40 protein-coding genes and 1 tRNA gene are annotated in these 45292 nt (G+C 41.2%); 21 read left to right on the forward strand and 20 right to left on the reverse strand.

What is annotated here, in order from left to right; translation table 11 throughout:
- The first annotated feature begins 273 nt into the window (after window positions 1-273).
- The 3 genes from HYG89_RS13070 (at window position 274) to HYG89_RS13080 (ending at window position 3582) form a co-directional block, all read left to right on the forward strand.
- Window positions 274-1320 carry a DUF932 domain-containing protein gene (locus HYG89_RS13070; RefSeq protein ID WP_178867844.1) on the forward strand — a complete coding sequence of 349 codons (1047 nt, stop codon included), beginning with the start codon at window positions 274-276 and terminating at the stop codon, window positions 1318-1320.
- Window positions 1321-1463: 143 nt separating this feature from the next.
- The gene (locus HYG89_RS13075) at window positions 1464-2507 is read left to right on the forward strand and encodes a YqaJ viral recombinase family protein (RefSeq protein ID WP_178867845.1); all 1044 of its coding nucleotides are present in this window, start codon (window positions 1464-1466) and stop codon (window positions 2505-2507) included.
- A gap of 142 nt (window positions 2508-2649) precedes the next feature.
- The gene (locus HYG89_RS13080; protein WP_178867847.1) at window positions 2650-3582 is read left to right on the forward strand and encodes a hydrolase or metal-binding protein; all 933 of its coding nucleotides are present in this window, start codon (window positions 2650-2652) and stop codon (window positions 3580-3582) included.
- A gap of 175 nt (window positions 3583-3757) precedes the next feature.
- Here the strand turns inward: HYG89_RS13080 and HYG89_RS13085 are convergent, their stop codons facing one another.
- Complete coding sequence (locus HYG89_RS13085) at window positions 3758-4309, reverse strand: TIR domain-containing protein (RefSeq protein WP_171478815.1); 552 nt, start codon at window positions 4307-4309, stop codon at window positions 3758-3760.
- A 19-nt stretch (window positions 4310-4328) separates the two neighbouring features.
- Window positions 4329-6155, reverse strand: coding sequence for a TIR domain-containing protein (locus HYG89_RS13090; protein WP_256734014.1), 1827 nt, complete (start codon window positions 6153-6155; stop codon window positions 4329-4331).
- Between the two features lie 521 nt (window positions 6156-6676).
- Here HYG89_RS13090 and HYG89_RS13095 point away from each other — a divergent pair.
- Both HYG89_RS13095 and HYG89_RS13100 read left to right on the forward strand, forming a co-directional pair.
- On the forward strand, window positions 6677-7129 hold the full coding sequence (locus tag HYG89_RS13095) for a TIR domain-containing protein (RefSeq protein WP_151204327.1): 453 nt from the start codon (window positions 6677-6679) through the stop codon (window positions 7127-7129).
- A 3-nt stretch (window positions 7130-7132) separates the two neighbouring features.
- Window positions 7133-7756, forward strand: coding sequence for a hypothetical protein (locus HYG89_RS13100; RefSeq protein WP_178867851.1), 624 nt, complete (start codon window positions 7133-7135; stop codon window positions 7754-7756).
- On the opposite strand, the gene HYG89_RS13105 is transcribed toward HYG89_RS13100, so the two are convergent.
- Both HYG89_RS13105 and HYG89_RS13110 read right to left on the reverse strand, forming a co-directional pair.
- On the reverse strand, window positions 7748-8458 hold the full coding sequence (locus HYG89_RS13105) for a deoxycytidine triphosphate deaminase (protein ID WP_046739512.1): 711 nt from the start codon (window positions 8456-8458) through the stop codon (window positions 7748-7750). The two genes, HYG89_RS13100 and HYG89_RS13105, sit on opposite strands and share 9 nt — an antisense overlap.
- A 2-nt stretch (window positions 8459-8460) precedes the next feature.
- Window positions 8461-9801 (reverse strand): hypothetical protein, encoded by a 1341-nt coding sequence (locus tag HYG89_RS13110; protein WP_178867853.1) that lies wholly within the window; start codon window positions 9799-9801, stop codon window positions 8461-8463.
- A 284-nt stretch (window positions 9802-10085) separates the two neighbouring features.
- Here HYG89_RS13110 and HYG89_RS13115 point away from each other — a divergent pair, with 284 nt between their 5' ends.
- Together HYG89_RS13115 and HYG89_RS13120 are read left to right on the forward strand one after the other, a co-directional pair.
- Window positions 10086-11132 (forward strand): nucleotide kinase domain-containing protein, encoded by a 1047-nt coding sequence (locus HYG89_RS13115; RefSeq protein WP_161981126.1) that lies wholly within the window; start codon window positions 10086-10088, stop codon window positions 11130-11132.
- A 428-nt stretch (window positions 11133-11560) separates the two neighbouring features.
- Window positions 11561-12205: a hypothetical protein gene (locus tag HYG89_RS13120; protein WP_178867855.1), complete on the forward strand. Its 645-nt coding sequence runs from the start codon at window positions 11561-11563 to the stop codon at window positions 12203-12205.
- A gap of 28 nt (window positions 12206-12233) precedes the next feature.
- On the opposite strand, the gene HYG89_RS13125 is transcribed toward HYG89_RS13120, so the two are convergent.
- Together HYG89_RS13125 and HYG89_RS13130 are read right to left on the reverse strand one after the other, a co-directional pair.
- The gene (locus HYG89_RS13125; RefSeq protein WP_096901400.1) at window positions 12234-13424 is read right to left on the reverse strand and encodes an MFS transporter; all 1191 of its coding nucleotides are present in this window, start codon (window positions 13422-13424) and stop codon (window positions 12234-12236) included.
- A 94-nt stretch (window positions 13425-13518) separates the two neighbouring features.
- On the reverse strand, window positions 13519-14442 hold the full coding sequence (locus HYG89_RS13130) for a DMT family transporter (protein ID WP_178867857.1): 924 nt from the start codon (window positions 14440-14442) through the stop codon (window positions 13519-13521).
- Between the two features lie 880 nt (window positions 14443-15322).
- Between HYG89_RS13130 and HYG89_RS13135 the strand changes: the two genes are divergently transcribed.
- From HYG89_RS13135 to HYG89_RS13145, 3 genes are read left to right on the forward strand one after another with little or no spacing between them, the layout of a single operon-like run.
- A complete protein-coding gene (locus tag HYG89_RS13135; protein ID WP_004974923.1) occupies window positions 15323-16450 on the forward strand; it encodes a Re/Si-specific NAD(P)(+) transhydrogenase subunit alpha in 1128 nt (375 codons plus the stop codon).
- 11 nt (window positions 16451-16461) lie between these two features.
- Complete coding sequence (locus HYG89_RS13140; protein WP_004974924.1) at window positions 16462-16785, forward strand: proton-translocating transhydrogenase family protein; 324 nt, start codon at window positions 16462-16464, stop codon at window positions 16783-16785.
- A gap of 3 nt (window positions 16786-16788) precedes the next feature.
- A complete protein-coding gene (locus HYG89_RS13145) occupies window positions 16789-18234 on the forward strand; it encodes an NAD(P)(+) transhydrogenase (Re/Si-specific) subunit beta (protein WP_004974925.1) in 1446 nt (481 codons plus the stop codon).
- Between the two features lie 281 nt (window positions 18235-18515).
- On the opposite strand, the gene rsfS is transcribed toward HYG89_RS13145, so the two are convergent.
- From rsfS to HYG89_RS13170, 5 genes are all read right to left on the reverse strand, one after another.
- Window positions 18516-18917 (reverse strand): ribosome silencing factor, encoded by a 402-nt coding sequence (gene rsfS, locus HYG89_RS13150; protein ID WP_004974926.1) that lies wholly within the window; start codon window positions 18915-18917, stop codon window positions 18516-18518.
- Between the two features lie 75 nt (window positions 18918-18992).
- Window positions 18993-19787, reverse strand: coding sequence for a hydroxypyruvate isomerase family protein (locus HYG89_RS13155; RefSeq protein ID WP_178867859.1), 795 nt, complete (start codon window positions 19785-19787; stop codon window positions 18993-18995).
- Window positions 19788-19832: 45 nt separating this feature from the next.
- Window positions 19833-20699 (reverse strand): NAD(P)-dependent oxidoreductase, encoded by an 867-nt coding sequence (locus HYG89_RS13160; RefSeq protein WP_131260560.1) that lies wholly within the window; start codon window positions 20697-20699, stop codon window positions 19833-19835.
- Window positions 20700-20789: 90 nt separating this feature from the next.
- On the reverse strand, window positions 20790-21575 hold the full coding sequence (locus HYG89_RS13165; protein ID WP_004974929.1) for a crotonase/enoyl-CoA hydratase family protein: 786 nt from the start codon (window positions 21573-21575) through the stop codon (window positions 20790-20792).
- A gap of 196 nt (window positions 21576-21771) precedes the next feature.
- Window positions 21772-24588, reverse strand: a complete 2817-nt coding sequence (locus HYG89_RS13170) for an ATP-binding protein (RefSeq protein ID WP_178867861.1) — start codon at window positions 24586-24588, stop codon at window positions 21772-21774.
- Window positions 24589-24890: 302 nt separating this feature from the next.
- Between HYG89_RS13170 and cysM the strand changes: the two genes are divergently transcribed.
- The 8 genes from cysM (at window position 24891) to HYG89_RS13210 (ending at window position 33754) form a co-directional block, all read left to right on the forward strand.
- Entirely contained in the window at window positions 24891-25823 is a 933-nt protein-coding gene (gene cysM, locus HYG89_RS13175) for a cysteine synthase CysM (protein ID WP_178867863.1), read from the forward strand.
- 35 nt (window positions 25824-25858) lie between these two features.
- Window positions 25859-26734, forward strand: coding sequence for a 3'-5' exonuclease (locus tag HYG89_RS13180; protein ID WP_004974933.1), 876 nt, complete (start codon window positions 25859-25861; stop codon window positions 26732-26734).
- A 6-nt stretch (window positions 26735-26740) separates the two neighbouring features.
- Entirely contained in the window at window positions 26741-28132 is a 1392-nt protein-coding gene (rlmD, locus tag HYG89_RS13185; protein ID WP_178867871.1) for a 23S rRNA (uracil(1939)-C(5))-methyltransferase RlmD, read from the forward strand.
- A 29-nt stretch (window positions 28133-28161) separates the two neighbouring features.
- A complete protein-coding gene (locus HYG89_RS13190) occupies window positions 28162-30468 on the forward strand; it encodes a bifunctional (p)ppGpp synthetase/guanosine-3',5'-bis(diphosphate) 3'-pyrophosphohydrolase (RefSeq protein ID WP_004974935.1) in 2307 nt (768 codons plus the stop codon).
- Window positions 30469-30543: 75 nt separating this feature from the next.
- The gene (locus tag HYG89_RS13195; protein ID WP_178867873.1) at window positions 30544-31197 is read left to right on the forward strand and encodes a 4'-phosphopantetheinyl transferase superfamily protein; all 654 of its coding nucleotides are present in this window, start codon (window positions 30544-30546) and stop codon (window positions 31195-31197) included.
- A gap of 99 nt (window positions 31198-31296) precedes the next feature.
- On the forward strand, window positions 31297-31680 hold the full coding sequence (locus HYG89_RS13200) for a transposase (protein ID WP_178867875.1): 384 nt from the start codon (window positions 31297-31299) through the stop codon (window positions 31678-31680).
- Window positions 31677-32012: an IS66 family insertion sequence element accessory protein TnpB gene (gene tnpB, locus HYG89_RS13205; RefSeq protein WP_004828548.1), complete on the forward strand. Its 336-nt coding sequence runs from the start codon at window positions 31677-31679 to the stop codon at window positions 32010-32012. Before HYG89_RS13200 ends, tnpB begins: the two co-directional genes overlap by 4 nt.
- A 74-nt stretch (window positions 32013-32086) precedes the next feature.
- The gene (locus HYG89_RS13210) at window positions 32087-33754 is read left to right on the forward strand and encodes an IS66 family transposase (protein ID WP_178867877.1); all 1668 of its coding nucleotides are present in this window, start codon (window positions 32087-32089) and stop codon (window positions 33752-33754) included.
- A 116-nt stretch (window positions 33755-33870) separates the two neighbouring features.
- On the opposite strand, the gene secF is transcribed toward HYG89_RS13210, so the two are convergent.
- The 5 genes from secF to HYG89_RS13235 form a co-directional block, all read right to left on the reverse strand.
- Window positions 33871-34848, reverse strand: a complete 978-nt coding sequence (gene secF, locus HYG89_RS13215; RefSeq protein ID WP_178867888.1) for a protein translocase subunit SecF — start codon at window positions 34846-34848, stop codon at window positions 33871-33873.
- 8 nt (window positions 34849-34856) lie between these two features.
- On the reverse strand, window positions 34857-36752 hold the full coding sequence (secD, locus tag HYG89_RS13220) for a protein translocase subunit SecD (protein WP_178867879.1): 1896 nt from the start codon (window positions 36750-36752) through the stop codon (window positions 34857-34859).
- A gap of 51 nt (window positions 36753-36803) precedes the next feature.
- Complete coding sequence (gene yajC, locus HYG89_RS13225) at window positions 36804-37133, reverse strand: preprotein translocase subunit YajC (protein ID WP_004974939.1); 330 nt, start codon at window positions 37131-37133, stop codon at window positions 36804-36806.
- A 103-nt stretch (window positions 37134-37236) separates the two neighbouring features.
- Entirely contained in the window at window positions 37237-38367 is a 1131-nt protein-coding gene (gene tgt / locus HYG89_RS13230) for a tRNA guanosine(34) transglycosylase Tgt (protein WP_004974942.1), read from the reverse strand.
- Between the two features lie 149 nt (window positions 38368-38516).
- Window positions 38517-39341 (reverse strand): DUF4303 domain-containing protein, encoded by an 825-nt coding sequence (locus tag HYG89_RS13235; protein ID WP_178867881.1) that lies wholly within the window; start codon window positions 39339-39341, stop codon window positions 38517-38519.
- A gap of 176 nt (window positions 39342-39517) precedes the next feature.
- Between HYG89_RS13235 and HYG89_RS13240 the strand changes: the two genes are divergently transcribed.
- The gene (locus HYG89_RS13240; protein ID WP_178867883.1) at window positions 39518-40468 is read left to right on the forward strand and encodes a sensor domain-containing diguanylate cyclase; all 951 of its coding nucleotides are present in this window, start codon (window positions 39518-39520) and stop codon (window positions 40466-40468) included.
- An 80-nt stretch (window positions 40469-40548) separates the two neighbouring features.
- On the opposite strand, the gene HYG89_RS13245 is transcribed toward HYG89_RS13240, so the two are convergent.
- The 3 genes from HYG89_RS13245 to queA are packed head-to-tail and all read right to left on the reverse strand — an operon-like array spanning window position 40549 to window position 43229.
- On the reverse strand, window positions 40549-41115 hold the full coding sequence (locus HYG89_RS13245) for a LemA family protein (protein ID WP_163141230.1): 567 nt from the start codon (window positions 41113-41115) through the stop codon (window positions 40549-40551).
- A gap of 22 nt (window positions 41116-41137) precedes the next feature.
- The gene (locus tag HYG89_RS13250; RefSeq protein ID WP_178867885.1) at window positions 41138-42166 is read right to left on the reverse strand and encodes a hypothetical protein; all 1029 of its coding nucleotides are present in this window, start codon (window positions 42164-42166) and stop codon (window positions 41138-41140) included.
- Window positions 42167-42191: 25 nt separating this feature from the next.
- On the reverse strand, window positions 42192-43229 hold the full coding sequence (gene queA / locus HYG89_RS13255; RefSeq protein WP_131262001.1) for a tRNA preQ1(34) S-adenosylmethionine ribosyltransferase-isomerase QueA: 1038 nt from the start codon (window positions 43227-43229) through the stop codon (window positions 42192-42194).
- A 177-nt stretch (window positions 43230-43406) separates the two neighbouring features.
- Here queA and HYG89_RS13260 point away from each other — a divergent pair.
- Together HYG89_RS13260 and HYG89_RS16095 are read left to right on the forward strand one after the other, a co-directional pair.
- Window positions 43407-43493, forward strand: a tRNA-Leu gene (locus HYG89_RS13260).
- Between the two features lie 175 nt (window positions 43494-43668).
- A complete protein-coding gene (locus HYG89_RS16095; protein WP_329608963.1) occupies window positions 43669-43857 on the forward strand; it encodes an Arm DNA-binding domain-containing protein in 189 nt (62 codons plus the stop codon).
- Window positions 43858-44090: 233 nt separating this feature from the next.
- On the opposite strand, the gene HYG89_RS13265 is transcribed toward HYG89_RS16095, so the two are convergent.
- Window positions 44091-45194: a hypothetical protein gene (locus HYG89_RS13265; RefSeq protein ID WP_178867887.1), complete on the reverse strand. Its 1104-nt coding sequence runs from the start codon at window positions 45192-45194 to the stop codon at window positions 44091-44093.
- Between the last annotated feature and the right edge of the window lie 98 nt (window positions 45195-45292).

The following is a 45292-nucleotide window of genomic DNA, read 5'->3' on the forward strand; positions in this document are numbered from 1 at the left end:
AGTATTTGGATTGTCACTGCTTGCTCCAAAGTTAACATGTTGAGCAGTCCAAAATGACCGCTATATTAACCAAGGGGGTCAGTTTTTAAATGCCATTAGGGGGTCATTTTTACACTGCCGCTAACACCAACAACAGTTTGCATGGATGCCGTAATCGCATCTCAGACTTTACACAGTTACATCTTTAAATAGATGGATTGTTTAAACCCTTACAGCACATTTCTGCATCTTTAAATCTTTACATCTTTCACTTTTATTTTAGGAATATTCACAATGGCACATCAAATTGAAAACATGGCTTATGTCGGTCAAACCCCTTGGCATGGTTTGGGTAATCAACTGACACCCAATCAACCGATTGAGGTCTGGGCCAAGCAGGCGGGCATGGACTGGCAGATTGAAAGCTCGAATGTGAGTTACATGGCTGAAAATCACAAAGGACAAAGCTTGATCCTACCGCATGATGAACAGCGGGTTTTATACCGTTCCGACACACATGCACCTTTATCGGTAGTCAGTCAGCGTTATCAGGAAGTCCAACCCCGAGAGATTCTAGAGTTCTATCGAGACTTGACTGAACAATCAGGCTTTGAACTGGAAACCGCAGGGGTACTGAAAGGTGGCAAAAAATTCTGGGCTTTAGCCAAAACTGGACAGACTTCTGCTTTAAAGGGTAAAGATGTCAGCAATGGTTACATTCTCTTGGCTACGGCCTGTGACGGTACATTGGCAACCACAGCACAATTTACCTCAATCCGTGTTGTCTGTAACAACACTTTAGCGATTGCCTTAAAAGGTCAGAACGCAAGTGCAGGCGTAGTCAAAGTGCCACACAGTACCAAGTTTGATGCGCAGAAGATCAAACAGCAATTGGGGATTTCAGTGCGTGCATGGAATGAGCATATGTATGAAATGAAACAGCTCAGTCAACGTAAAGTCACACAAAGTGAGGCAGCAGCATACTTTGATGCTGTGTTTAATAACACCAGCCTCAGTCCAACAGAACAGGATGACAGTATTATTCAGTTCTATCGTAATGTCGCATCACAAGCCAACCATACGGCTAAAGCTGACAACAAGACTGAACCGAATGGCCGTGCCATGTCTAAAGTCATGACCATGTTTAATGGACAGGGTCGTGGGGCAGAACTGAGTTCAGCCAAAGATACCGCTTATGGCTTACTGTGTTCGATTACGGAATTTTGTGATCATGAACGTCGAGCGATGAGTCCGGATCACCGACTGGATTCTGCTTGGTTTGGTACAGGTGCTGCATTAAAACAACGAGGACTGGAACAGGCATTGCGCTTGATTGTTTAAGTTTAGATTCAGATTTTGAATTTAAGATGATCACATCAGATCAACATGATCCTGAAAATCTCTTTGAATCTAAATACCTCTTTGCCACATCTCCAGATGTGGCTTTTTTTATGCCTAAAATTTAATAATTAGAGGACATCTTTATGAACTCAGTATTGATTCAACCTCATCCTGCTCGAGCAAATATCCATGTGCATCGGCCTAAACTCACCCATCCAAAACGTTTTGTGGAAACCAAAAACTTAAGTCAGGCGGAATGGCTGGAAGTCCGTCGACAAGGCATAGGCAGCAGTGACTGTGCGGCTGCCTGCGGCCTTAATCCCTATATGTCGATGCTTGAACTATGGATGATCAAGACTGGACGTATTCAACAAAGTATTGAGGATGAAAGTGAAGGCCATGCACCCTTGTATTGGGGCAAACGACTTGAACCTTTGGTTGCTGAATACTACAGCATGCATACCAACTATAAAGTGCGTCGGGTCAATGCCGTATTACAACACCCTGATCCAGACAAGCATTTTATGTTAGCCAACTTGGATTATTCCGTAGTGGGTGATGCAGATGTACAAATCTTGGAATGTAAAACCGCAGGGGAATATGGGGCTAAGTTGTGGCGAGATGGTGTACCGTTATATGTACTCTGTCAGGTACAACATCAATTGGCAGTCACAGGTAAAAAGGCCGCTCATATCTGTGTATTGATTTGTGGACACGAAACCCGAATTTTTAAAGTGACACGTTCTGAATCGGTGATTCAGCATATCATCAATGCAGAGCGTTACTTCTGGGAATGTGTGGAAAAGGATACCCCACCAGAAGCCGATGCCAGTGAATCGGCAGCTAAAGCCTTGCAGTTGCTTTATCCAGAACATGTGCCACTGAGTACCACGGATCTTTCTGAAGATGAGCAGGCTAATCAACAGTTTGAGCAACTGCTTCAAGCTCGAAGCCAAATCGATAAGCATCAGGAGCAGTTCAATCTGTTGAAACACCAACTTCAAGCCAAAATGCAAGAGGCTGAACGTGCCACCTTTAAAACAGGTTCAGTGACGTGGAAGAAGTCGAAGGATTCAATCAGCTTGGATAGCAAGGCTTTACTTAAATCACATCCTGAATATCTCAATAAATTTCCACAAGCCAAGCAGGGTACACGGCGCTTTAACATCTATACCGATACTGATTGAAATAGATTTAGCCTAAGGGTAATTCACAAGCAGAATCTCAAGCTCTACTCAAAAATCCCATGCCTCAATGCATGGGATTTTTTATGTCGATTTCATTTTTAACCAAGCATATCAACACATTTAAGCAGAAGAGGAAAATACCATGATTAAAGGTTTAGCCATTACACCGCCCATTCTTGGGCGGATCAGTATCGGTAAGATGGTTGAAAAGAATGGTAAGCGCATCCCTGAAAAGGATGACCAATTCACCATTACCAGCCAAATCCAAAATAAGGACAGTGGTTGGATAAAACATCCACTGGATGAACAACTTCGTGCTAAAGCCCCCAATCAAAAACTCCGCTCAATTCCAGTCCGTATGATCTTCAATGATCCTGAACTGAATCTAAGAGCGGAATACAGTTTATTTGATCGTCAGACAGGACGATTAATCTGTTCAGGCAATGGTGAAACTTGTCAACGTATCGGACAAAACGGCATTGAACAACATCCATGCCCATCACCTGATTTATGTCCATTAGCGCAAGGTAGACTCTGTAAGCCCTATGGACGACTGTATGTAAATTTAGATGAATCAGATGAACTTGGGACATTCATCTTTAGAACCACGGGTTTTAACAGCATTCGCACTTTAGCAGCACGCTTAAGTTATTACCATGCAGCATCCAATGGTTTGCTCTCATGTTTACCGCTACAACTCACGCTTAGAGGAAAGTCCACAACTCAAAGCTATCGCACGCCTGTGTACTACGTGGATTTGACTTTACGTGAAGGTTTTCATTTACAAGAAGCGATTCAAACTGCCAAGGAGATTGATCAGAAGAGTAAGTTATGTGGTTTTAATCAGGCTGCTTTAGATCAAATGGCACGGCAGGGTTATGGTAATGCACGATTTGAGGTAAATGCTGAGGAGGGTGGTGAAATTGTTGAGGAGTTTTACTTGGAAAAATCTTTTGAATCTGAGCAACAGGCTATTGATTCGAAAAGCAAGACTAAATCTAAGCTCAACCAGGATGATGGATTTATACAGGATATACAGAAAGGGTTGCAGGGGAGTGTGAGGGCGGTGAATTAATAGATAGAATAAGAATTATTTTATTACTGTTAAGATATATTATTTAAAATCCGGTAAGAGTATTTTTTATTTTCAGAGAGATATATAATTAATATTACTAAGAATTCGGCATTTTAAAATTTTATGACCTAGAAGTAAATTCTAGGTCATATTTAAAATTCTGAAAAGTAATTTCTTAAGGTTTCCAGCTGGATTTATTTTCAGAGCAATTATTAATATATAAATCACGACTATTACTAGGTAGAATAGAATTACGTCTTAAAAAAGCTTCATGTATCCATGCTTGAACTTTTTTAGGATCATTACTCCAATTATGAATAGAGGCAAAGCCACAATTTAAATTATCATATAACCTCGGGGGGATAGTATACCTGTTATATTTTGAGATATCTTCTCTAGGATAACTTGGTAAAATTATACCAAGTAAACCAGAGCGAGAGTTATTTTTTGTACTTCGAATACTCGATGAAATCTCCCAATCTACATGCTTACGCTTCCACGTTTCACTACCAATTAAAATAACAGTAACTGTTGAGTCAGATAAATATTCATCACGAATTTTTTGTCTTATTGTTTCAGTCTTTAAATTAATATCAATGTCACCTATCTGAACTGATTTAGAAACAATAATATTGTGTTTATCAGAAAATAAGCTTTCAAAGTTATCTCTGTATTTTTGATCATTAGCATGGTGATAGCTAACGAATACTTTATGTCTTTGAGTCATCAATTAGCTCCTTTATAATTCATTTAGAAGTTGAGATTGCTGTTAAGCCTTTTAGTATTAAATGAACTGCTTCATCTATGAAAGGAGTAATCATTAATCTTTCGTACTCTGGTACAGTTAGTCCAGTATTGTTAGTTAAAATTTCTATATTAGTAGAACCAATTAGATTCTTAACTTCAATATAGTCTGCTCCAAATCCTCTATTTTTAGCAAGTTCCTGTAAACTTGCATAACCTGCATTATTTTGGATTTGCCATTCTTCGGTTAATTCTGGTGCAAGTTCTTTATTTATAATTGAGGTCACAATTTTTTTTGTTATTCCACCAAAGCCACCTAATAAATAAATAGGCTTTTTCATTTTCATAGAAATTATAAACTCTTCCAATACACCAGGCATCTTTCCTTTGTAATCTGATGATTTACCAGAAGAAATTATTCTTAGATCTGATTTTTTTATAGATAGTTCACGCATATTTGTTAAACTTCTAGACCAAATGTATAGGTTTTCAGAACAATTTGGTGGTAAAAAAACTTCTTTCTTTGGGGATACATCTTTTGGGGCATCGTACTCTTCAATATGTAAAATACCGTGGTATTTGGCTTTGAAGCTCTTTACTTTAGAGTCTATAAAAAGAGGCCATGCTAAATGATTTTCAACTCGTATTGAGTTGTCCATTATTCGATTTTGAATAATTAAAGCTTCATCAAGAATAAACTGTGTAAACCCATCTTCACGAAGATCACCACCATATATTAATTTATGTTTTCTAGCTAATAAGTGTCCTGCTAGAACTTGTGATAATCTCTTGAGTTCGTCAAGGTGTTGGTTATGAGTTTCGAACTGGTCTTCTTTATAATCTGAAATTGATATGCCAATTTTTTTTGTCGTATGTTTCTCTGAAAAAATTGACCATAAAGGGGTTGCTGCTTGTATTTTATTTAGCACTTCTCCTGTAGGTGAGGTACTTTCAAAATGGTTAATCCAGTCAATTTCTTCTGGATAAACAGGAGGTTCAGGATAACAAATATTAAGTATCTCTAGTTGTTCAGATTCATTTCTATCTTTTAACAAGTTTATTATTTGATTAACCTCGGGGGGGCGCGCAAAGATAACTGAATTTTCTGGTATCCAACCTTGTATTCTATAGTAGTCTAAAAGACTTTTTGAATAGTTAAATCTAATAGTTTCTAATAGCGTGGCAATTAGAATTCTTAGAATTTCTTTGTTCCTAATATTCAAATCGTGTGAAACATGAATATTAGGAATGTTTACAGCTGCAGGAAAAATCCGATCCTCATAGTGCTCAAGAGTATTTACAAAAATAATCGGCCTTCTTTCCTCTTTCGCCAAGAGTATCTCTCTTTGGCACCAGTAACGAGATGAATATTTATCACTACCTATTGCAATTACAGTTGATTCCTTGAGATTTGCTGTAATCTCCTCATCGAAATTAAAGCAGGGAGCTATATCCGTAGCATCAAAGAATCTTTGTATTGAAGTATTATCAATAAAGTTCTTAATTTCGATTGCAAGACCAACACCTTTTTCATCAGCTTTTGCATGGCTAAGAAAAATTTTTAAAGATGCATCCTTACCCTTTACAATAGTTTTCTTCTCATTAAAACCTAATCGATAAATTTCATGAGATAGCATTAAAATGAAGTATTCTTGATAATCACTTAATGGCCAACTATAGGCACGAACAAAGTTTTTGTTTAATAAGTTTGCTGCATTCGCATGTTTAAATGCAGTTTCATCTAATGCGACTGGAATAATCTCAAAATCTGAAGGGATTTTTTCAAAATATTCATTCCAGTTAGTACTTATCAAAGTATTTTCGCTCAAGAATAAAAACACCAAATTTTTTGCTGCCCATATCTTTAATGGGCTTGGAACTGTATTTGTACTTCTGGAACTATACAGAAAAGTTGGTATGTTTAACTCTCGTGAAAATGGTCTATCAATATCTCTAGTCAGGTATTGTCTAAACTTACTAATATGTTGAAAATATGTAGCATGATCATCTGGATGCCATATGAAATTTATTGCTAATGGAGGAGTTGACTTAGAGTTCATTTTAAGTATTTAACATTTGAATATTTGCATTTTACACAAAAGGTAGCTTTTGTGTTCATCTAAATTGAATCTAATTATTATATAAAGTTCAGGACCTTAAATGTGATATTAAAAACCTCTTTGTTTAAAGAGATTAAAATGTCTATCTTTAGTATGAATTATGTCTTCTTTAGAGAATTCTTATGTTAACTTAAGAAATGTTAGGTGTGCCTCTTAATTTGGCCAGTCCTGTGCTGTATCAGCATGGTGGTATATTGCTGAGTAATTTATAGACCTATGAGAGTTGAAATATGGCAAAAAAGAATATTTTTATAAGTCATGTCCATGAAGATGATGATGGACTAAAAAAAACAAAAGATTTGATGAAAACAAAAGGGTTTGATATCAGAGATTTTTCTATAAATTCAAACAAACCTAATAGTGCTAAAGCTGAAGACTATATTAAATACCAAATTTTAGCACCTAGGATAAGGCAATGTTCTACACTTATGGTTTATATAACTCCTAAAACTAAAGAGAGTCATTGGGTCAACTGGGAGATTGAGTATGCGCAGAAATTAGGCATCAGAATCGTAGGTGTTTGGGCGCATGGTCATCAAGGTTGTGATGTACCAGAAGAATTAGAAAATTATGCTGATGCTATAGTAGGTTGGAATAGTGATTGTCTAGTTAAGGCTGTTAATGGTGAAAATACATTTGAAGGATATAATTCACCTGCTGTTGCCAGATATTTATGTGGTTAATTTATGAAAATTATTTCGTATGTCGTTAGACGTGACTATGGTTTTGCCCCCAATCCTTTTTTTGAATATTGTACTTTAGCTACATGTAAGCCTGGTATCAGAAAAAGTGCTTCGGTGGGTGATTGGATTGTTGGTACAAGCTCTATTTCAACTGGAAGTTTAAATAAGTTAGTATTTGCAATGAAAGTTACAGAAAAATTAACTTTCAATGAGTACTGGTATGATGAAAGGTTTATGAATAAAAGACCTATTTTAAATCAGAGCAGGAAATTCCAGTATGGGGATAACATCTACCATAAGGAGGGTGTAGAGTGGCTTCAACTACCATCGCACCATTCGGAAGAGGATGGTAGTTTTAATTATAAAAATATAGCTACTGATACTAAAACTGATAATGTTTTAATTAGTTCACATTTCTACTATTTCGGTGGCAATGGAGTTTCAATACCATCAGAGCTTTTGGATATTGTAAAAAAAGGTCCAAGTTGTAAGTATGTTGATAATAGCTTGCATGATTATTTCTTGAATAATTTTATTAATAAATTTCCATTGGGCCTAAATGGATCCCCTTTTGCTTGGACAAAGCTACATCAAGAAAGAAATCTTCAGCTATTACTCTCATTTTAAGAGTCGGATAATTACTATAAGTAATGAGATAAAAGTAAAAATTAATAGTCCTGTCCGGACTAGTAATTTCCCTTCGATAGCATTCACTTCTTTTTTAATTTCTATTATTTCCTTATTATATTTTTCTTTAAGTTCTTCAATATCTTTCTTTAGTTTAAAGGGTGAGAATATGTCACCAGTCATATCTGTAACTTTGTCACTAGAAATACTAGTTATCGGTTTATCTTTTTTTACATATTGATTATTTGCATAGTCTCCATTGAATATACCTTCTTGGTCTAAGTCTGCATACCAAATTAAGGCAAAGGGATTTCCCTTTTCAAGAACAACATCGCTCGGGCCTGCATTATAAACTGAAAAAGTCAGTTTTCCTTTCCAACCGGGATCGACATGGAAGCCTGAGACATTAATTAAACCTTTATACTTGTATTTTGCTTTAAATGATATAAAAGCTATATTCTGATAGGGAACATGTACTTCTTCTTCTGTGATCAGAAGAGCAAACTGTCCCTTAGGAATTATAAACTGTGGCTCCTCGACTGTAAGTGTTTTTTTAACTTTAATATCATTTTCAGAATTAGGAGTAATATAAACCTCAGTCCCAATAGTTAATACTAGAGACGCGCAGTCTATTGCTGTATCTGGATGGGATGGAACTAAAGATTTCTTTTTACTATGTAGTTTGTTACCACTCCAGAACATTTCTAAACAACCTTATAACCATCTTTATAATTTCCATATTCTTCAAAATATTCGTGTCTATGCTCAACTTCGTACATTCTGTCAGCAATAAGCTGTTCAATGCCTTCAATATCATAAATGAAGCAAAGAGTTATAAGAATTTCAAATATGTCAAGTACATATTTATTGAAATTTTGTCTAAATTCATGTTTTTCTACGTGATCTAATGATTCAACTGTTTTTAATATTTTGCTAGCAAGAATGCATAGATCCATAGCTAAATCTAGGCCGTAGCTTACGCCTTCTTTTGTATATGACTTTCTGTTTAAATAATCTTGACCTATAGCATTTCTGAGTTCTTTAAGACTCGGTAGCTGAAGATACTCTGGGGCTAAATGTTTACTTAGTCGATGTACGAAAATATTTGCATATGAGAAGTTGATAATTAACGAGTCGATTACATACTTTTGAATTTTCACATTATCTATTTCTGGATTACGTATAACTTCAAGTATTTGACCACTATATTTTCCAATATGGGCAGCCATATGTTTTGCTTTGTTTTGCGTACTTAAAACCCAAACGTCTTTATGATATCTGTCGTCATGAGACATTTGTTTTATTTCAAGTTCTTTGAGAATTTTTTGAGCTGACATATGCAAAAAACCAAACCTACTCTTAGCATAATCTATAAGATAGCATAAATTTTTAGGACCCTTTACATTTTGCGGTAGATTACTTGAGTTCTTAACAAGAACAGCATGTTTTTCGCAAAAAATGCACTCAGTATTTTTTTGTAGAAGATATACGCAAAGATATGGAAAGGAACTTAGAAGGAACCAAGTAGAAAAGAGAAAGAAAGCTAAGTAAATAATGAGAATGTAAATGTTTGATGATGCTGGGTAGAAAAATACTATAGAGACAGAAGCTAAGCTAAGAATGAAAGGAAATAAAACTCCTTTTTTAAGAATGTTCTTCTTTTTTTCTAAAATTTGCAAATAATTATTGCCTTCGATATCAGGTACTTTTACTAGGTTTTCTGTATAGTTAAAAAGATACATTACATAATTTATGTTGTGAATCTCACGTTTAAGACAGTAAGCAACAAACCTTCCACTAATGTTTGGAAGTTTGGCTATATTTTGTGCATATAGTTCTCTTCCTTGGAGATTCAGGTTGAGATTGGATTTGGAGAATTTTGTTTTAAATTCTTTTAATAACTTTTCCTGTTCTAAAAGTTGATTTGACGAAATATTCGTAGAGTAGCGTTTAAAAAGAAGCTGTATCCCAAAAGCTAGATAGCATAGTAAGGGGGATATAAGAATGTAATTTATAAAAAAATAAAGAGATTCCTCAAGACTCATTTGTAGCTATATCCATTTCATGATAGGTTTTGTAAGTGAGAATTTTATACGATTTAGAAAGCAAAAATAACTATATATATTAAAGTAATTGATTTTAAATATATTTTTAAAAAACTCGCGTCTTTCTGACATATGTTGCTATTTCCTAGAGAGGATATTAGTAAGCATTATTTTATTTCAAAAACTGCGGTACAATAAGAGGTTTCTAAATCACATATTCCCATGAGGGTAAAATCGCCTGCGAGTATGTGGTTTTAACCCTAATTTGAATTGAGCCGTAAGTTGTGATTCATAAAACGCAGCAAAGTAACCCTTCTTTAAAAGAGGAAGTGACCTATCCTAATTATTTGAAAAAATTGGGTATTTCTCCTGTTTATGAGACTTATTGGAGTTTTGCTTGTAAAAGGCAGGATATTTACTTTAGTAGATTAAATAAACAAAGCATGCCATGGACTGATGATTCTGTGCTGAAAGTTCATAAATTCACAAATGCTTATCGTGCAGCAGACCGTGTGAGCCAATATTTAATAAAAAACGTAATTTATCGAGATGATCTACTTAATTCTGCAGAAGAAGTTTTTTTTAGAATTATGCTCTTTAAACTTTTTAACAAAATAGAAACTTGGGAACTTTTAGAAAAAAGTTTTGGGGCGATAACTTATAAGGATTTTAGCTTTCAAGCGTATGATCATATTCTGCAGACTGCTATGGAAAATAAAGCTAGAATATATTCTGCAGCATATATTATGCCGCCAGGTGGTAACGCTTTTGGTTTTGCTAAAAAACATCAAAATCACCTGCAATTATTACAAAAAATGATGGATGACAAATTGGCTGGAAAGTTAGCCAAAATTAATAAAATGAAGGATGCATTCGAACTTATTAAAAGTTATCCAACTTTAGGGGATTTCCTAGCGTATCAATTTGTGACTGATATAAATTATAGTGAGCTTACAGACTTTTCAGAAATGGAGTTTGTTATACCTGGTCCTGGTGCCCGGGATGGTCTAAGAAAATGTTTCAGTGGTAAGTCCAATGTTAATGAGCAAGATTTAATTAGATTTATGGCAAACCATCAAGAGCACGAGTTTGGTAGGTTAGGGCTTGATTTTAAATCTTTATGGGGGCGACCTTTACAGCTTATTGATTGTCAGAACTTATTTTGTGAAGTTGATAAATATTCAAGAATAGTTCATCCAGAAATTGTAGGAATATCTGGTAGGACGCGTATTAAACAGAAGTATAGTTGTACAGGTGATATAGAGGCTCCATGGTTTCCGCCTAAGTGGAATATCAATGAGAAAATTGATCAGACTTTGATTACTTTATAATGACCAATTATTATAGATTAAAAGCACGTAGTTTAATTTTTTTATTTTAGCGGGGCGAATTACTCCAAATTTACACCTTATGTTTTTTCTCTGAATGTAAGAGTTTGATTTTATTGTTTTATTTTTTGAGTGTACGTCCAATCCATCATCGGGGCAACCGAAATGCGAGGTTGTAAAGTTTGGATGGCACGTGTCATAACCCACCTGAATTGAAAAACAAAAGCACAAGACCACGCATTATACGGGGTTTGCGTGAAAATCGACAGTATCCCCAACCCACATCCATTGGCATTAACTTTGCTTTGTTCGCTATGAACAAAGCAGCGCAACCGTAGATGCTAAAGCGGAACTGCTCAGTATTTGTATGCGTAGCCGTTTTTTAGTATGTTGAAAAGATAACGATAACGCAGCATAAGAGGGAAAATAAAATGTTGGTATTAGAAGAAATTTATCGAACTAAGAAAAATGAATTTTCAACGGCATTTAATTTACGCATGCAGCGCAGTTTAAGTTGGTGGAAAAAAGCCATTAAGTTTCATGATGATGTCGATATGCAATTTATGACAGCATGGGTGGCGTTGAGTGCTTTGTATGCGCAAGGTCAGACGGCAGAGCATACACAACAGACTTTGCAGCAATTTGTGCAGCGCATGTATCAAAAAGATGTCGATCAGCGCATGGCGAGAATCATTTGGGAAAAATATCCACAAAGTTTAGAGGTATTGCTGACCAATCCTTATTTGTATCAAAGTTTTTGGGATTGGCGTAATCAAAAAATGACTGAAGCTGAATGGCGTGCAGATTATGAGGCAGAAAAACAGCAGATTATGCAGGCATTGCACATTCATGATTCGGTCACAATTTTGGCATGTTTGTTTAAGCGCTTATTGACGTTACAGCAGCAACTTTTACAAGGTGGTGCAACTTATAACAGTGCAATCAACCGCAAACAACTCAGCCATGCCAATACTTTATTGTGTGCGTTGATGCCGTGTTTTATCCAAATTTTATTGGAAAATTTAGAAAATGTGGAATTGAGTCAGCCATTTTACCCTGTGATGCAAATGTCTTAAGCGACTTGCTTGATTGTAATCGCAGCGTTTAAGGCATGGCGGTGTGTTGACGTTGATGCTGCCAGTCGAGTAGGGCAAAGCTCATTGCGGCGGTAACAAAACACAAACCAACTAGGCAACTCCATAACCATCCACCGTGTTGCCATGCATAGATTCCCAAGGCAGAACCACAAGCACCGCCAGTAAAATAACTGGTCATATAAATTGAGTTAATCCGCGATTTGGCATCGGGGCGTAAGCGAAAAATTACGTTTTGGTTGCTGCTGTGTACGGTGGCAAGCCCAAGGTTAATTAAGCCAAAACCAAGAATATAGCTCCATAAGCTAAATTGTCCGTTGTATAGAAAGACCCAACTGATTGCCAATAGCGCCAAACCACCCCACGTCAGCGCTGTAACATAGCCACGATCTGCAATTTTCCCCACGTGTTTGGTCGAAAGAGCACCGAATACACCCACCATTGCCACAATGCCCACCATAAAGTCAGCTAAGCCAAAACTGGATTTGAGTAATACTGCAATGGTGGAAAACAACACGCTCATCGCTGCAAAAGCAAACGCACCGAGCAAGGCACGATAGACCAAACGACGTTCTTCTAAAATGAGTTTGCCCATAGACTGAAACACGGCCAAATAGCTGAGTTTGCTGGTTGAGATAAAGGGTAAGCGTGCTTTGAGTACCGCGGCAATGCAAAGCATCAGCACACCGCTAATCAGGTAAATCACTTTCCAGTGGAATAAATTGGACAGCAAACCTGCCAAACTGGTCGAAAGTAAAATACCGACCAATAAACCACTCATCAATAAACCGACCACTTCACCCATTTTTTCAGGTTTTACGGTCATGGTGGCAAAGGGAATTAAGACTTGTGCCGCCACAGAAAACAGCCCTGTGATAATCGTGCCAATCCATAGCATGCTTAAATTGCTGGAAAAGGCACATAAAAATAAGCCAATCGAGGCCAAAAACATTAATAGGGGAATGAATTTGGTTTTATTGACAATATCGCCCATAGGCACAATGAACAATAAACCCAGTGCATAAGACACTTGTGCAAAAGTCACCGTCAATGCCACTTGGGATTGCGGAATTTGGAAAGACTGATGAATCGAGTAAATCAGCGGTTGGCAATAATAATTGGCACCCGCGCATAGACCACAGGCAATCGCCATCAACCAGAGCAGGGTTTTATCTTGGCTGATGTCGGGTGCAGTGTTCATAATTATCCTAAGGTCAATGGTAAAACGGGGTTGCAGTAGCTCAAAGATTGAATCCAATATTCAACTTCATTAGTGGCAGGATGTCGCCTTTAGCTTAATGAGAAAACTTGTTTTTGGACAAGGTGATCATCATCACGCCTACAATATTGAGCATGCAGCCTAACCATTGTATGCCATTTAGGTGTTCACCTAAAAATGCTGTGGCCAATAAAATCGTCAAGATGGGGCCAATTGAAGCAATCATGGCCGATTGTGCCGCACCTAAACGGGCGATACTGTGCGCCATGAGTAAGGTGGGCAAGACTGTGACAAATATCCCTAAAGCAATACCATAGCCTAGCACTTCTACAGGCAGTTGTTGCACCAGTCCGAGCGGATTAGGTGTGACCAAACTGTAATGCGTAAGCGTACCGATGCAGGCAATACTTAAAGCCAGACCTGTAAAATTCCAAGAGCCAAAATGCTGAATCAGGCTTTTGGTCAGCAATAAATAGCCTGCAAAACACACTGCACTGGCGAACACTAAACTACTGCCTAACCAAAAATACGTGTCATGCGGAGTATTGCTCTGTTCCTGTAACATCACAATCACTGTTCCGCCATAACTCAGGGCAATTGCAAACAGACTCAACCAGCTAAGTTTCTGCCGATACATCACACTCGAAGCCAAGACGGTGAGTGTTGGGTATAAAAACAGAATAATGCGTTCTAATGAGGCACTAATGAACATCAGCCCTAAAAAATCCAACCAACTGGAAAAATAATAGCCCATCAAACCTGCAAAGATCAGCAGCAGCCAATTGCGTGTAGAGATGTTGCGGCTGTGGTAGCGATTGAGCCAACAAATCAGTAGGAAGAAAGGCAGGGCACTTGCCATGCGCAAAGCCATGAGTACGGTTGCATCGACCAACGGTGAAAGTGCATAAGCCTGTTTAATAAAAATGGCTTTGGTACTAAACAAAAAGGCTGCAAATAAGGCAAAGATGGAGCCCCATTGTGTGGCGTTAAGTCTGATCATGAAAAATGCTGTCGAGCAAGGTGGATGCAAGAAAAGTGACACATGCCGCGCACACAAATGCAAGTTGCATGATGGATAAAGACAGATGCGACTGCATGGATCAAGCTGTGTGCTGTATTTGAGTAAGCATAGCCGATTTTATGCAGATGGTCTGCTTGAGATGGCACAAATTTTGTGAAAAGTAGAGTAAATGGGGTTTGCACGATAATGGTGCAAATTAGCTAAAAATGTTGCAAAACAGAGAAAATCCATCATCAGACTAAATGACGCACAAAAAAAATGAAAAAAATAGCAGCACTTAACTTAGACCTGAGTTGAATAAATTCAAGCTTCTTTTAAAAGTTTTACTGTTTCAAATATTCGATTTTACTCATAAGGCAAAGGTAGGTTTTTCTAAGGTTTTCAGATGGGCAAAACACTTCTAAATTGAACTGTGTTGTGCGGTGTAAAAATTGTCAAAAAAGTCAATTTGGTGTTTAAGTTTTTGCTTTTAGCGCTTAAATGTATAGATATGCAATCTTTTAGCGCTAAGTCGGATTTTCCCAATTAAGTGAAATGCGTGTCAGAATGATCAATGCTTAATTCATTTAAATGTGGTCAACTGCAAGCTCAAAGCATCGCTTTTTTTCTTTTAGACACGTCAAATCGAAGTTTTGCTGAATAATTAGACTTATATTCAAGAAGCAAAACTTATCAATTATATCTCGCAACAATATTTTTATGAATCATCAGTTCAAAATATGGGTATTTATTAAATAAATATTGGGTGGTAATTTAAAAATGTTGCATTAGAATCCAAAAATTCAACAAAACTTATCCTGAGGGGAAAGCATCGTTATCCACGATGTTGACTTAAGAAAAACTAGCTTGAGGAACGCTCATGCAGATCGGAATTCCAACCGAAACTGTTGTCGGTGAAAATCGTGTCGCTGCGACGCCAGAAACAGTAAAGAAGTTGATTAGCGCGGGTCATAGCGTAGTCATTGAACGTGGTGCAGGCGTAAAAGCCGCTTATATCGACAGCGCTTATGAACAAGTAGGCGCGACCATGACAGATGATGCTTATCGCGGTAGCCAAATGATTTTGAAAGTTCGTGCCCCAAAGGGTGAAGAAATTCAAAAACTTGCACCGAACAGCACTGTGGTGGCGATGTTTGATCCTTACCGCAATACTGAATTAGACCAATTTGCTGCGGCTCAGGTGTCTGCATTTGCTTTAGAGCTTTTGCCACGTACCTTGTCGCGTGCGCAAAATATGGACGTGTTGTCATCACAAGCCAACTTGGCAGGTTATAAATCTGTGTTGTTGGCTGCAGCAGAATATCAACGCATGTTCCCAATGTTAATGACGGCAGCGGGTACTGTAAAACCTGCGCGTGTTGTGATCATGGGTGTGGGTGTTGCTGGTTTGCAAGCCATTGCAACAGCGAAGCGTTTAGGTGCTGTAGTCGAAGCAACTGACTTGCGTCCAACGGCAAAAGATCAGGTGGAATCTTTGGGTGGTAAGTGGTTAGACGTACCAATGTCTGAAGAAGAACAACAAAAAGCTGCCGATGCTGCCAAAAATGGTTATGGCTGGATGCCTGGTGAACAATACATTAAAGACCAAGCAGTGATTGTCGATAAAGCCGTTTCTAATGCGGATATCGTGATTACCACTGCGTTATTGCCGGGTCGTGATGCACCGCGTTTAATCAAAGCGGAAACTGTGGCAAAAATGAAGCCGGGTTCTGTGATTTTAGATATGGCAGTCGAAACGGGCGGTAACGTCGAAGGTTCACAATGCGGTGAAACTGTAGTGACTGCCAATGGTGTGAAAATTTTGGGTATTCCAAACATTCCATCGACTGTATCGACAGAAGCATCTGCACTATATGCGCGTAATGTGTTGAATTTTGTTGAAACATTATTTGATAACGACAAGAACTTCGCATTGAATCCTGAAGAAGAAATTCAGAAAGCGTTGCTGGTCACTCATAACGGTCAAGTGCTGTTAAAGCGTGGTTAAGGAGAATTCTCATGGTTGAAACAATTACGATTTTTGTCCTTGCCATCTTCGTAGGTTACTACGTGGTGTGGGGGGTAACACCTGCGTTACATACGCCATTAATGGCAGTAACCAATGCACTTTCTTCAATCATTATTGTCGGTGCGATGATTCAAACTGTTGGTCTACCAATCATGGGTGTAGAAGGCAGTGTCGATTTCCAAACCATTAATGTGGTGAGTGTACTGGGTGCGATTGCTGTGTTCTTGGCAAGCATCAATATTTTCGGTGGTTTTGCAGTGACTGCACGTATGCTGGAAATGTTCAAACCAAAAGCAAAGAAAAAAGAGGGCTAATGCATGGAATTTATTCGTGAATATGCAGACTGGTTCTATTTAATCGGGGCTGTGCTCTTTATCTTAACTTTACGTGGTTTGTCTGGGCCTAAAACTGCGATTGCGGGCAACCGTTACGGCATGATCGCAATGGCGATTGCAGTCTTGACTACATTCTTTGTGGCAGACAATCCAGTTGTGTGGATGATTCTGGCAGCTATGGCAGCAGGTGCGGTGGTGGGTATTGCCCGCGCACGTACGGTGCCAATGACTCAAATGCCTGAAACTGTAGCGTTAATGCACTCTTTAGTCGGTTTGGCTGCAGTTTTAATTGCGATTGCTGCGATTATTCATAACAACAAGTTGATCGAACTTGGTCCAGACTTGTTGGCTGCAAATGGTATTACTTTCCATGAAATGAGCAAAGTTCATTTATTTGAATTGTTTGTAGGCTGTTTCGTGGGGGCGATTACCTTTACCGCATCTGTTTTTGCATACGGTAAATTGGCGGCAAAGAAATGGGCAAAAACCATTTCGGGTGCATGGGTAAAACCTGTTCAAGCGTTAATTTTCCTTGCCATGCTCGGTTTTGGGATTCACTTCTTCCTGAGCGGCAACATGACTTCATTCTGGGCAATGACAGGTTTAGCATTGGCATTCGGTTGGGTATGGATTGCACCAGTGGGTGGTGGTGACATGCCAGTTGTGGTGTCATTGTTGAACTCGTTCTCAGGTTGGGCGGCAGCAGGTATTGGTTTCACACTTGAAAACAACATGCTGATTGTTGCAGGCTCATTGGTCGGTTCTTCAGGTGCGATTCTGTCTTACATCATGTGTAAAGCCATGAACCGTTCAATCATCAACGTATTGTTTGGTGGTGCGATGGGCGGTGCAGCAGCACCAACGGCAGCAGCGGGTGCGCAAGTACAACGTAACTACCGTTCAGGTTCTGCTGATGATGCTGGCTTCTTGATGTCAAATGCAGACAGCGTAGTAATTGTACCGGGCTATGGTATGGCGCAAGGTCGTGCACAGAATGCGGTCAAAGAATTGGCCAACTTGTTAAAAGAGCAAGGTGTAACTGTTCGTTTTGCGATTCACCCAGTGGCAGGTCGTATGCCGGGTCACATGAACGTATTACTTGCAGAAGCAGACGTACCGTATGAAGACATCTTAGAAATGGACGAAATCAACTCAGATTTCCCTGCAACAGATGTGGTGTTGGTGATTGGTGCAAATGACGTAGTTAACCCTGCGGCAAAAGACGATCCAAACTCGCCAATTTACGGCATGCCAATTCTTGAAGCGCATAAAGCACGTACCATTATGGTCATCAAGCGCTCAATGGCAACAGGTTATGCGGGTCTAGACAACGACTTGTTCTATAACGACAAGACCATGATGATCTTTGGTGATGCCAAGAAAGTTGTGGAAGATATGACTAAATCAATCAACGGTACAGGTCACTAAGACACTGTTTCCAGATATGAAACCGCCTTCGGGCGGTTTTTTTTATGGCTGATGTAAAGTGGTTAATTGAGATCAGGCAGATTGAGTTTGGGCGAGTTTTATAGGATTGGTTTGAAGCAATGTATTGGGTAGGGGATGATATAAACCAATATTTGGTGGGTAGATTAATGCGATATAAAAATGATTAGGGATATGAGCTTCAAAAGATCTGCATTAAAAAAGCGACTTATTTGAAAGTCGCTTATTGTGTATCTTTAAGGCTGCTCAAGTGAGCTGTTGTATTAAGCAACAGACTCAGGCGTAGTGCGCCATAAGCTTTCTAGGTCGTAGAATTTACGTGCTGTTGGTAGCATTATGTGAACCACTACCATACCAAGATCGACCAAGATCCATTCTGCATCACGTTCACCTTCAATACCAATTGGGCGGAAGCCTGCTTTGCGCGCTTCTTCGGCAACATTGTCGGCAAGAGATTTTACGTGGCGAGTTGATGTACCGCTAGCAATCACAATGGCATCTGAAACATTGCTGATGCTGCTGACATCAAGTTCAACAATTTCTTTGGCTTTTACATCAAGGAGAGCTTCATGTACAACTTTAAGACAAGTTTGTACGTCATGCTTTTGGGTATTCATTGCAAGATCGTGAGAATTAGAAGCGCCGGGCGATGGTTCTAAATTCATGGGGTGTATAATTTCCTAAAATTATTCATCGTCTAATATAGCTGTTTTAGCCTGAAATTTCAAATCGGTTTAATTTTAACCACTTTGATTTGAGGGAAAGTATTTGTCTTTCCATGCAAATGATTGATTTGACGCCAGACTTGGGCGGTATTCTGCAGCGATATAGCCTGAATAAGCACTGTGCTGTAACCATTTGAAAATAGTAGTATAGCCTAGCTCGCCTGAATCGGGTTCATGGCGTCCTGGATTGTCGGCAAACTGGATATGACCAATATCCTGAATGTTTTCTTGCAATGCGCTCAGCACATCTTCACCCATCATCGCCATGTGATAACAGTCGTATTGCATTTTAAGAGCAGGATGTTTGACTGCTTCTAGCATCTCTTGAGCTTGCGCAATATTTTGTACTAAAAAGCGTGGCATGTCGGTGCCATTAATCATTTCAAAGACAGGCTGAATATGATGTTGAGTGAGCATCGAGCAGGCCAGTTTTAGGTTTTCTGCCAGTGTGTTTAAGCAAGGCAGTAAATCGGCATCGACAGGTTGTTTGCCTGCCAAAATATTGACGCTAGGGACATTTAATGCCGTGGCATAGCGGATGGCTAACTCTAAGGCATGATGAAATTCAATCTCTTTTCCGGGTACGCCCGCCAAACCATTGCCGCCTTGCATGAGGTCACCCGCAGGGACATTGATTAAACACAGGCTGAGTTGGTGGAGTGTGAGTTGGGTTTGAATCTGCTCAATACTCAGCTCATAGGGAAATTGAATTTCAACATGCTGAAAACCATGTTCGCGTGCAAGGGCAAAGCGTTCAATTAAAGGCACTTCGGTAAAAATCATCGACAGATTAACCGCCAGTTTAGACATGCAGGTGCTCCTTGCAGGCAAAGGTTGGATCAGGAATCAAGCCGATTAAGCTTCGACCTGATGAATAATGGTGGCTAAATCTGCTTCTGCAAAACCCTTGGCTTGATGGGCTTGCAGTTGTGAAAGGGCTTTTTCTGCCACAGGAATCTGTAACTGAAATTGCGCTGCCAGTTGTAAGGCATTGTTTAAATCTTTAGACAGGGTTTGGACTTTCCATTGCACAGGCTCAAAACTGTGAGTTGCCATACGTGGAGTTAAAATCTGAAACGGTTTCGAGTCGGCAAAACCACCCGCCAAAGCAGGTGCAAGTAAACGGGTGTCTACGCCTGCCTGTCCTGCTAAGGCAACAGCTTCGGCAATTAGGGTGCTGTTGGCAGCAACAATCAGTTGGTTGCAGATTTTAGTGGCTTGTCCTGTGCCTGTTTCGCCCATACGGGTCACACGTTGTGACAGCACATCATAAATCGGGCTTAATTTTTCGATGGTGTTTGCATCACCCCCTGCAAAAATCACCAAACTACCTTGTTCGGCTCCCGCAGTGCCTCCCGATACAGGTGAGTCAATCCATGTGACCTGTTTGAGGTTGGCTTGCTGCGCTAGCTTTTGGGTTTGATCTACAGACAAACTGGAAAAATCGACAATGACTTGTTGAGCAGTCAAAAAAGGCTCAATTTGATCTAATACAGCTTGGACGGCATTATCATCGGCAAGGCAACTCAAGATCACTGGATATTGTCCGATCTCGCTCAATTGCAGCGGTTTTGCCCCCAGACTGAGCACAGATTCGCAAGCCGCAGGGCTACGATTCCACACCGCGACCTCAAAACCTGCCTGAACTAAGCGGGTTGCCATGCGCGTCCCCATAAGTCCCATACCTAAAAAAGCGATTTTTGTGTCACGATCAAAATGCATAGCGCTGATTCTCCATTTTTGCCTACAGTACAAGTCTGGCTTGAAATGTCAATTTAGCCTTTGGTCAAAGTCTGTTGTGTTTGAACTGAATCAAAACTGACGCGGTGCAAAGGTCACTTCAGGGTTCTTGTCCTTTTTACGTGCCAGTTGGCTATTTTTACCCAGCAATAATTTTAATTGCCAAATTTTTTCTAAACGTAAAGATTTATTTGGCGCATGTTCCATAGCATCCAGCACTTGTTTGGCTGCAGCCAATGCATCTGGGGAGCGTTGTGCAATTTCTTCAGCAAGGGCTTGTGCTTTTTGTAAGGGGGTTGCATCTAAATGCGTGACCAAACCAATTTCTTTGGCATAGTTGGCATCAAAAATACGCGCAGTTAAAGTCAGCTCTTTGGCAAGGTCTAGACCGATTAAACCTTTTAAAGAACGGCTTAGCCCCATATCAGGCACTAAGCCCCAACGGCTTTCCATAATCGACATTTGTGTGTCAGGATGCGCGATACGAATATCTGCGGCCAAGGCCAATTGCATCCCTGCACCAAAACAATAGCCTTCAATTGCAGCAATTACAGGTACAGGCAATTGTTGCCAAACGAGAAATGCTTTTTGAAACAGGCTTTGCCCTGGCTTAATTAACTCCCAAGCCGCAAATGCACGGTTTTGTGGATTGTTGAGGTCGGCCAAGTCAATGCCTGCACTAAATACCTTTGCTTCGCCTGTTAAAATTACACAACGTAAGCTGCGGTCTTTTTTAAGTTTTTCGGCAGTCCGCACCAATTCTTTGAGTAGGGCAAAACTCATGGCATTGCGTTTGTCTGGGCGGTTCAGGGAAACTGTGGCGATGCCATTATTTTTTTCGATACGAAGTAAGGTCATGATGTGAGCTCTTGTTTTTACTGGGCAAAGCATAACATGGGCAGCAGTGCGATAAATGACAGCAGAGTCACGGCAAAGCCTTGCGACCTTGCCTTTGATTACGTGACTTTTTTTTGTGAATAGTGCTGGGTGAGTCGTGCTTACAAACTGTATCTTCTCGTTGAGGCGTTCGCGGTGAATGTCACTTTGATGTTGGCTAACTCACCGCATTGTGTTTGGTAAAAATGTGTTCTGCCGCATGTTCAACTTGCTGTATACAGGTTTGTAATTCCTGATAACGGTTTAAGACCTCTTGCACAAACAGATCATCGGCTTTACGACGTTCTTTACGTAAGGTCGAAACAAACTGTTCAAATGAGCCTGTTACTTCTTGCAGGTTCGGTGTGCCAACATAGCGGGTCGCACCATACAGACGATGCAACACATGCTCGAGTTGTGGGAAATCTTCCAGTTCAATCAGCTGTTCAATTTCATGTAATTCTGTGGCAAAGCTATCCACTAGCATTTTCAGTAAATCCACTGCAAGGTCTTCTTTGTTGGCTGCCAGCATTAGGCTTTGTTGCCAATCCAACACCTGTGGATCTAGCGCTTCAATCACAATGGCTTTATCGACTGCAGGTGGCTTATTAAAACTTTGCGTGGTCCAATGGGTTAAAATTTGGATGATTTGTTCAATCTGAATCGGTTTGGTGACATAGTCATCCATACCGACTTTGAGTAATTTTTGCTTTTCATCGGCAAGAGCATGCGCGGTGAGGGCAATAATAGGTAAGCGTTTGTGATTTTCCAAAGTCGATTCTAAAGAACGAATCGCACGGGTGGTATCTACCCCCGACATCACAGGCATTTGAATATCCATAAAGATCAGGTCAAATGGTTGCTGTCCCTGCTCAATGCGTTGCTGCAAAATCCCCAAAGCTTCCTGACCACTTTGCGCTTTGGTGGTGGTCACATTCAGTTCGCCCAACAAGGCTTCGAGTACAATCAGGTTTGGTAGATGGTCATCCACCGCTAAAACGTGCAGGCCTTTACCATCAAATGATGCAGACTCCTGTTCATCAAAACTGTTTTCATTGTTGAGTAAGTCAATTAAGGCTGAACGACTGAGCGGTTGATACAAAGCGCGCGCACGATATTCATTTAACAGACTTGGGTCTAGCGCCATTTGATAGCCATACACTGCCAAGTTACCTTGATAACGGGTACGAATTTCTTTTAATAAAGCTTCGGTGTCGCCACTATGATCAACAATCAACCAAGTATTGTCTTGCAGGTCGGATACATCTTTTAAGCGGCTAAATAAATCTAAAATTGAAGCGGCTTCAATATGTCGCACCGCATAATTTTCAAGATAATGACGCAAGACATTCGCTGTGGCAGGGTGCGCCAAATACGACACCACCTGAATCTCTTTAAAGTTTGGATGCTGCTGTGCATGCGCTTCATCTACCGCAAACATGGCAGTAAACCAGAAGGTCGAGCCTTTTTCGGTTGGGGCGCGTTCCTGATTGTCTTCAAAGCCAATTTGACCTTGCATCAAATGCACCAACTGTTTGGAAATGGCCAAACCTAAACCTGTACCACCAAATTGACGCGTGACCGAAGTATCACCTTGAGAGAAAGACTCAAACAATTTTTTACGGTCTGTACCGCTTAAGCCAATGCCACTGTCTTGGACGCTAAAGTGAATTAAGCATTGTCTAATATCGTCATGTTCTACCCGCGCCCGTACAATAATTTCACCATCGGGGGTGAATTTAATCGCATTGGAAATTAAATTGGTTAAAATTTGCTTGAAACGTAAAGCATCGCCCAGCACATATTGCGGCACGTTATCGGCAAAATAAAAGGCCATGTTGATGTGTTTTTGCGCAGCCAAAGGCGAGAGCATATCCATCACATCAAAAATGGCTTCTTCTAAATCAAAGGGTGCGGTATCCAGTTCCAGTTTGCCTGCATCAATTTTAGAAAAATCCAATACGTCATTAATGAGTGCTAAAAGATGCGCCGATGATTTACGAATGGTCTGTAAATATAAATTCTGTTCATTGCTAAGATTTTCCTGACGCAATAACAGGTGAATAAAGCCATCAATACTGTTCAATGGTGTTCTGAGTTCGTGACTGATGTTGGCTAAAAATACCGATTTAGACTGGTTGGCAGAAATCGCTTGGTCACGTGCCTGACGATAAGTGATGTTTTGCACTTCCAAAGTATCGAGGGTGCGGCGCAAGTCATCTTCAGTTTGTTCGGTATGTTCTTTGAGTTCTAAAAAGCTGAAATGCAGGCGTTTTACCACATTGGCAATATCACGCTGCAATAAGCGTAATTCGCCAGTACTGTTAATGACCATGTGTTGATCGAGCGTATCGGCATTCAGGCGTTGTAGCTGCATGCGAATTTCATACATGGGTGCAATCCAGCGTCGTGAATAGAAATTCAGACACAGCAATAACAACAACAGGGTCAGCAAGCCTGTGGCAATTAATACAATCATGACCCGATAACGGGCAATTTGTAATGGCTGATTGTCCAGTTCAATCAGCAACCATGCAGGACGGTTGATGTCTTGCTGAATTTGCATGCCATACACATGATTATTTTTATACAGAATTGGGCCAAAAAAATCGGCATTTTTAGGGAATTTGGGCCATTCGGCTTGGTCTTGAAAGCCCATGCTTAAACGGCGTGTACCAGAAGCATCAATCAGTGCAGTACGAATCAAGTGCTTTTCGTTCATCATGTTTTGCATAAAAGTACGTGCTTCTTCGTACTTCCACGGAAAGCTAGCCAGTTGATGCAAAGCTGCTTCAGATGGCAACTCAAAACGGGTCAAAATCGCAATTGCCATTTGTCGCTGCTGTGCTTTTGCGGCATTCGAGGTTTCAGATAAAACTAGCATCGTGCCGACGCATGCCAAAACCATAATTGGCACAAAAATAAGTGCAATCAGCTGTCCATAAGCATGATTTAAATGTAAGCGCTTAAATAACTTTTTATTGATATTTGACATGGTTAACGCAGTTTAATCCCTATGTTTGGCAGTTTAGCATGCTTTATTTCTCCTGACTGTGTTTTCATCTGTTTGGTGCGAGTGGTTCAGCTGCATCTCGCAATCAATCGGTGTGCATTTTTTTGCATCCATCCCGCAAAAGACAATCTGAAATTGTGTTCATCTTGCCTAGAATTGTGTAGGCAGTGAGTGATGCATAAATTGTCGGCAGAGTATTGCTGTTTTGATAAAAAGCCTGTGAAAAACGTGCAGGAAGGTGCAAATTTTCATACAATAAGCCCACCTTGATATTGGTGCAGACCATGCTTGATACCCAATCAGATTTCCAAAGTGATGAATTTTTGTTAGATCATTATGTGGGCAAAACCCCATTGGTGCGTTTGCAGCGTTTGGCAAGTCATACGCAGGCAACGGTTTTGGCAAAACTGGAAGGCAATAACCCTGCGGGTTCTGTTAAAGATCGTCCTGCCTACAACATGATTATGCAGGCAGAAAAACGCGGTGAAATTCAACCGGGCGATACTTTAATTGAGGCAACCAGTGGCAATACCGGCATTGCTTTGGCGATGGTTGCAGCTATGCGTGGCTATAAAATGCAGCTGATCATGCCTGACAATATGAGCCAAGAACGTAAAGATGCCATGCGTGCCTATGGTGCAGAATTGATTGAAGTGACTAAAGCACAAGGCATGGAAGGCGCGCGCGATTTGGCTTTGCAAATGCAACGCGAAGGCAAAGGCTTGGTGCTGAACCAATTTGGTAACCCAGATAATGTTGAAGCACATTACCTGACCACAGGGCCTGAAATTTGGCAGCAAACGGGCGGTAAAATTACCCACTTTGTCAGCTCTATGGGCACAACAGGCACCATTATGGGGGTGTCTAAATACTTAAAAGAACAAAATCCAGAGATTCAAATTATTGGTTTACAACCTTCAGATGGTTCAAGTATTGCAGGGATTCGCCGTTGGCCTGAAGCATATTTACCAACCATTTTTGACCGTAGTCGTGTTGATCGTATTATTGATATTCCGCAAATTGAAGCGGAAAAAACCATGCGTAAACTGGCGCAAAAAGAAGGCATCAGCGCAGGCACATCATCGGGCGGTGCGGTATGGGCAGCTTTAAAAATTGCCGAAAAAAATCCAGATGCAGTGATTGTTTGTATTGTTTGTGACCGTGGTGATCGTTATTTATCGACAGGTTTGTTCTCTGTTCAAGATACTGAATTGTGATATTCATTTTTCTATCACCCATTGAGTAAGATTTTATGCGTTTACCTGTGCTGATTTTCGATATAGAAACCGTTACCGATTTGAAGTCAGGCGCGCATTTATATCAACTCGATTTACCCGAAGCAGAGCTTGAACAAGCATTAATGAAGTTGCGTCGCCAAGAGGCGGGCACCGATTTTCAGCGTTTGCCTTTGCATGAAATTGTGTGTATTTCAGGCTTGTGGATTGATGAACACGGCATGAAGCTGTTTTCCTTTAGCCGTGAACACGACAGCGAAGCGACAATGCTGAAAAAGTTTTTGTCTATTTTTGATAAGCGTCATCCGACTTTGGTCAGTTGGAACGGTTCGCAGTTTGATTTGCCAGTGATTTTATTCCGCGCCATGTATCACGGGCTGTCTGCACCAAGTTTATTTGATCAGGGCGAGATTGATCAGCAAAAGCGCTATAACAATTATCAAAACCGTTACCATCAGCGTCATGTCGATTTAATGGATGTGATGGCAATGTTTAATGGTCGTCATTTTCAAAAGTTGGATGACATTGCGTATTTGCTAGGTTTTCCGGGTAAACGTGTAGATGCGGGCTATCATGTTCCTGCATTTATGCAAAGCGGCGAATGGTCAAGGCTGACGCGTTATTGTGAAGGCGATGTCTTAAATACTTGGTTGATTTATTTGCGTTGGCTGCTGCTCAAAGGGCAATTGCTGCTTGAAGAGCATACTTTATGGGTACAGCATACCATTCAATATTTGCATACTCAGCCGCAGCATGCAGACTTTTTAAGCGTGTGGCAGCACAGTTCGCAGCAAACTGAATTTACCCGTACAGATTTTCCTGAACAAAGTGTCACCACGCCTTCAAATGAATCCGTGATGCCTTTTCAATCTTCCCCATCTTCCGATATTTAGACTGATATGAAACATCGCAGTAAAAACCGTACCACGCAGCAGGCTGAATATTGCTTTCAGGTGGAATCGTTGTCACATGAAGGGCGCGGGATTGCACACTACACAGCTCAGTCGGGTCATCCAGCCGAGAAGCAGGGGAAAACAGTTTTTATAGAGGGCGCATTGCCTGGTGAAACAGTACGCGCCAAAATTACGCATAGTAACAAACGCTTAGAAGAAGCCGAGTGTCTAGAAGTGCTGGGTGAGCCTTCGACATTACGGGTTACGCCAAAATGTCCACATTATCAGCGTTGCGGTGGTTGTAGCATGCAGCATATTCAGTTGGATGAGCAGATTCATCTCAAACAACAGGTGTTGCAGTCGCATCTGCAACATTTTGCGCAAATTCAGCCTGAAGAATGGTTAGCGCCTTTGCGTTCACAGCGTGAAGATTATCGCCGTAAAGCCCGTGTTGGGGTGCGTTATATTGCCAGTCAAGACAAATTGGTGGTCGGTTTTCGTGAGCGTAATAGCAATAAATTGACCTCAATTGACCGCTGTATGGTGTTGGATCAGGCTTTTGGTTCTTTAACACGAATCAAGCAGCTACTCCAAAGTCTAACAGGCAAAGCCCATATTGGTCATATAGAATTGGCAATGGGAGATCAAGAGATTGCTTTGGTGGTAAGGCATACAGAACAACTATCTGCAGCCGATATCAACCAGTTACAGCAGTTTGCGTTACAGAAACACTGGCAATTGTATTTGCAGCCTGAAGGCCCACACAGTTTGCATCGGGTTGATGATCCGCACGCAGCAATGCGTTTGCATTATCGTTTAGATGATTTTGATGTGAATTTTGGCTTTCATCCCCAAGACTTTACCCAAGTCAATTCTACAATTAATCCACAAATGGTTAAGCTGGCATGTGATTTGCTTAACTTAAAATCAGGTGATCGGGTGCTTGATCTGTTTTGTGGATTAGGCAACTTTTCATTGCCGCTTGCACGTTGTGTAGGTGCAACAGGAAAGGTGGTTGCTGTAGAGGGTTCAGAGCAAATGGTGCAGCGTGGTGCAGAGAATGCACAACGTAATGATTTAGACAATGTTAAGTTTTATTCACAAGATTTAACAAAAGATTTTTCGCATCATTCTTGGGCAAATCAAGGATTTGAGGCATTATTAATTGACCCTCCGCGTTCAGGCGCAGAGGAAGTGATGTATTATGTGCCCAAATTTGGCGCAGATAGAATCGTTTATGTGTCTTGTAATCCAGCCACACTCGCAAGGGATGCAGGTGTATTGGTCAAGCAGGGCTATCAATTGAAAAAAGCAGGCGTGATGGATATGTTTCCGCATACGGGGCATGTCGAATCCATTGCCTTGTTTGAGAAAGAAAAGCAAATAAACGATTTATAATATGAAGTACATAGAGGTAGGAGAAGGGTATGGTCACAGTACGTGAACAACTTCCTGGACGTTTAAATGAACTGTCTGAGGAAACGACTGTAGAACATGCCGAGCAAGCCCGACAGGATTTAGCAGAATGGCTAGACCGAGTACGCGGGATTTACGATGGGGCGGCACTTGAACAATTAGAACGCGTTGCCAATTACACCCTGAAAAAAGAGCTGGAAACAGACGTCAGTCATCCATCGCATACCTTATATACAGGTATTGAGATGGCGAATATTTTAGCGCACTTGCATGTCGATGAAGACACTTTGTCTGCAGCCATGCTCTATCGTAGCGTGCGTGAAAATGTCATGCAGTTAGATGAAGTGCGTGAAGAATTTGGTGAAGCAGTTTATGGCTTGATCAAAGGCACCTTGTCGATGGGTAAGTTGTCTGAACTGATTGAGAAAAATAAGCGTTTAGAAGACCATTTTAATAATAACCAGCGTGAACATTTAACAGGCATTTATAAAATGCTGATTTCCATGACGGAAGATGTGCGCGTGGTGCTAATTAAACTGGCAGAACGTACCTATTCATTACGTGAGTTGGCAACCGCTTCCAAAGAACGTCAGGAGCGTGTGGCGCGAGAAATTTTAACCATTTACTCGCCATTGGCACACCGTTTAGGCATTGCCCAACTGAAATGGGAACTCGAAGATTTAGCCTTCCGTTATTTGGCGCCAGACCGTTATAAAGAAATTGCGACGTTACTGAATGAAAAGCGTTTGGAGCGTGAAAACTACATTCAAAACGTAATTGAGCAATTGCGTACAGAGCTGGGCAATAATGGTATTCATGCCGAAATTAGCGGGCGGGTGAAACACATTTATTCGATTTATCGAAAAATGAAGAGTAAAAACCTCAGCTTCGATCAGCTCTATGACATTCGTGCTGTACGTGTTTTGGTGAAAACCATTCCAGAGTGTTACCACTCTTTGGGCATCGTACATCAATTGTGGCGGCATATTCCGCACCAGTTTGATGATTACATTACCAATCCAAAAGCCAATGGTTATCGCTCATTGCATACTGCCGTAATTGCAGAAAACAAGTCGCTTGAAGTGCAAATTCGTACCCTAGATATGCACGAAGAAGCCGAGCTTGGGGTATGTTCACACTTTAATTATAAAGAAGGTTCTAAAGCCACAGACCATTCGTTTAATCATCGTTTACATTCTTTGCGTTCTGTTTTGGAGCATTATCAGGAACGTAACGATGCCAGCGCACATAAAGAAGATGATGATTCTGAAAATTTTGAACAAATCCAAGAGTTTGAAGATTTTGAGAAAATTTATGTGTTCAGCCGTGATGGTGATATTAAAGAATTGCCACGTGGCTCAACGGTGCTGGACTTTGCTTATCATGTGCATACCGAAGTCGGCAATAAATGCTATGCCGCACGGGTCAATCAGCGCTATGTGCCGCTCACCTATACTTTAAAAACAGGCGAGCAGGTCGAGATTTTGACCAAAAAAGACCGTGAACCGAACCGTGATTGGTTGGTGAATTCTTTAGGTTATATTAAGACAGCACGTGCGCGCGATAAGCTGCGTCATTGGTTTAGACAGCAAGACCGCAGTAAAAATCTGGAAGTTGGGCGTGAAGTGCTCAATAAAGAATTGTCACGTTTGGCGATTCATCCAAAAAGTATTGATTTAAATGATTATTGCAATCACTTTAACGTCAAAACAGGTGAAGACATTCTGATTGGTTTGGTGAATGGTGATATTAGCCTGCATGCCTTAATTAATCAGGTCAATCGTCACATGCACTTAGATCAGGATGAACCTGAACTGGTGTTGAAGCCAACCTTGAACCCACGTGCCAGCCATACCTTATCGGCACATGGCATTTTGATTGATGGTTTGGATAACGTTGAACTGCATATCGCACAATGCTGTCAGCCTGTGCATGGTGAAGCGATTGCGGGGTATATTACCCTGAACCGTGGTGTGAGTATTCACAAAGTGGCGTGTTCGGACTATGTGCGTATGATTGGCAACGAACCTGAACGTGCGGTAGAAGCCGATTGGGAAATGCAGCCAACCCGTGGTCAAAGCGTGCAAATTGTGGTGGAAGCCTATGACCGCCGTGGTTTGCTCAAAGACTTAACCCAAGTGATTTTTGCCGATCAAATTAACATTCGTCAGGTGAATACTATTTCTGAAAGTGATGGTATCGCCAATATGAAATTGTTAATTGAGGTTAAAGGCTTGGCGCAACTTTCTCGTTTGTTGGCACGTTTAGAGCAGCAACCAGGGATTATCAGCGCACGTCGTTTGGTGCAAGGCAGCTAAGCGAGCACGCTTTAAAAAACCAGCATGTTTGCTGGTTTTTTTCTATCGTATTTCAGCCAAAATGGAGAAGGGCGGATGAATAAAATACCTAAAAAAATTTGTGTGAATGTTAGCCGCATTCAGCAGATTTTTAGTCCCGATCCAAGTGCTGTACGCAGTGAACAGATTCAAAAGCAAAAACAGGCTATTTATCGGCATCGGAATCAATTGCTTTCTGGATACTTAGAACACGATATTCAAAACAGCGATATTGAGCGTAACCTACATGGCAAACCATTTTTGACGGCATTCCCTCAATTGCAGTTTAACCATAGTCATAGCCGTCAGCATTATGCTTTGGCAAGCAGTTTTGAATTGCTCGATGTTGGCGTAGATGTCGAAGACTTAGACCGCAAGGTACGTTTTGATGCCTTGGCACAACATGCGTTTCATCCCAATGAACTCCAATACTGGCAAGATTTGGAACACGATGCCGACTATTGGTTTCGTGTCTGGACAACCAAAGAAGCAGTGCTGAAGGCATCAGGTTTGGGGATTCGTTTAAGTCTGAATGAGCTAGATACCCGTATGCATCCCAATGCACAGGGTGGTATTTGTCATCATCCACAGATTGGGCATTTTGCCTATCAAAACTTTCGTTTATCAGATTGTATGCTGACTGTAGCGTGGCGAGCAGCGCCATCTTGCGCAGGCTTTCAATTTCCACAGATTCATATTATTCAGCATTAACATCGCAACGTCAGTAAGCATCCGGCTAACACAGCCTTACCAAGCGATCCTATAAGCCTTAATTTAGTTCCCACCTAAAAACAAGTGGGGACTTAATCCATGAACATGGATATATATTCAGCAACACCTCCTGTTGCTAAAAAACGCAGAACATACAGCAAAGAATTCAAACTCAGTATTGTCAATGCCTGCAAAAATCCTAATACCTCGATCGCTTCGGTCGCACTGCAACATAGTATTAATGCCAACCTTGTCAGTCGTTGGATCAGGACCCTCAGCCATCATGATGGTGCCGTGCAGGATCCTACTCATGTGAATCCAGCATTTATTGCTTTGCCTTACACTGCTGCAATCAGCCAACCTATTGATGAGAGGATCACGTTGTGTATCACCGTGCCTCATACGAATAATGATATTCAGCTAAAATGGCAGACATCAGAAATACCTGCCTTGGCAGAATTACTCAAGGTGCTGGCAACATGATCCGTATCGATGAAATCTGGCTTTCTACCCAACCTCTGGATATGCGAGCAGGGATGGATACTGTCATGGCTCAGGTGGTGAGAGCCTTTGGCTACATTAAACCGCATTGTGCTTACCTGTTCTGTAATAAACGTGGCCATCGCATGAAAGTGTTGGTACATGATGGACTGGGCATCTGGCTGTGTGCCCGGCGGCTGGAACAGGGAAAATTCCACTGGGCTAAAGTTCACCAGGGTGAAAGCGTAGCTCTCAACCCGGAACAGTTACAGGCACTGATCCAAGGTTTGCCCTGGCAGCGCATTGGACGACAGCAGGTGGTCACGATGCTCTAAACCAAGCTCGGCTATTCTGCCATCCTCCAAACGTTCTATTTCATTCTTCTCATGACCTCAGGTATACTGCGGTCATGAATACGCTGCCAGATTTAAGCCAACTGACCCATGAACAACTGCTGGAATTCACCCGGCAGTTGGCGATGCAGCATCAACAACTCGCAGAAGATAAACAACAATTAGATGCTCAAGTTCAACATCTGGAAGTATCAAATCAACAATTAGATGCCAAAGTTCAACATCTTGAAGTCACCAATCAGCAATTAGATTCTAAAGTTCAGCATCTTTCTATTCTCAATCAAAAATACGAGCATGAACTGGCGCTGTTTAAACAGCATAAATTCGGCAGTAAAAACGAACATCTCACCGCAAAACAAATCCATCTGTGGGATGAGGCGGTCGAAGAAGATATTGCCGCGGTTGATCTGGAATTAGAACGATTAAATGCAGATAAAACCCATGCAGCGACACACAAAGCCAAAACCAATAAACCTAAACGTCGACTGCTGCCAGATCATCTACACACCATCCGTATTGAGCATGAACCTGCATCAACCCAATGCGCTTGTGGCTGCCAACTTCGTCGTATCGGCGAAGATGTCAGTGAAAAACTGCATTTCAGACCGGCACAGTTCTATAAGGAACAGCATGTGCGTGGCAAATGGGTCTGTGATCAGTGCGACACCCTGACTCAGCAAGCGATGCCCGCCTATGTGATTGATAAAGGTATTGCCAGTCCTGAACTGCTCAGCCATGTGCTGGTATCGAAATATGCCGATCATTTACCGCTGTACCGTCAGCGCCTGATCTATCAGCGGGCTGGCATTGATCTGTCCAGATCCACTTTATCTGACTGGATAGGTCGCTGCGGTGTGGAACTGGAACCTCTGGCTAATGCCTTAAAACAGGTGGTGTTGCAACAGCGGGTGATCCATGCCGATGAAACGCCGGTCACCATCATGCGGATGGGTGAGAATGATAAAAAACCGAAGAAAGGTTATGTCTGGGCCTATGCCACTACACAGTACAATCCAGTTCAGGCGGTGATCTATGACTTTCAGGATAGTCGTTCAGGCCAGCATGCTGCAGAGTTCTTGAAAGGCTGGCAGGGTTATCTAGTCTGTGATGATTACAGTGGTTATAAAGCACGCTTTAAATCAGGCCAGGTCATTGAGGTGGGCTGCATGGCCCATGCACGTCGTAAATTCTATGAACTGCATGTGACCAGGAAAAGTCAGGTTGCTGAACAGGCCTTAGTGCTGATTCAGAAACTGTATGCCATAGAAGCAGAACTCAGGAAAAAGACCGATGGTACAGCGGAAGACCGCCGCGAATACCGACAACAGCATAGTCAACCAGTGATGCAACAACTATATGAATGGCTCAACCAACATCATCTGACAGTGCCATCGAGTTCTCCCACCGCCAAGGCCATCAATTACACTCTGAAGCGTTGGCCAGCCTTAAGCCGCTATCTGGATGATGGCAATCTACCGATTGACAATAACTGGATAGAAAATCAAATGCGTCCCTGGGCGTTGGGGCGCAAGAACTGGCTGTTTGCAGGTTCGCTGCGCAGTGGTCAGCGAGCGGCGAATATCATGACTTTAATCCAGTCAGCAAAGCTGAATGGCTTGGATCCGTATGCCTATTTAAGTGATGTGCTGAAAAGGCTGCCGACACATAAAGTGACTCAGATTGAAGAATTGCTACCACACCGCTGGAAACCTGAACCGAATTAAAAAATAGGCATGGGGTTCAGCGGACGCTTACCAACGTCAGCGCAAATATCGCAATGCTAAGGCGCAAAAAAGCCTATCCGAAGATAGGCTTGAATGTTGGTGTTAGCAGAAATGCATTATGGAATTTCTTGCTCTTCACCTTCAAATTCAGGTTTGACTTGAACAATGAAGTCCTGACGGTTCAAACCGCGCCATAAAGCAAAGGCTGTACCAATGTAAATAGATGAATATGTTCCGACAAATACACCCACAAACATCGCAATCGAGAACCATTTCAGACCATCACCGCCCATGAGCATCATTGCGACTACAACCAATAATAGGGTCATAGAGGTGTGAATGGTACGACGTAAGGTTTCTGTCAGTGCAATGTTCACCACTTCAAGCGGTGTCGCACCACGGATTTTACGGAAGTTTTCACGAATACGGTCAGATACAACAATGTTATCGTTGAGTGAGAAGCCAATAATCGCCAATAACGCTGCCAATACAGTCAGATCAAATGGCCATTGCATCATGGCAAAAATACCCAGTGTCACAATAATATCGTGGAACAATGACAGTACCGCACCCATTGCCAGTTTGAATTCAAAGCGAATGGTGACATAAACCAACATCAATAACAGTGCTAAAGCGACAGCGCCCGCAGAACGTACGTATAGCTCATTACCGACTTGACCACCCACCACATCTACCTTTGGCACAGTTGCCGTGTTATTTGGTAGTTGTACCGCAGCAGTAATTGCTTTGGTTAAGTCTTCTGCTTCAACATCTTCTTGCACAGGCATACGTACCATTAGGTCGCGGTCTGAACCAAGCGTTTGTACCACAGGGTCGTTAAAGCCTGCTTTGACCAATGCGTTAGAAACATCGGTGGCTTTTACTGGATTGCTATAGTTGAGTTCTGCAGCAATACCCCCAGTAAAGTCCAAACCTAAGTTTAAACCTTTGGTGGCAATGAAGAAGATACTGGCAACCGTTAATAGAATAGAAAGCATCGCCGCAGGCAAAGCAATCTTCATAAACGGAATCACGCGCTCATCATCAGGGCGGCCATATTTTTTTGAAGGCAGTTGAGTATTCTCAGTCATCAGTGATCTCCTTAAATGCTCAACTTTTTCAAGTTACGTTTTTTGCCGTAGATGAGTTGTACAATTGCACGGGTCACTGTAATTGCAGTAAACATCGAGCAGACAATACCAATCATGAGCGTCACAGCAAAGCCTTTGATTGGGCCTGTACCAATCGCAAATAGAATGAATGCCACCAAGAATGTGGTTAAGTTCGAGTCGAAAATAGTGTTATACGCTCGGTCATAACCTGCCACAATGGCTTGTTTGGGCGAGGCGCCCCACTTAATTTCCTCTCGTATTCGCTCACAAATCAAGACGTTGGCATCTACCGCCATACCAATGGTAATTACGATACCCGCAATACCCGGCAAGGTGAGTGATGCACCAATCCAAGACATGACGGTTAAAATCATGGCTAAGTTAAATACTAAAGCGAAGTTGGCAATCAGACCAAACAGACGGAAGAACACCACCATCCAGATTGCAACCAAAATGAAGCCAATCTGAGTCGACAATACGCCTTTATCAATGTTTTCTTGACCCAAGCTTGGACCAATCACACGTTCTTCAACAAAGTACATTGGCGCTGCCAAGGCACCTGCACGAAGCATTAAGGCCAATTCAGAGGCTTCTTGTGGGGAATCTAGACCTGTAATACGGAACTGCGAACCCAATACCGCCTGAATGGTTGCAGCATTAATGACGACAGATTCGGTATATGGGGTGCGTACTTCAGTTTGTGTGCCAGTTTCATCGGTCACATAGCTAATACGTTGTTTGTTTTCAATAAACAATACCGCCATACGTTTACCCACAGCGTTACGTGTCGCATCTGCCATGAGTTTACCGCCCGCAGCATCAAGGGTAATGTTAACTTCTGCACCGCCTGTATCTTGGCTAAAACCACTCGACGCATTTTGAACACGCTCACCCGTTAAAATACGGCTGCGGTTCAATAATAATTGGCGACCACTGTCCAAAGATTCAAAGGCAAACGCTTCTGTGCCAGGTGGTACTGTACCTGTAGTCTGACCTGTGTACGGATCAATGTATTGATCATTTAAGTCAGACACCAAACGGAATTCGAGGTTCGCAGTACGACCGAGTACACGCTTCGCTTCAGCAGTATCTTGTACGCCTGGCAATTCCACTACAATACGGTTGCTACCTTGAGTTTGTACCAAAGCTTCAGCCACACCTAACTCGTTAATACGGTTACGTAAAGTAGTTAAGTTCTGATTGACCGCATACGACTGAATTTCCTGTTTACGGACATCGGTATAGTTCAGACGTAAGCTAGAGCCTTCTGTGGTGGCTACAGCTTGCTGTGTGTATTCATTGCCGTTACGACGCAAGAAATCCATCACTGCATCACGGTCTGCATTATTGGCAAACTGTAGGGTGATGGTGTTGTTATTCAGCGAAAGGCTATTAAATTTCAGCTTGTTGTCACGCAATTGACGGCGTAAATCGGTGGCTGAAGTTTCCATACGCTGGCTGATGGCCTTGTCCATATCCACTTCTAATAAGAAGTGTACACCACCACGTAAGTCCAGACCGAGTTTCATTGGTTTTGCACCAATTTTTTGTAGCCATTCTGGTGTGGTTGGCGCAAGGTTCAGTGCCACGACATAGTCATCACCTAAACCGCGACGTAAAGCTTCTTTGGCTTTGAGTTGGGCTTCTGAGGTGTCTAAACGCAACAATGCAGCATTGTTGGTAAAGCTGTTGTCATGACTGGCAATATTTTCTGATTGTAAAATTTGCTCTGCTTTTTGTATGATGCTTTGATCAATTTGGGTACCAGCTTTGGCACCTGAAATTTGAACAGCAGGTTCATCTGGATACAAGCTAGGCAGGGCATATAATGTACTCACCACAAGAACAACGAGGATGAGCAGATATTTCCATGCTGGGTAACGCATTTATTTTCTTCTTAAAATGAAAAAGTCGTGCGTGAGCACGACTCTTTTTGATTAGAGGTTGTTTAATGTGCCTTCAGGAAGAACTGAAATGACACTCGCGCGTTGTACTTTTACTTCTACACCACGGTTCAGCTCTACCACTGCAAAATCACCTTCAATTTTCGTGATTTTACCCATAAGACCACCTGCGAATACCACTTCACTGCCTACGCCCAAGCTTTCAATCAGTGTACGATGCTCTTTGGCACGCTTTGATTGTGGACGCCAAATCAGGAAGTAGAAAATTGCAATGAAGACTGCAATCATTAAAAGGTTAGCCACAAGGCTTGGTTGTTGTGCAGCTTCACCTGCTGCGTGAGCGGTCGAAATAAAAAGGCTCATTTCATTTTCCTAAACTAAAAACTGGCGATCAGTGATCTGATAATAAATTGGGTTTGTTCTGCAATTTACCTTGTCTTTTTACTCAGCGCAAATACTGAAAAGACTAATCTTCAGGACAAGGCGGTACTTCTAGGCCACGACGGGCATAAAAGTCCTGTACAAATTCATCGAAAGTGCCGTTATCTAAGGCATTGCGAATATCTTGGGTAAAGCGTTGGTAATAACGTAAGTTATGAATAGTGCCCAACATTGACCCCAACATTTCGCCACATTTTTCTAAATGAAACAAATAAGCGCGGGTAAAGTTCTTGCAAGTATAGCAATCACAATGCGGATCGAGCGGGCTTTGGTCATGACGATACTTACTGTTACGAATACGCACCAAGCCATCGGTTACAAAGTAATGACCATTGCGCGCATTACGGGTTGGCATCACGCAGTCGAACATATCGACGCCACGACGAATTGCTTCCACAATATCTTCTGGCTTGCCGACGCCCATCAAATAACGTGGTTTATCTTCTGGCATTTTAGCTGGCAAATAATCCAGTACTTTGATCATTTCTTCTTTCGGTTCACCCACCGAAAGACCGCCAATGGCATAACCATCAAAACCAATTTCAAGTAAGCCGTTTAAAGATTCAACACGTAAATCTTCGTACATACCGCCTTGAATAATCCCGAACAGCGCGTTGCTGTTTTGTAGTTCATCATGGTGATGTGTTTTACAGCGTTTTGCCCAGCGTAAAGACAATTGCAAAGATTTTTGTGCTTCTTCATGCGTTGCAGGATAAGGCGTACATTCGTCAAAAATCATCACGATGTCAGAGTTCAAAGTTTTTTGAATTTCCATCGAGATTTCAGGCGAAAGAAAAACCTTTGAGCCATCAATAGGCGAACGGAAGGTCACACCTTCTTCTTTAATTTTACGCATTGCGCCTAAGCTAAACACCTGAAAGCCACCAGAGTCAGTCAAAATAGGCTTATCCCATTTGATGAATTCATGTAGACCGCCGTGTTGCTGAATCACTTCTAGCCCTGGACGCAAATATAAATGAAAGGTATTGCCTAAAATAACCTGTGCCTGAATTTCTTCAATATCGCGTGGCAGCATGCCTTTGACTGTGCCATACGTCCCCACAGGCATAAACACAGGGGTTTCTACCACACCATGAGCAAGTGTTAAACGACCACGACGGGCGCGCCCCGACTGACCTAATTTCTCAAACTTCATATATGTTCCAAATCAAGGCGAAAAAACAGTTCGCTGATTGTTCATGCTAAAAGTGCAATATTTTCCTAGATTCTGCACGGAATTGCCAGTTGAGATACGTTTTCCTTGGTAAAAATTGCGAGTAAATATTTTGTTCAAATCCATTGTGCTTACATGGCGTAAAATTGCTGAATACGTTGGGTAATTTCTTTATGTAAGGCAATTTCACCTTGTTCATGATTGTCCATTGCAGCAACGTGCTGAATTAAACGCTGAATATATAAATTACTGTCAATAAAACTCGGTTCTAATGTGAGCAAATAGGCTTCATGTGCAATGCTCAAATAATCATACGGTTCCACTTCTAAAAGTTGTGCCAGATCAATCAGCAAGTCTTTATCCACTTGTTGTAGTTTGAGCTTGGGTTGTGCGGTGGATTGTTCCATCGTGGTTTGAGGCGCTTTGTTGTGCAGCAATTCATCGAGCAAAGCACTTGGAGCGTTTAGAAATTGCGCTGAGTGGATTTCTACATCGACCTGTTTGGGCACATGAATAAAAAACAGAATTTGGCTTAAATCTAAGCCATAAGCGCCCGATAAAGATTGTTTAGCCTGCTGAAATATATCCAGTAAAAGTTCAAGATGGTTGTATTGCAGCGTGTCATTGGAATTCAGCAGAGGATTGCCATAGATATGTCGCTGTTTAAAATAATCTGCAAAAATATTTTTAAATTGATGCAGACCGCTAGAATTGTTGGCTTGAGTGCGATAACGCCATTTTTCTATATTCCATTTACTTACTTCAGATAAATATTGTGCTTCATCTTCCTGTTCATTAAACAGGCTGCGTTGGCTTGAAACAGCTAAATAATCGACCCCAAGATATTCATTAAAGACCAGTACACAGGCATAAATTTGGTCTTGTTCATATTGCTCATAGAGTTGGAAAAACTCTTGAATGAGGGTGTTTTTCAGGTTCTGAATATGTTCTAACATTTTATCGGCTTACTTTTTATTTTGGGATTTATGTTTTGAGCAATTGTTGTTTATATTTTGCTCAACCTCATGATTGTGTCAAAGCTGAGAAAAATGTCAATAAGACAAAACAAATTGTAGTCAAAGCTCACTTAAGTTGTTAAATTGTAATTAAAATCAATTCATAGAGGTGGGCTATGAGTGAATTAAATAGTGCACTAAAAGAAGACCAATTCTATAAAACACTTTTGGAAACCACGAATGCAATTCCGTGGCAGATTAACTGGAAAACCAAAGCTTTTAGCTATATTGGCCCACAAATTGAGTCTTTACTGGGTTGGACGCAAGACAGCTGGAAAACTGCACAAGATTGGATTGATCGGATGCATCCTGAAGATCGGGACAAGACCGTGAATATGTGTGTGAGTCTGTCCGATCAAGGCACAGACCACGAAGCGGATTATCGTGCCTTAACCGCTACAGGAGGTTATGTCTGGATTCGTGATGTGGTGCATGTGATTCGTGAAAATAACGAAACTGTGGCGATTATTGGGTTTATGTTTGATATTTCTGCGCGTAAACAAATGGAGTTGGAACTCGAAGCGTTGAGTCGCAAAAATCTGGCTTTGAGCTTACAAGACCCGCTGACCTTGGTTGCCAATCGAAAGGCGCTCAGTGAGCGTATAGAAAACGAATTTAAACGTGCTGTGCGTCATCAACATGCATTGTCTCTCTTGTTTATCGACATCGACCATTTCAAGCCTTATAACGACAATTATGGACATTTACAGGGTGATCATTGTTTGATTAGTGTGGCGCAGTTGCTTAAACAACACTTTGCGCGTGCATCTGACTTTGTGGCTCGCTTTGGTGGTGAAGAGTTTGTGGTGCTATTGCCTGAAACACCATTGGCAGATGCTGTACAACTTGCTGAAAACTTTAGGCAGGCAGTATATGCGCTGGAAATTCCACATACCAAGACAGGGGAGACGACCCAAGTTACTGTGAGTATTGGTGTAAATAGCTATCACCAAAATCAGCAGTATCACAATGTGGTCGATTTTCTGCATTCAGCCGATGAATTGTTGTATTTGGCAAAAAACAAAGGACGTAATCAGGTGCAGTATCTGACACAGTCTTGTGTTTAGTCGAAATCTGAAAAAACAGCAAGCTTCGTGCTTGCTGTTTTTATAAATAATTTCAAAGGAGCGGCTTAGAATTAAATGGCTTAAAAGTTTGGACGATAATCAAAACTTTGTGCTGCACTGTTGTCCCGAAAGGCGCGCACAGGTTTTTTCGCTGTGGTTGCAGTGTTAATCATGTTGTTGGGAAAGACCTGAATATAGTTATTAAATAACTCGACATTGCGGTTATAAATAGTAATCGCAGCACCGACATTTTCGTTCTGCTCATCAATTTCATGCATCATTTTTAAATACAGTTGGTCGGCTTTGAGTTCAGGGTAATTTTCGACCACCACATTTAAGCTGCGCATCAATTCTTTGCTCAAGGCTTCAACACGTTGTAACTGACTCACATCGGCATTGTTGATGTTCAGGTTCATAATATTTTGGCGTAGTTCAGTCACTTTTTCTAAAGTGCCTTTTTCCATGCCTGCATATTGTTCGACCACTGGTGCAAGTTCTTCGAGCGTTTTTAATTTCTGTCGTTCAAAACTGGTCACATCTGCCCAAGCGCGGATGGTGGCGTTGTGGTGGCGTACGATGTTGTTACGAATCATGATGCCCAGCATCACCAAGACGATGACAACCAAAAGAAAAATTGCGATACCCATGTTTTGCCCCAAGACGATTTTCTTAGTCCAGAAAATCAATCAAATCTGTCTGTAATTGTTCTAAATAAGGTAATTTAAAAGTGCGTAAGTGTCCACGCAATGCGGAAATATCTTGAATATTTTTTGCTTTACTGGAAATTTCAAACAAGTTGCGATTACCTAAAAAACAGAGCGTGTTCCGCTCAGGGTGAAATAACAAATCACCTTGCTGATGCTGAAAAAAATCATCCAGTTTTAACACCATTGCAGGGCTGAGCGTACGCGCCAGTTGAATTGCATCACTGCCAAAAAAGTTGAGTTTTTGATTCAGGCGAATGTCACTGGTATGCCACGGCACATGATAAGGCGCACCAAAGGTTTTATTGTTTGAGGTAACGGCTAAACCTTGTAGCTGCACATCAAAGACAAATACGCCCGATAAATGTCGCACCACTTCACGTACTTTGTAGTCATTGCCATTTTGATCTTTAATGCGGGTTTCACTGACATAGCGATATTCAAATACCAAAACCTGATGCTGCTTGCCTTGTTGATCTTGCCAAACTGTACTGGCGTAGCGGCGAATTTCATTGGACAGATTCCCCAAATTAAATAAAGGGAACAGACTTTTTAAATGGGCAATCAAATAAACGGGTTGTAGGGTTCGGGCAAGATGTTGCGGTGGTTGCTGCCATGCCAGTTGATAGCGTTGAGCAATGCTTTCTTGTTCTAAAAAAGTGATGACTTCTTCAATGGGGTCGTCTTGTTCATAGGTAATAAATGCCCAGAAGATACAGCCTAACCCAATCAGCAAGCAGAATTGCAGCCAAATATTACTCGGTTGAATCAAGAGCAATAAACAGAACAACACACCTATAATGCCAAGCAGGACAGGCAAAACATTTTCAAACTTGAGGGTGATGTCATCTTGCCAAGGGTGTAAGCCATCTAAAATATCTTGATGGCTTTGTGCTTTTTTTCCAATATCCCATAACCGCGCGATATTACGAAATACCCGTTGATTCTTCTTGCGTCGAATATGAATGGAGTGTTGCACGGTATCGAGCGGCATGGCGGTTTCTTTTACAGTTTGAAAATTAAGTCTGAGCTTGATCAATCAGCATTGCATCGCCATAGCTAAAGAAACGATAGCGTTCCGCCACAGCATGTTGATACGCCTGCATGACATTTTCACGGCTTGAAAGCGCAGATACCAACATTAATAAGGTGGATTCAGGCAAGTGGAAATTGGTGATTAGACGATCCACCACTTTAAACTGATAACCTGGGTAAATAAAAATTTGCGTATCACCCGACCAAGCCGCAAGTTCGCCTGAATGGGCTTGAGCTGCACTTTCCACGGCACGGGTAGCAGTTGTACCCACTGAAATAACTTTATTACCTCGTGCTTTGGTTTCACGAATCAGCGCTACGGCAGCTTCAGAAACTTCACACCATTCACTGTGCATGATGTGATTGGCAATATCATCGGTACGTACAGGCAGGAATGTACCTGCGCCCACGTGCAAGGTCACAAAGGTTTTTTGAATGCCTTTATCTGCTAGCTGTTGCAGTAAGGCTTCATCAAAGTGCAAGCTGGCAGTGGGGGCGGCAACACTAGCGAGTTTTGTTGGGTCGTTAAATACGGTTTGATAACGCTCGGTATCAATCGCTTCTGCTTCGCGGTTAAAGTAGGGTGGAATCGGCAACTGACCGTAGGCATCCAATACGTCTAAAATAGGCTGCGAAAACTCGACAATAAATAAGTTTTCATGGCGACCTTGTACGGTCACTTTTACAGCATCAGGCCCAATAAACAGTTCTGCACCTGCTTTTGGTGAGTTGCTGGCTTTAATATGGCAATGGGCAATAAATTGATCTTGCAGACGTTCTACCAAGACTTCCACTGCACCGCCTGTGGCACGTTTACCTTTAAGACGCGCTTTCATGACTTTGGTATCGTTAAGTACCAGTAAATCGCCCGCTTCGAGTAAATTCAGTAAGTCGGTAAATTGATGGTCATGATACTGACCTTGAGCATCAAGATGCAGCAGACGAGAGGCGCTACGACTTGCTAGTGGGTAACGAGCAATGAGTTCATCGGGGAGATTAAAATTAAAGTCAGAAAGCTGCATGATAAAAACAAGTTAGAACACTGGGAAAACTGCGCCTAGTATATGCTTTTTTAGGTTTTATGGATGAAATTGGTCGATTATAAATCAAAAAAATGACAGCTGATTTAATTTTAAACAATTGCAAAAAACTTGCGTTGACAAGCTGTCAAAAAAGTTTATTATACCCATCAACACCTACCCGAGGTGGTGAAATTGGTAGACGCGGCGGACTCAAAATCCGCTGTCAGAGATGACGTGTCGGTTCGAGTCCGACCCTCGGGACCACAGATATATAATTATATGCCAACCAATGGTATATAAGCTTCGAAAGCCCTGATAATTCAGGGCTTTGTTGTTTCTGCATACCAACCCATGCCTATACACATCCCAATGTTTTAAAGATACGATTAAAGATACGATTAAAGATACGGTTTATCTTTTCGAAATTTATATCTTTATTATGGCTAAAATCGTCAAACCTCTCACCGATACCAAGTGTTCTTCGGCAAAGCCCAAAGTCAACTCTCAAGGAAAACTTGTCAATAATAAGCTTGCTGATGGCAACGGGTTGTACTTAATTGTTAGACCTAGTGGCACAAAGACATGGCAATTCATTTACGGTTCATTTTCGGATTCAATCAATAATTGAACCGCTCTTTCTCTGATTTCAGGGGTATATTTTGGTTTTGTCATTGGAACATTCTCTCTCAAGAAAGTTGGTCTCCGACAAACCTGGTACGGTTCAATACGCGCTCTAGAACACTCTCATTCGCGTTTATTTGTTATGTTGAAGTTTTTCTTTGAAAGTGTGTTGATCGAGTTGGAGTGGCGAATAGGAGCAAAAGAAAGGGAGTGACACATATAACTTCCTTTCAAAAAATCTTAAATATTTTTATTTAATATTCTATCTCTATCCTTCATATCAGCTACGAATGTTTCTAAATTATCTTTCACGAAAACTATTCTTTGTTCAAAGATTTGCTTTGGAGTAAGTTCATCTAGCTGGAGATTCATATTTTTTGCCCAAATGATAAAAAGATCATCAAACCCTATTAAATTTTCTCCACTTTCCACACGTTCTTGATGGCAGTAATCGATAATAATTCTTTTGGCTTCTTCATGTCTTTTCACTGCTTTAAAAATTTCACTAATCGGTAAAAAATTAATATTATCGCTATCTTCGCTACCTCTAATGTGCATACCTACACATTTAACTTTACCTCGATGGAATCCTACAATTAATCCACCCGACATTCCATTTGTGTTTTCACTCAAATAACTTAACTTTTTGAAAACATGAGTGTAGGTATCCTTCGTCATCACTCCTTTAATAACATCTCTATTAACTATAGTGCTACATGAGTGAATATCGGGATTAAAGCTCATAGTTGCGTTTTCTGAGTCATAGAATATTTCGTTCGATTTTTCCGTAAATCCATTATCGAATAACAATATTCCTTCTTTAAAATCATTTATTTCTAATGTGGCAGTTTTATCGACATCGATCCAAAAATTAATCTCCTGACCAGGCATAGGATTGAATAACTCGACTAAAATTACATCTTTAAAGTCATAGTATTCATGTTCCTCTATGAGATCAGCAATCTCTACGAAATACTTCGGGTATAAGAAGTCATTTATAGATTTAAAGCTATGGTTAGCTCTAGATGTAACCCAAAAGGGTGAAGTATTAGAATTTTCATGATTATCTATATAGTCGAGTAATGTGTGACGCGTCGTTAATAGAAAGTAATTTAATCCTTGCTTTAACAGTATACCTGTTCCTATTCCAGTAAACATTTGATCTTTAAAATGTTCATTTTGATTTTCGGAATATTCTTCAAGAATATGAAAAATTCTTCGTGTCGAATTTCTTAGTATTTCATACTTAGCAAGTGCTTTAGCAAATGCTTGAGGAGTTAGGAGAGGGTGTGAACTTGTTTGCTTGTTCGGTTGCTGAACCGTACCGGGTTTGTCGGAGACCAACTTTCTTGAGAGAATGTTCCAATGACAAAACCAAAATATACCCCTGAAATCAGAGAAAGAGCGGTTCAATTATTGATTGAATCTGAAAAAGATTATCC

Origin of the sequence: Acinetobacter sp. SwsAc5 (assembly GCF_013391485.1) — a bacterium.
Taxonomy (GTDB): domain Bacteria; phylum Pseudomonadota; class Gammaproteobacteria; order Pseudomonadales; family Moraxellaceae; genus Acinetobacter; species Acinetobacter towneri.

What these genes read in the sequence shown, in the direction of transcription:
- HYG89_RS13070 (WP_178867844.1), top strand. Translation starts at nt 274, where the DNA reads ATGGCACATCAAATTGAAAACATGGCTTATGTCGGTCAAACCCCTTGG.
- HYG89_RS13075 (WP_178867845.1), top strand. Translation starts at nt 1,464, where the DNA reads ATGAACTCAGTATTGATTCAACCTCATCCTGCTCGAGCAAATATCCAT.
- HYG89_RS13080 (WP_178867847.1), top strand. Translation starts at nt 2,650, where the DNA reads ATGATTAAAGGTTTAGCCATTACACCGCCCATTCTTGGGCGGATCAGT.
- HYG89_RS13085 (WP_171478815.1), bottom strand. Translation starts at nt 4,309, where the DNA reads ATGACTCAAAGACATAAAGTATTCGTTAGCTATCACCATGCTAATGAT.
- HYG89_RS13095 (WP_151204327.1), top strand. Translation starts at nt 6,677, where the DNA reads ATGGCAAAAAAGAATATTTTTATAAGTCATGTCCATGAAGATGATGAT.
- HYG89_RS13100 (WP_178867851.1), top strand. Translation starts at nt 7,133, where the DNA reads ATGAAAATTATTTCGTATGTCGTTAGACGTGACTATGGTTTTGCCCCC.
- HYG89_RS13105 (WP_046739512.1), bottom strand. Translation starts at nt 8,458, where the DNA reads ATGTTCTGGAGTGGTAACAAACTACATAGTAAAAAGAAATCTTTAGTT.
- HYG89_RS13110 (WP_178867853.1), bottom strand. Translation starts at nt 9,801, where the DNA reads ATGAGTCTTGAGGAATCTCTTTATTTTTTTATAAATTACATTCTTATA.
- HYG89_RS13120 (WP_178867855.1), top strand. Translation starts at nt 11,561, where the DNA reads ATGTTGGTATTAGAAGAAATTTATCGAACTAAGAAAAATGAATTTTCA.
- HYG89_RS13125 (WP_096901400.1), bottom strand. Translation starts at nt 13,424, where the DNA reads ATGAACACTGCACCCGACATCAGCCAAGATAAAACCCTGCTCTGGTTG.
- HYG89_RS13130 (WP_178867857.1), bottom strand. Translation starts at nt 14,442, where the DNA reads ATGATCAGACTTAACGCCACACAATGGGGCTCCATCTTTGCCTTATTT.
- HYG89_RS13135 (WP_004974923.1), top strand. Translation starts at nt 15,323, where the DNA reads ATGCAGATCGGAATTCCAACCGAAACTGTTGTCGGTGAAAATCGTGTC.
- HYG89_RS13140 (WP_004974924.1), top strand. Translation starts at nt 16,462, where the DNA reads ATGGTTGAAACAATTACGATTTTTGTCCTTGCCATCTTCGTAGGTTAC.
- HYG89_RS13145 (WP_004974925.1), top strand. Translation starts at nt 16,789, where the DNA reads ATGGAATTTATTCGTGAATATGCAGACTGGTTCTATTTAATCGGGGCT.
- rsfS (WP_004974926.1), bottom strand. Translation starts at nt 18,917, where the DNA reads ATGAATTTAGAACCATCGCCCGGCGCTTCTAATTCTCACGATCTTGCA.
- HYG89_RS13155 (WP_178867859.1), bottom strand. Translation starts at nt 19,787, where the DNA reads ATGTCTAAACTGGCGGTTAATCTGTCGATGATTTTTACCGAAGTGCCT.
- HYG89_RS13160 (WP_131260560.1), bottom strand. Translation starts at nt 20,699, where the DNA reads ATGCATTTTGATCGTGACACAAAAATCGCTTTTTTAGGTATGGGACTT.
- HYG89_RS13165 (WP_004974929.1), bottom strand. Translation starts at nt 21,575, where the DNA reads ATGACCTTACTTCGTATCGAAAAAAATAATGGCATCGCCACAGTTTCC.
- HYG89_RS13170 (WP_178867861.1), bottom strand. Translation starts at nt 24,588, where the DNA reads ATGTCAAATATCAATAAAAAGTTATTTAAGCGCTTACATTTAAATCAT.
- cysM (WP_178867863.1), top strand. Translation starts at nt 24,891, where the DNA reads ATGCTTGATACCCAATCAGATTTCCAAAGTGATGAATTTTTGTTAGAT.
- HYG89_RS13180 (WP_004974933.1), top strand. Translation starts at nt 25,859, where the DNA reads ATGCGTTTACCTGTGCTGATTTTCGATATAGAAACCGTTACCGATTTG.
- rlmD (WP_178867871.1), top strand. Translation starts at nt 26,741, where the DNA reads ATGAAACATCGCAGTAAAAACCGTACCACGCAGCAGGCTGAATATTGC.
- HYG89_RS13190 (WP_004974935.1), top strand. Translation starts at nt 28,162, where the DNA reads ATGGTCACAGTACGTGAACAACTTCCTGGACGTTTAAATGAACTGTCT.
- HYG89_RS13195 (WP_178867873.1), top strand. Translation starts at nt 30,544, where the DNA reads ATGAATAAAATACCTAAAAAAATTTGTGTGAATGTTAGCCGCATTCAG.
- HYG89_RS13200 (WP_178867875.1), top strand. Translation starts at nt 31,297, where the DNA reads ATGAACATGGATATATATTCAGCAACACCTCCTGTTGCTAAAAAACGC.
- tnpB (WP_004828548.1), top strand. Translation starts at nt 31,677, where the DNA reads ATGATCCGTATCGATGAAATCTGGCTTTCTACCCAACCTCTGGATATG.
- HYG89_RS13210 (WP_178867877.1), top strand. Translation starts at nt 32,087, where the DNA reads ATGAATACGCTGCCAGATTTAAGCCAACTGACCCATGAACAACTGCTG.
- secD (WP_178867879.1), bottom strand. Translation starts at nt 36,752, where the DNA reads ATGCGTTACCCAGCATGGAAATATCTGCTCATCCTCGTTGTTCTTGTG.
- yajC (WP_004974939.1), bottom strand. Translation starts at nt 37,133, where the DNA reads ATGAGCCTTTTTATTTCGACCGCTCACGCAGCAGGTGAAGCTGCACAA.
- tgt (WP_004974942.1), bottom strand. Translation starts at nt 38,367, where the DNA reads ATGAAGTTTGAGAAATTAGGTCAGTCGGGGCGCGCCCGTCGTGGTCGT.
- HYG89_RS13235 (WP_178867881.1), bottom strand. Translation starts at nt 39,341, where the DNA reads ATGTTAGAACATATTCAGAACCTGAAAAACACCCTCATTCAAGAGTTT.
- HYG89_RS13240 (WP_178867883.1), top strand. Translation starts at nt 39,518, where the DNA reads ATGAGTGAATTAAATAGTGCACTAAAAGAAGACCAATTCTATAAAACA.
- HYG89_RS13245 (WP_163141230.1), bottom strand. Translation starts at nt 41,115, where the DNA reads ATGGGTATCGCAATTTTTCTTTTGGTTGTCATCGTCTTGGTGATGCTG.
- HYG89_RS13250 (WP_178867885.1), bottom strand. Translation starts at nt 42,166, where the DNA reads ATGCCGCTCGATACCGTGCAACACTCCATTCATATTCGACGCAAGAAG.
- queA (WP_131262001.1), bottom strand. Translation starts at nt 43,229, where the DNA reads ATGCAGCTTTCTGACTTTAATTTTAATCTCCCCGATGAACTCATTGCT.
- HYG89_RS16095 (WP_329608963.1), top strand. Translation starts at nt 43,669, where the DNA reads ATGGCTAAAATCGTCAAACCTCTCACCGATACCAAGTGTTCTTCGGCA.